This window comes from Pseudomonas brassicacearum, from assembly GCF_003732225.1.
Taxonomy (GTDB): Bacteria; Pseudomonadota; Gammaproteobacteria; order Pseudomonadales; family Pseudomonadaceae; genus Aquipseudomonas; species Aquipseudomonas brassicacearum_E.
In genome coordinates, this window is sequence record NZ_MOBJ01000035.1 from 3,223 (window position 1) to 59,887 (window position 56,665).

Consider the following 56,665-nt stretch of genomic DNA (forward strand, 5'->3'; position numbering starts at 1 on the left):
ATGCAGCAGCTGATGTCGTCGATTAAGGAGGTGATCCAGCCGCAGGTTCCCCTACGGCTACCTTGTTACGACTTCACCCCAGTCATGAATCACACCGTGGTAACCGTCCTCCCGAAGGTTAGACTAGCTACTTCTGGTGCAACCCACTCCCATGGTGTGACGGGCGGTGTGTACAAGGCCCGGGAACGTATTCACCGCGACATTCTGATTCGCGATTACTAGCGATTCCGACTTCACGCAGTCGAGTTGCAGACTGCGATCCGGACTACGATCGGTTTTGTGGGATTAGCTCCACCTCGCGGCTTGGCAACCCTCTGTACCGACCATTGTAGCACGTGTGTAGCCCAGGCCGTAAGGGCCATGATGACTTGACGTCATCCCCACCTTCCTCCGGTTTGTCACCGGCAGTCTCCTTAGAGTGCCCACCATAACGTGCTGGTAACTAAGGACAAGGGTTGCGCTCGTTACGGGACTTAACCCAACATCTCACGACACGAGCTGACGACAGCCATGCAGCACCTGTCTCAATGTTCCCGAAGGCACCAATCCATCTCTGGAAAGTTCATTGGATGTCAAGGCCTGGTAAGGTTCTTCGCGTTGCTTCGAATTAAACCACATGCTCCACCGCTTGTGCGGGCCCCCGTCAATTCATTTGAGTTTTAACCTTGCGGCCGTACTCCCCAGGCGGTCAACTTAATGCGTTAGCTGCGCCACTAAGAGCTCAAGGCTCCCAACGGCTAGTTGACATCGTTTACGGCGTGGACTACCAGGGTATCTAATCCTGTTTGCTCCCCACGCTTTCGCACCTCAGTGTCAGTATCAGTCCAGGTGGTCGCCTTCGCCACTGGTGTTCCTTCCTATATCTACGCATTTCACCGCTACACAGGAAATTCCACCACCCTCTACCATACTCTAGCTCGACAGTTTTGAATGCAGTTCCCAGGTTGAGCCCGGGGATTTCACATCCAACTTAACGAACCACCTACGCGCGCTTTACGCCCAGTAATTCCGATTAACGCTTGCACCCTCTGTATTACCGCGGCTGCTGGCACAGAGTTAGCCGGTGCTTATTCTGTCGGTAACGTCAAAACAATCACGTATTAGGTAACTGCTCTTCCTCCCAACTTAAAGTGCTTTACAATCCGAAGACCTTCTTCACACACGCGGCATGGCTGGATCAGGCTTTCGCCCATTGTCCAATATTCCCCACTGCTGCCTCCCGTAGGAGTCTGGACCGTGTCTCAGTTCCAGTGTGACTGATCATCCTCTCAGACCAGTTACGGATCGTCGCCTTGGTGAGCCATTACCTCACCAACTAGCTAATCCGACCTAGGCTCATCTGATAGCGCAAGGCCCGAAGGTCCCCTGCTTTCTCCCGTAGGACGTATGCGGTATTAGCGTCCGTTTCCGAGCGTTATCCCCCACTACCAGGCAGATTCCTAGGCATTACTCACCCGTCCGCCGCTCTCAAGAGAAGCAAGCTTCTCTCTACCGCTCGACTTGCATGTGTTAGGCCTGCCGCCAGCGTTCAATCTGAGCCATGATCAAACTCTTCAGTTCAAACATCTTTGGGTTTTGAGAAAACCCTAAACTTGGCTCAGCAATCGTTGGTTACATCTTTGATTTCTCGCGGAGTAACTTGTGATGCTGATAATCTTGTTGACTATCAGTCTGACTGCACAAGCACCCACACGAATTGCTTGATTCAGTTGTTAAAGAGCGGTTGGTTAAGATCTTTCGTCTCAACCGAGGCGCGCATTCTACAGCAGCCTCTGTTGCTGTCAAGCGGTTATTTTCAGAAGTTTTCAAAGTTTCCTTTGCAACTTCAACCACTTGCGCTTCCGATCTCTCGTTAGCGGGAGGCGAATTCTACAGCGTTACTCGCTGCTGTCAACACCTCTTTTTCTCCGCTTTCGACCGAGAAGATCGAACCGTCAATAAGGCGAAAACACACTGCTTTATCAACTCCTTCGGGCTTCGATGAACTGAAGCGTAACCGCTGTCGAAAACTGCGTAACTCTTTGTTTACCAAGGAGTTTTCCGTTTCGACTGCGCCGGAAGTGGGGCGAATTATAGACTTCCAGAATCTGCCGTCAACACCTAATTCAGTTTTTCTATCAGAAATCGAAAAACGGCACTCTATACGGCCTATATATAGAAGCACTTACAAAGAATGCGCAGTATATTGCTCAACACCTATTAGTTAAGCATGATATGCCACAGTACACTCTCTCGCCTCTCACTTCGGACGACGCCACGCAATGAATGACCAACCCCGCAGCCTTGCATCGACTCTGTTCCCGGTTGGCCTGCTATTAATAGCCATGGCGTCGATCCAGTCTGGAGCCTCCCTGGCAAAAAGCATGTTCCCGATAGTGGGTGCGCAAGGGACGACGACCCTGCGACTGATGTTCGCCAGCGTGATCATGTTACTGCTGTTGCGTCCCTGGAAGGCCAAGCTCACCGCCAGGTCGTTGCGCACCGTCGTCGTCTACGGCATGGCGCTGGGCGGCATGAACTTCCTCTTCTATATGTCGCTAAGAAGCGTCCCGCTCGGAATTGCCGTCGCTCTGGAGTTCACGGGTCCGCTGGCAGTGGCAATCTATGCCTCACGCAAGGCGATCGACTTTCTGTGGATCGGTCTGGCCATCGTCGGTCTGTTGCTGCTTATACCTACAGACGCAACAAACGCGAGCATTGACCTGACAGGTGCCGGTTATGCGCTGGGCGCCGGAGTATGTTGGGCGCTGTACATTTTGTTTGGTCAGAAGGCCGGCGCAGACAACGGCGTCCAGACAGCCGCGCTAGGCGTGATGATTGCTGCACTCTTCGTTGCACCTATTGGCATCGTCCACGCCGGAGCAGCGTTGCTCACACCATCGCTGATTCCCATCGCGATCGGCGTTGCCATTCTGTCCACTGCCCTTCCGTACACCCTTGAGATGATCGCTCTCACCCGAATGCCAGCACGCACCTTCGGCACACTGATGAGCATTGAGCCCGCGTTCGGCGCATTATCCGGGCTGCTGTTTTTGCACGAATACTTGTCCCTGGCACAGTGGATGGCCATCATTTGCATCATTCTGGCATCGGTAGGCGCGACCATGACGATGCGCAGTGAGTCCAAGCCACTGGTGGCAGTAGATTGATACACGCGTTTACGAAGGTCTGGTATTTGCCGCTCAATTGAGCCATGTTTAGCCGCAACTCAGTGTCAGACATGGATTTTTTCGGATAGGGATATCACTAGCGATAAAAACGAAACGCATGCTGCCAGACTCGGGCACCAGACCCGAGACCGCAATAGGGATGGGAATGAAACGATTTTTGGTATTGCTTGTTGTACTAACCGTCGCCGGTTGCGCTGCGACCTCCAAGACAGAGGTCAAGCGCGGGAAAAAAGGCCTGCACATCAACTGCTCAGGCCTCTCGTCTTCCTGGGACAAGTGCTACACGAGTGCAGCCGACTCATGTGGCCCAAATGGCTACAAGGTGCTTGCCAAATCCGGAGACGCGGTGGAAGACCCGGGTGACTATCCGTTTGGCATCAACCCCGCCGGCTATACCAGCCGGAGCATGATCGTTATCTGCAAATAGCCTGACGCTACCTTAGTCAGCGCCTTGACCGGCAATCTGGCGTCCGATTTCTTCATGGCTGGATTGCAATACGCTGCGCTGGATATCCGGATTCACCAGCATTCGCGCAACCACCAACGCACCAACGCATTGAGACAGAATGGCCCACGCCAGGCTGTCGCTCTCCAGGATGCGCGCCCAACTCTCCTGCAGCCGACAAATCCACTGCTCAGCTTGCTGACGTACCGCGATGTCGGAGCGAGCGATCTCGGCACCGAGTGCCGGCAGAGCACACCCGGATTCGGGATGCTCGACGTGCGCCATACTCAGGTAATGCTTGAGACAACGCTCCAATCTGGTTCGACTCAGCTCGCCATTACCGCTCAATCGCTCAAGGCTCTGACACAGCTCACGCTCGACGATCGAACTGAAGAGTTCATCTTTCGAGGAAAAGTGGCTGTAAAACGCACCGCCACTGAGTCCGATGGCTTTCATCAAGCCGTCGACACCCACCGTGGAAAAGCCCTCTTTCTTGGCTGACACTGAACTGCTTTCAAGCAGTTTCTGCCTGGTTTCCAGCTTGTGACTGGCTGAGTAACGCATCGCTTCCCCCGAGAATCCATCGCCTTGACGTATTCAGGATCGTAGCATAACGTTCGTTTAGCTAACGACCGTTTACCAAAGAGCGATAACTATGACCACAGCTATCAATAACAAGAAAGTCGTACTGGTTGTCGGTGCTGGCGATGCCACCGGCGGAGCTATTGCCAAGCGTTTCGCACAAGAAGGATTTGTTGCCTGCGTCACTCGTCGCAGCGCAGACAAATTGCAGCCATTGGTCGATGCCATTCAGACCAGTGGCGGTGAAGCTCATGGCTTTGCGTGTGATGCGCGCAAGGAAGAGGATGTAATCGCGCTGGTTGAACAGATCGAAAGCCAGATAGGTCCGATCGAAACCTTCGTCTTCAACATCGGCGCCAATGTGCCTTGCAGCATTCTTGAAGAAACCGCACGCAAGTATTTCAAGATTTGGGAAATGGCCTGTTTCTCTGGATTTCTCAACGCTCGTGAAGTGGCCAAGCGCATGGCCACCCGACAACGCGGCACTATCCTGTTCACTGGGGCTACCGCCGGTATGCGCGGGGCTGCTGGTTTTGCGGCGTTCGCCGGCGCCAAGCATGGTATTCGCGCCCTGGCCCAAAGCATGGCGCGAGAGCTGGGCCCGATGAACATCCATGTCGCCCATATCGTGGTCGATGGCGCGATCGATACCGACTTCATTCGCGACAGTTTCCCGGAAAAGTATGCCCTCAAGGACCAGGACGGGATTCTCAACCCCGAACACATCGCCGAGAACTACTGGTATCTGCACAGCCAGCCACGCGACGCCTGGACCTTCGAGCTGGATCTGCGGCCCTGGAGCGAACGCTGGTAAGCCCTCCCCCTATAACAGTAATCAGAGCGCATCGAATATGAGCAAACGCGTAGAGTTCTTCTTCGACCTCGGCAGCCCTGCCACTTACCTGGCCTATACCCAGCTGCCGAAAATCTGTGAGCAAAGCGGGAGCCAACTGATCTACCAACCAATGTTGCTGGGTGGCGTATTCAAAGCCACCGGCAACGCCTCACCGGCGGAGATCCCGGCCAAGGGTCATTACATGTTTGTGGACCTGGATCGTTACGCCAAGCGCTACGGCGTGCCATTCCAGCTCAATCCGTACTTTCCGATCAACACCCTGCTGTTGATGCGCGCCGTCACCGGCATCCAGTTGCGGCACCCTGAACGCTTCCTCGATTTTATCGACTGCCTGTTCCGCGCGCTCTGGGTTGATGGCCGCAACCTCAACGACCCGGCGATCGTCGCCGCGGTGCTGGCCGAACACGGCTTCGATCCCGACGAAGTGCTGGCCTTGACCACCGATGAGGAAGTCAAAGCCGCACTCAAGGACAAAACCGAGCAAGCGATCCAACGCGGTGTGTTCGGTGCGCCAAGCATGTTTGTCGACAACGAATTGTTCTTCGGCCAGGATCGCCTGGACTTTGTCCTCGAGGCCTTGGGCTAGATCTCGATAACCAGTCGGCCCTGCGCCTCACCCGAGGCTTGCAGGTCATAGGCTGCCTCGGCGGTTTGCAGCGTGAACCGCCGGGGATCGAGCAAAGGCTTCAACAACCCTGCTTCAATCAACTTCGCGGCCTCACCAAGAATCTGCCCGTGCCGCTCGCGACCTCTGCCGGTCAGCAAAGGCAGCAACGTGAAGACTCCAGAGTAACTCGCCGCTCGGAACGACAATGGCGCCAGACTGTGTTGCCCCCAGCCGAGACAGCTCAACACGTGCCCCTGATAAGTACGCACAGCCCTGAACGACGCATCCAGAGTCTCGCCTCCGACCGTGTCATAAACGATATCGAAACCCTCCCCCGCCGTATGTTGCTCTACATACTGCTCAACCGACTGCTGGCGGTAGTCGATAAAGGTTGCACCGAAGCCTTCGATAATTGCCTGATGCCTGGCCGACCCTGTGGCAAATACCTCGGCACCGAATGCCCGAGCCAACTGCACTGCCATATGCCCGACGCCACCAGCGCCACCGTGAATCAATACCTTGTGGTCAGTCTGAACCCGGGCGCGATCCAGCAAGCCTTCCCACGCGGTAATCAGCACCAACGGCAACGCTGCCGTCTCAGCCATACTCAAATTCACCGGTTTGCGCGCCAGCAGCCGCGCATCAACGGCGGCGAACTGCGCCAATGAACCCTGCTGACCACCAATTCCGGTCGCCATGCCATACACCTGATCGCCGACCTGCCAATCGCTGACCCCGGCGCCGAGCGCTTCGACAATCCCTGCCAGATCCATACCCAGTACCGCCGGCAATGGCTGACGGGCGTGAGCTGCCTGCCCGGCGCGAATTTTCCCATCCAATGGATTCACCCCACTGGCGATGATTCTGACCAACACCTGCCCGGCTTCAGGCACAGGCCTTGGGATAGAGGCCAAACGAAACGGTGCATTGGCCGAATCGACGATCAGGGCGAGCATTTCAAGTGAGTCAGTCATTTCGCAATCTCATGTCAGTGGAGAGTTGCGTTGATCATCCGCCCGCCAACTCATGCCGATAAGACGCTATATAGCTATAGTAACCATGCCCATTTGGCATCAATGAGAAAACCCTTGGACAAACTCAATGCAATGGCGGTTTTCGTAAGAGTAGTCGAGCGCGGCAGTTTCTCTGCTGTCGCTCGGGAACTGCAGACCAGCCAACCGACCATCAGCAAAATCCTTCGGGCGCTGGAAACAGAACTCGGCGGCAAGTTGATTGCTCGCAGCACCCGCCAGCTTTCACTGACCGACGAAGGTCAGCGTTACTACAACGAATGCCGACAGATTCTTGCGGCGGTCGACGCGGCCGAACACAGCTTCCAGTCCGGACGGGAAGCGGTCGCCGGGCCTTTGCGGGTTGGCTCCTCAGTCAGCTTCGGGCGCTTGCAGATTGCCGCGCGACTGCCGGATTTTCTTGAGCGCTATCCACACGTAGACATCGATTTACAGCTCAGCGATCAGAATCAGGACCTGGTCAGCGAAGGCCTGGACGTCACGTTACGCATCGGCGAGTTGAGCGATAGCGGCTTGATTGCCCGACAGATTGGCACCACCCATCGAGTGACGGTCGCCAGTCCCGACTACCTGGCTCGCCATGGCCAACCGCACACACCGGAAGAGCTGAGCCAGCATAACTGCCTGCTGTTCAACCTGCTGAGCAGCCAGAATCAGTGGATCTACGAAAAAAACGCTCAGCGCCACAGCGTGCGGATCAAAGGCAATGCCCAGAGCAACAGTTCGGAGGCCATACGCGAGATGGTGTTAGGCGGGCTGGGGATTGCGCTGTCGCCCGTGTGGTTGTTCAGCGAGGATTTGAAGGCCGGTCGGGTGACCGCGATCTTGCAGGATTACCGCGCACAAGCGCTGCCGATCCATGCGGTGTCCCCGGCCAATCGTCGCCAGTCGGCCAGGGTCAAGGCATTCGTCGACTACATGAGCGAAGCACTCGCCCACGCGCCGGAGCTTGCGCCGCCGTCCGAAGACTGACGGCGCAACACCGTCTCAGATCGCCGCGGTTCGGGTGTTCAGCCACGCCAGTGCAGCACCGTCGAGCAACGGACTCAAACGTTCACGCACCTGTGCATGATAAGCGTTGAACCACTCGCGCTCATCCTGGGTGAGCAATGAAGGCTCCAGGCAACGGGTGTCGATCGGGCACAGGGTCAGGGTCTCGAACTTGAGGAACTCGCCAAACTCGCTGCTACCCGCTTCGCGGTTCAACACCAGGTTCTCTATCCGCACGCCCCAGCGCCCGGGACGATAAGTACCTGGCTCGATCGAGGTGATCATCCCCGGCTGCATCGCGGTTTGCGGCGCTGGTGCGGCTTGGTAGGCGATGACTTGCGGGCCTTCGTGAACGTTCAGGAAGTAGCCGACGCCATGCCCGGTGCCGTGGCCATAGTCGACGCTTTCAGCCCAGATCGGCGCTCGCGCGATGGAGTCGAGCAATGGCGAGAGAATGCCCCGCGGGAACTGCGCACGGGACAAGGCAATCACGCCCTTGAGCACGCGCGTGCAGTCGCGTTTCTGCTCGGCGGTCGGCGTGCCCACCGGCACCATCCGCGTAATATCAGTGGTGCCGCCCAGATACTGACCGCCGGAATCGATCAGCAACAGGCCATCACCTTCGATCACCGCGTGCTCTTCTTCGGTGGCGTGGTAGTGCGGCATCGCACCGTTGGCGTTGAATGCGGCAATGGTGTTGAAGCTCAGCGACACATACCCCGGACGACGGGTACGGGCAGCGGTCAGGTGTTCATCGATGGTCAATTCGGTGACGCGTTCACGACCGAGAGCGCTGTCCAGCCAGGTGAAAAACTCGCACAGCGCCGCACCGTCCTGCTCCATGGCCTGACGGATGTGTTCGGCATCGGCGAGACTTTTCTGCGACTTGGCCAACGTAGTCGGGTTCAGGCCTTCAATCAGCTTTACGCCACTGCCGAGGTTATCCAGCAGACCGGCTGTCACCCGTGCCGGATCGACTTGCAGGCTGGCGCCATTTGGCACGGCAGCCAACGCCGAGGCCACTTCGCTGTAGTCGCGCAGAGTGACGCCTTCCTGTTCGAGGATCGCGCGCAATGGCGCATCAACCTTGCTCAGCGCGACAAACAAGGTTGCCTGTTGCTGGCCGATCAGGGCGAAGGACACGAACACCGGGTTGAACGACACGTCGCCGCCGCGCAGGTTGAACAACCAGGCGATGTCATCAAGGGTGGCAATGAAGTGCCAATCGGCCCCGCGCGCTTTCAGGCTTTCACGCAGCTTGGCGAGTTTCTCCCCACGGCTGACAGTGGCCTGCGGCGGCAAGTGCTGATAGATCGGTTGATTCGGCAGGCTCGGGCGATCGCTCCAGACTTCGTTCAACAGATCGATATCAGTGCGCAGCCGTGCGCCACGCTCCTCGAGCTTGCTGCTCAGTGAACGCGCCGACGCCACGGCCATGACCGCGCCGTCGACCGCAACCACACCACCTTCCGGAGTTTGTTCGGCCAGCCAGTCCAGCGGGCCGGGTTGGCCAGGCTGAAGTTTTACCAACTCGATGCCGCTGCCCTTGAGCTCCTTGGTCGCCTGTTCCCAGTAGCGACTGTCGGCCCAAACGCCAGCGAAGTCCTGGGTGACGATCAGCGTGCCGACCGAGCCATGAAAACCCGACAACCACTGACGCCCCTGCCAGTAACCCGGCAGATATTCCGACAAATGCGGGTCGGCCGACGGCACCAGCAGGGCGTGGATGCCTTCCCGGCTCATCAGCTCGCGGGTCTGCGCCAGGCGCTGGGGAACCGTTCCATGGGTCAAAGGCTGCGTACTCATCATGTCTCCTGCTAACCACTTTAATTTTGTTATAGGGCGCTGACTTTTGGTCTGCGTATCAGGATTGGGCGGTAGCCCAGAACGCCGGTGCACTGGCGGTTGCTGCTTTAATCAATTGTGCGGCCTGATCGATATCCTGCTCGGTGGTGAAACGCCCGAGACTCAAGCGAATGGTCCGCCCCGCCGTCTGCGCATCATGCCCCAAGGCTAGCAGCACATGGGACGGCGCATTACTCGCGGAGTTGCAGGCCGACGTCGCCGAAAAGGCGATCGAAGCACTCAAGGCCTGGGAATTGAACTCGCCTTCACTGAAGGTCAGGCTCAGGGTATGGGGAATGCGCTGGGTCGGGCTGCCGTTCAAGCGTAGACCGGTAATGCCGCTGAGTTGCTCAAGCAAGCGCTCGCGCAGCCGGGCGATAGTGGTCGCCTCTTCTGCAAAGTGTTCCGCTGCCAGCGCAAAGGCTGCGCCCATGGCTGCGATCTGATGCGTGGCCAGAGTCCCGGAGCGTAAACCGCCTTCGTGCCCGCCGCCATGGATCTGCGCCTGCAAGCGTTGCTGGGCACGCGGGCTGACGTAGAGCGCGCCGATCCCCTTGGGACCGTAAATCTTGTGCGCGGAAAACGACATCAAATCCACCGGCCATTGGGCCAGATCAATCGCTACCTTGCCCGCGCCCTGCGCGGCGTCAACGTGAAACAACGCGCCGTGCTCACGCACCCGCTGACCGATGGCCGGGATGTCGTTGACGGTACCGAGCTCGTTGTTGACCAGCATCAGCGACACCAGAAAGGTGTCTTCGCGCAGTGCCTCGCTGACCGCTTGCGCGGTGATCAGGCCTTCGGCGTCCGGCAGCAGATACGTGACGGCGACCCCGGCATCCTGCAATTGTCTGGCGGTGTCGAGGATCGCCTTGTGCTCGATCTGGCTGGTGATGATGTGGCCGCCGGACTGACCGCGGGCCTGGGCTACGCCTTTGAGCGCGAGGTTGTTGGACTCGGTGGCGCCGGATGTCCAGACGATCTGCTGCGCTTGCGCGCCCACCAGATCGGCGACTTGCTGGCGTGCCTGCTCTACTGAACGCCTGGCTTGCTGGCCAAAGGCGTGGGAGCTGGAAGCCGGATTGCCGAAGTTACCGCTGAACCCCAGACAGTCGACCATGACCTGAATGACCCGCTCATCCACCGGCGTGGTGGCGGCGTAATCAAAATACAAAGGACGCTTATTCATAAAAAAGACTCGCAGAGCTTGTTCCGGGATCAGGTGCATTCGCTGAAAACGCCACATTGGAGGTGGTGTAAAAACTGCGGGGAATCAGCAATACCTGATCGGATACCGTTAAAGAAGTACGACTTCATTTCAAAGTGCGTAGGAACGCTCCTGAAGTCGAGCTTAACAGGCATCGGACACCGGGTTGAAGCGCAAGTCAGCTAAAGCTCTCGTGCAGCATCGGATACAGCGAAGCCACCAACAGCAAGGCCATGCCCCAGTTGAAGATCCGCAACCAGCGCCGATCACGCAGGACATTGCGCAACAGGCTGCCGCAAGCCACCCAGACACTGACGCTCGGCAGGTTGATGATGGCGAACACCGCAGCGATAACGATCACATTGGTGAAATAGCCCTGCAGCGGTGTGTAGGTGCTGATGGCGCCAATCGCCATGATCCACGCCTTGGGGTTGACCCACTGAAACGCCGCCGCACCCCAATAGCTGATGGGCTTGGCGTGACCTTGTTCGGCTTCGGAGACGGGACCCGAATGGGCGATTTTCCACGCCAGATACAGCAAATAGCCCGCGCCGACATAACGCAGCACGCTGTAAAGCACAGGATAGGTTTGAAACACCGCGCCCAGGCCAAAACCGACGGCGAGCACAAGGATGAAAAAGCCGCAGGTGATGCCGAGCATGTGTGGGATGGAGCGGTTGAAACCGAAATTGACGCCCGAGGCCAGCAACATCGTGTTGTTCGGGCCCGGGGTGATCGAGGTCACCAGGGCGAACAGAGCAAAACCCAGCAGTAAATCCAGCGAGAGTGTCATGGGGCGATTCCATCAGGGTCGGTCAGGTATTGACCCTATCGCAGCCCACGCGTGAAACCCACGGACAGTTAGGTGAAACTTCGAGCAGTACAGTCGCTTAGCTGGCGTGGCCGTGAAGCGGCACAGCACGCTGGGCGTTCATCTCGCCATGCTGGTCAAAACCGAAAGTTTTCTGCGGCTGGCCGAGCAATTCAGCTTTTTTCGCCTGGTATTCATCAAACGACAAACCACGCCGATTCAAGGCTTCCAGCGCCAGCTCCCGGGTTTCTTCGGCGGTATATGGACGCAGTTCCGGGGACGTATGACTGGCGCAACCTGCAAGGACCGAGGCCACCAACAACAAGGATGTAACAAGTAAATGGTTCATGGGAGGGACTTCCTGCGGGCTGGTCTTGGGCAATGGACACAGGCTACTCCCGCCCTTGAGGCGACAAAAATCATCGCTCTCGATAGTCGCTATCGACCGTTTCGAGACTTGCTGCCGTTTGGTACGGCTCATCGAAACGAACGGCCGGTTCATCGTTGATGGCGCAACAGTGGCGATGCTGCAACCCGTCGGCCACTCGGTTGCCTGGATGGGGCTGACCTATAGTGAACCGGCCGGAAATCGGCGAAGGATTTGCGACATCCCACCAATAAAAAATGGAGAACGGTCATGAGCGTTAAACCCATTCCCGAGGGTTATCACAGCGTCACGCCCTACCTGGGAATCCAGAAATCTGCCGAGGCAATCGACTTTTACAAAAAAGCCTTCGGCGCCACGGAAGTCATGCGCCTGGCGATGCCCGACGGCAGCATCGGCCATGCCGAACTGCGCATTGGCGACTGCGCCATCATGCTCGGTACACCGTGCGATCAAGGTCCGCTGAGCAACCCCGACAAATCGCCGTCCGTGGGCCTGCATCTGTATGTCGTGGATGTGGACAAAAGCTACGCCCAAGCGATCAAGGCGGGCGGCACGGTAGTTTCGGAAGTGAAAGATCAGTTCTACGGCGACCGCTCGGGCACCTTGAAGGACCCCTTCGGCCATGTGTGGTTCCTGTCGACCCGCAAGGAAAACCTGACTCAAGCGCAGATCGAAGAGCGGGCAAAAGAGATGTTCAAGCCGCAATAACCCACACACCGCAGGAGCGCCGCCCGGGCGCTCCTGCGGATCCGTCACGGCGCACGGATTTTCTGCAACTGCCGAGGCTGTTGCTGATCGACCGGCTGGCCATCCTCATCGCACCCTACGGACAGACAAGGAACAGGTCTTTACCATGAGGGAGCTGTCAGTGATTTGTCCATGGGGACCGCCGTGAGCCCGGCAACACTGAAGGTTTCTGCACAGCGTCGGTAGCCGAGGTGCTGAAAAAAATCTTCGCTGGTACAGGTGCTGTTGAGGCGCGTCTGACTGAAACCCTGTTCGATCAACCAGGTTTCGAGGCCCTGCATCAACGCCTGCCCGGCACCGCGCCGAAACCATTCCGGCAGGACGTAACAAAACCCGACCTTGCCGCTGACGGCGGCCATGGCTACCCCAATCGGTTTGTCATCCAACAGCGCAAGGTTCAGGTACAGGTGTGGGTCGGCCAGCCAGGGCTGCACATGTTCTACTGTTTTGTTGTGGGTCCAGGCCGCGACGACTTTCGGGTCATTGCGGTGATCCGCGGCGCACCCGACCTTGATCGAGCGTTCGACGATCCGGCTGATAATCCCGGCGTCCGCGGGCACGGCTTTGCAGATGTGTATGCAGGCATCCATAGCGCTATCACCTCAATCCATTGAGTCAAAGCTGCGAGGGACAATAGCGCCGCAAGGGCCAGGTGGCTAATGGAGAGAAGTTACATTTGATGTGGTAACCCAATCCCTGTAGCAGCTGGCGAAGGCTGCGTTCGGCTGCGCAGCGGCCGTAAAACCAGGCGCTGCGTTCTTTCAGGTCAACCGTGGTGCCCGGATTTACGACTGCTGCGCAGCCGAACGCAGCCTTCGGCAGCTGCTACAGGGATGTGTGTGAGGGCGCTCAGGCTGACTGCAACGGCATCGTCAGTTCAACCCGCAAGCCGTCGGCGCGGCTGTCGAAATGCAGCACGCAGCCGCAGCGCTGGACGATTGCCTGGACAATCGCCAGACCAAGCCCGCAACCGGTGCTCGCGCCGTTGCGCCAGAAGCGTTGGGTCAGGTGTTGCAAATCCTCGGTGGCGATTCCCGGACCGTGGTCACGCACCTGAAAACGCACACGGTTGCCCATGGTTTCCAGACTCAGCTCCACCGCCTCCTCGGCTGGAGTGTGGCGCAAGGCGTTGTCCAGCAGGTTGCGCAAGGCGGCAATCGACAGCACCGCAGGCATTTGCACCGGCGCCTGTGAATAACTCGCCGGCAAGTGCAGTTTGATCCGCTGACGATCACCGCTGGCCGCGTCCTGAATCGCCAAACGGGCCACCTGCTCGGCGCTGCACTGCACACCATCGTCGAACGACAGACTGCCTTCGACCCGCGCCAGCAACAGCAGTTGCTCAAGCGTCCGGTGCAAGCGGTCGGCGCCTTCCTCGGCACGGGCCAGGGACTGATCGCGGGCGGCGCCTTCGGTCATGCGCGCCACTTGCAGGTGCGTCTTGATCGCCGTCAGCGGACTGCGCAGCTCATGGGCGGCGTCGCCAGTCAGCCGCCGCTCGCGCTCGATGGTCTTGCCGATCCGCTGGAGCAGCTGATTCTGGGTTTCCAGCAACGGTTGCAGTTCGCTCGGCAGCGGCTGGATCTGTAACGGTTCAAGGGAATCGGCGCTGCGACGCATCAAGGCATCGCGCATTCGATTAAGCGGCGCCAGGCCTTGGCCGATCCCCAGCCAAAGCAGGCACAGACAACCGAGCAACGCCACGCCCACCGGCACCGACGCGGCCAGCAATACCGACATGTTCAGCGCCTCGCGCTCGACTTGCCGGTCGGCCGTGGTGATGCGCACATCTCCGCGAGCCAGGGTGAAACTGCGCCAGCGCGCACCGTCGATCATCTGGTCATGGAAGCCCATCTTTTCGGCTTCCAGAGTTTGTTCGGGAGTGCTGTGGCTGCGAGCAAGAATCTCGCCGCGCAAGGAGCTGACCTGACAGGCCATGCCCCCCGGAATATTCAATTGTTCAGCACTGAAATGCGTGCCATCGCCTTTGCTCGGCAGGGCCGGCAACTGCTCCAGCAGCCCGGCGACCATCCGCGCCGAGGCCACCAGTCGCTGGTCGAGGGAAAACATCATCTGATTGCGCAAGTCGCTGAGCATCCAGGCTGCGGCCAAGGCCCAGATCAGCGCGAAGGCCGCGCCGAGGGTCAGACTCAGGCGCAAACGCAAACTCATCACTTCGATTGCTCTCCGCCGTCAGCCGGCCCCAAGCGATAGCCCAAACCGCGCACGGTCTCGACAATGCCGTTGCCGAGTTTGCGCCGCAGGTGGTGGATATGAACGTTGAGGGCGTTGCTTTCCAGTTCATCGTTGAAGCCGTAGACGCTGTCCTTGAGTTGCTCGGTCGACAGCACCCGGCCACGGTTGTGCAACAAGGCCTGTAACAGCGATTGCTCGCGGCGCGACAAGTCCACCGGTTGACCGGCAAGCAGGGTTTCGCGACTGCTCGGGTCGTAAGTCAGGGCGCCATGTTCGATCAGATTGACGCTACGCCCCGCCACACGGCGCAACAAGGTGTGCAGGCGCGCGGCCAGCTCACGCAGGTCAAAGGGTTTGAGCAGGTAGTCATCGGCACCGGCTTGCAGGCCATCGACGCGGTCGGTCACCGAATCCCGTGCGGTGAGAATCAGCACCGGAATCTCCAGGCCGTGATGGCGCAACTGCTGAAGCAGCTTCAAGCCGTCTTCGTCCGGCAGCCCCAGATCGAGCACCATGACATCGAACTCGGCGACCTTGAGCATCGCCCTGGCAGCGGAGGCCGTGGCGACATGCTCCACGGTCAAGCCCTGGGCAGTGAGGCCGGCAACGATGCCGCTGGCGATCAGCTCATCATCTTCACAGACAAGTACGTGCATGGTGAGACCTGTAGAAAAGCATTGATTAAGAAGGCGCCGGATTAAGCGGACATTATGCCCGACGCGTCATTGCCACAAGGATAGCGCGGTTAATCATCGGTTAATCGCCACCCATCATCGTGCACCCTACTTGCACCGCGATAAGGCTTACCCATGCGTCGTCTGTTTCTACTTTTTTTTCTTTTCATCACAGGGCTGGCCCAAGCGGCATCGAATCCGTTCGAGACCAAAGCTGATTTCCTGCCGGTCGGCAAAGCCTTTGTTTTTACCTCCGAACGCCTTGAATCGGGCGAAACCCAGCTCTTCTGGCAAATTGCCGACGGCTACTACCTGTATCAGCAACGGATGAAGTTCGACGGTTTGCCCGACGCGCATAAACCAACGCTGCCCGTGGGTGAAGCCCACAGCGACGAGTTTTTTGGTGATCAGCAGGTTTATCGCCAGGGCCTGGAGTTGAAGATTCCGGCCGGTGCCAGTGGCCAGATCAAAGTGGGTTTCCAGGGCTGTGCCGATGCCGGTTTGTGTTACCCGCCGCAAACCCAGGTGATCGACCTCGGTGGCAGCACCGCGGCGCCCAGTGCCAGTGAAGCGCCAGATCAAGCCTTGGCCAGCGGTCTGCAACAGCGGGCGCTGGGCTGGAGTTTGCTGGTGTTCTTTGGCCTCGGATTGCTGCTGGCCTTCGCCCCCTGCTCGCTGCCGATGTTGCCGATTCTCGCCGGTTTGATCGTCGGCAGCGGTGCCAGCCCCAAGCGCGGTTTCGCCCTGGCTGGCAGTTATGTGGTCAGCATGGCGCTGGTGTATGCGGCGCTGGGCGTAGTCGCCGCGTTGCTCGGTGCGAACTTGCAGGCATTGCTGCAGAACGTCTGGTTGCTCGGCAGTTTCGCCGTGGTGTTTGTGCTGTTGTCGTTGCCGATGTTCGGTTTCTTTGAACTACAACTGCCGGTCGCGCTGCGTGACCGTCTGGAAAACGCCAGCCGCAAACAAGGCGGCGGCAGCCTGATCGGTGCCGGTGTGCTCGGGGCCTTGTCCGGGTTGCTGGTCGGCCCGTGCATGACCGCGCCGCTGGCCGGAGCCTTGCTGTACATCGCCCAGAGCGGCAACGCACTGCACGGTGGGCTGATCCTGTTCGCCATGGGTATCGGCATCGGTTTGCCGCTGTTGTTGCTGGTGACTGTCGGTAACCGTTTCCTGCCCAAACCCGGCACCTGGATGAACCTGCTCAAAGGCATCTTCGGTTTCCTGTTCCTCGGTACCGCGCTGGTGATGGTGCGGCCGGTGCTTGATGAGTCGCTGTGGATCGGTCTGTGGGGCGCGCTGTTGTTGATCATCGCCTACAGCGCCTGGTGCCAGACCGGCGGATTCGGCCGCGCTGCCCATATGTTTGGTGGCATGGCGCTGCTTTCCGGGTTGTGGGGCAGCCTGCTGCTGATCGGTGCCGCGGGTGGCAGTGATGACCTGTTCAATCCGTTGCAGGTTTACCGCGCGCAGGCGTCGAACAGCGTCGCCAGCCCCTCGGCCCACGACGCCTTCATCACCATCAAGGATCCCGCCGCGCTGCAACGCGAACTCGACGCTGCCCGCGCCCAAGGCCAGTGGGTGTTGCTGGACTACTACGCGGACTGGTGTGTGTCGTGCAAGATCATGGAGAAACAGGTGTTCGGCAAACCCCAGGTACTGGACGCGTTGAAAGAAGTCCGCTTGCTGCGCCTGGACGTGACCGCCGACAATGCCGCCAGCCGTGAACTGCTCGGCCGTTATAAAGTGCCGGGGCCGCCAAGCCTGTTGTGGATCGGCGCCGACGGCATCGAGCGCCGCAGCCAGCGCATCACCGGAGAGGTGGATGCCGCCGGTTTCCTCCAACGCTGGAACATCACCCGGGACGCTCGTTGATGCTGACCTTTACCCTCGGCACCTTTGCCATTGCGCTCAACCACCTGCTGCTGATCAGTGCCTTGGCACTGGCAACCTTTGTCGGCTGGCGGGTGGCCAAGCGCGGTGGCGAGAACCCCGAGTCAGTGCTGTTCAGCTTGTTCCTGCTGGGGCTACTCGCGGCCAGGATCGGTTTTGTGCTCGCCTACTGGGCCCACTACCGCGATGACCCGTGGCAGATCATCGATTTGCGCGATGGCGGTTTCCTCGCCTGGCCCGGGGTGATTGCCCTGCTGCTGGCAACACTGCTGCGGGGCTGGCGTCGGCCGGCACTGCGCAAACCGTTGGGCTTCGGTGTCGGCAGCGGTCTGTTGTTCTGGTTGCTGGCGAGTTTGTCCCTGAGTCTTTACGAACAAGGCACGCGCCTGCCGGATATCGTCTTGCGCAATGCCGCCGGCGAAACCGTGCAATTGGCCGATTATCAGGGCGGCCCCTTGGTGATCAATCTTTGGGCCACCTGGTGCCCGCCCTGCCGGCGCGAAATGCCGGTGCTGGAGAACGCCCAGCAACATCGGCCCGACCTGACCTTTCTGTTCGTCAATCAGGCCGAAAGCATGCAAAGCGTCAGCACCTTCCTCGCGACCCAAGGCCTGAGCCTTTCCAACGTGCTGTTCGATGGTGGCGGCCGACTGAGCCAGGCCGTCGGCTCGATGGCATTGCCGACTACGCTGTTCTACAGCTCCGAGGGGCGGCTGCTCGGTAGCCACCTCGGTGAGTTGTCGGAGGCCAGCCTCGCCCGCGCCCTGGAAAGCTTCGACTCCCCGAATTCGGCCATACAGGCCACACCGTCAAGGAAACTGCCATGTCCCGCCTCCGCCACCTGCTGACGCTGTCCCTGGGCGCAGCGCTGCTGCAAATCCCGTTGCTGCACGCCGAAGAACTGCCCGCGGCGATCCGTAAGATCGAAGCGAAAGGCGCGAAAATCATCGGCAGTTTCGATGCCCCCGATGGTCTGCGCGGCTATGCGGCGCAGTATCAGAACCGCGGCATGACCCTGTACCTGACGCCCGACGGCCAGCATGTGCTGGTCGGCAACCTATACGACGCCGACGGCAAGGACCTGAGCGCCGAACCGTTGCAAAAACTGGTCTACGCGCCGATGGCCAAGGAAGTCTGGGCGAAGATGGACGCCAGCAACTGGATCGCCGACGGCAGCAAGGACGCACCGCGCACCGTCTACCTGTTCAGCGACCCGAACTGCCCTTACTGCAATATGTTCTGGGAACAGGCCCGGCCATGGGTGAAGGCCGGCAAGGTGCAACTGCGGCACATCATGGTCGGGATCATTCGCGAAGACAGCCCAGGCAAATCCGCTGCCCTGTTGGCCAGCAAAGATCCGAGCAAGGCCCTGGAAGACCACGAAAAGGCTGGCAAGCAAAGCTCGCTGAAAGCGCTGACGACCATTCCCGCCGCCATCCAGGCCAAACTCGACGCCAACATGAAGTTGATGGAAGAGCTCGAACTGTCCGCCACTCCGGCAATCTTCTACATGGACGACAAGGGCGAGTTGCAACAACAGCAAGGCGCGCCGTCGCCGGACAAGCTGGTGAAGATTCTCGGGCCGAAGTAGTTTTTGCCGTCAGATTTCTACTGGATTCACCGACGCCATCGCGAGCAAGCTCGCTCCCACAGTTGATCGCATATCCCTGTGGGAGCGAGCTTGCTCGCGATGGCGGCTGGATAATCGACTAAGTTCTCTCAGCCAAAAACGCCAGCAGCGCCTCGGTGACGAACTCAGGATTCTCCAGGTTCGAAATGTGCCCAGCCTCCGGCACCAACAGATACGGACAACCGATCAACTCGGCCATTTCCCTGGTTTCCGACGGTGGCCGCGGCTTGTCCTGATCACCGCACATCAGCAAGGTAGTTTCAGGGTTCAGCTCGCCCAGACGCGGCAACAGATCATCGCGACCAAACGTAATGCGGCCCATCGGCACGATGCTTTCACGCAAACGCTCAGGCGGCAGCGCGGCCAGTTTGGCACGGAAATCCTGATACAGCGCGGACTGAGGATCGATACCCGGACGGAAGAAAATCGGCACCACGATATCGAGTAGCTGCGGCGCAATCACACCGCTGTCTTCGATCTGCTTGAACAGCGAGAAATAGTACTGGCGAGTCGGCTCGGGTTCGACACCGACATAGGTGTCCATCAGCACCAGACCGTTGAGACGCTGCGGGGCCGACAGCGCCAGACGCACGCCCCACATGCCTCCGACCGAAAGGCCGACCAGCGTGACGCGGTCAATATCCAGATGATCAAGCAGTGCCAGTACCTGGCGCGCCTGATCATCCAGCGAAGTCATACCCTGGGGCAACGGCCCGGACTCCCCGTGCCCCCAAAGGTCCAGGGCAATCACCCGATAGTGTTGCGACAACGCCGCAATCTGCGGCGCCCACATGGCCTGGTCCCACAAGTAACTGCCGGCCAGCAACACCGCTGGACCGCAGCCCTGATCAACGTAATGAAGCGATTGTCCATCAATCGTAGCGAAGGGCATCAACTGTCTCCTTTCTGAATGGGGCCCATCAAAAAAAGCCCAGGCAGCCTGAGCCGGTCAGTTTCTTCAGTCAATGCGCAAAATGCGATGACGTTGGTATCTAAGCGACGTTGAAATGCGGTGTTGGACTGCGCCCGTAGCAGCTGCCGAGCCTGCGAGGCTGCGTTCGAGGACGAAGTCCTCGCAAATCCTGGGTCCACGCTTTACCTGGAAGAACGCGCGGCCTGATTCAACGACTGCTTCGCAGGCTCGGCAGCTGCTACGAGGGTTAGAACGAATGCCGCAGACGGTCGAGAACTACAACCCCTCCAACTGCGCCATCAGGTCATTCAACCGATCCACCTTCTCCTCGGTAATGTCCGTCACCGCGAGCCCTTCGATCTACCTCGCCAGTTCCTCCACCGTGCTGCACTCCAACATCGTTCGCAGCGGCACACTGCGTTGCAGGGCCTTTTGCACCCGCGAGGCGATTTGCGTGGCGAGCAGCGAGTGGCCACCGACAAAGGAAATCCAGGAAGATAATTAATCCACCCCTCAATTGACAATAATTATCATTCATCCTAGCTTGTCGCTCGATGCGTAGGACGGTTCCGAACCCTTGGTCGTCCTACTTACTTTTTGCAGCAAGGTGATTTCCATGACGGAACCAGTAACCACAAGCAGGTGCGACTCACCCTTACTCCAGGCGTTCGTTGATAATCGGTTGATTCTGGTCAAGATCGCGGCCCGCATTACCGGCTGCCGATCCCGCGCCGAAGATGTCGTTCAGGATGCGTTTTTCAGGCTGCAATCAGCACCGCAAATCACCTCCTCATTCAAGGCCCAGCTCAGCTACCTGTTTCAGATCGTGCGCAACCTGGCGATCGATCACTACCGCAAACAGGCGCTGGAGCAAAAGTATTCGGGCACCGAAGAAGAAGGCTTGAACGTGGTCATTCACGGTGCCTCGCCAGAAACCTCACACATCAACTTCTCGACGCTGGAAAACATCGCCGCCGCCCTCGGCGAATTGCCAAGTCGCACCCGCTATGCCTTCGAGATGTATCGCCTGCACGGCGTCCCGCAAAAGGACATCGCCAAGGAACTCGGCGTGTCGCCGACCCTGGTGAACTTCATGATCCGTGATGCGCTGGTGCATTGCCGCAAGGTTTCGGGCAAGCGCAGCGATACCTTCGCCCGCCGCTGAGACATTGTTGTCTCGACAAAAAAGATCGCAGCCTGCGGCAGTTCCTACCGACGTTTCAGCTTTTGGGCACCGGCACGATGGCGATCTTGTATGGATCGAAAATCTTCAGCATCTGCCCGTTGTCCCGCAGGCCTTGCAGCAACTTGCCGAAGGTTTCTGCGCTGATCGGCGCTTGCGGACGTAACAGCGCGTAATGGTGATAAACCTGATCGATACGCTGGGATACCAGCAACTGTGCCCCGACCTTTTCATTGCGCAGCAGGTAATCGTAGAGGTACGAACGTGTGACCAGTGCGATGTCGGCACGGTCGCGAAGGATCATTAAAATATTGCTGTCGTGGGAAGTCGTGAGCGTCGCGTTGTAAGTGTTCTTGAGAAATTGCGGATCGGCATTGAACCCGGCAAATTCGTAGTGATAATCCTTGTACAACGCCAGACGCTTACCTTTCAAATCGGCGAAGTAGCTCTGCTGGCGGTCCGGTTTGCTCTGAGCGACAAAGATTTCAGCATCTTCCAGCCCCATGTCGACAGTGCTGTGCGGGATATCCTTCCAGCCCCACTCCGGGTTTTCGAAGATCGCCATGTCAACCCGGGCGTCCTCGAAATCACCGAAACGACGCTGCAATGAGGTCGGCACGAGTTTGAACTGATAGTCGGTTTGCAACTTGTTCAGTGCCTCGACCAACTGCGGCAGCAGCCCGGTATCGTCGCCATTCTCCGGTCGAACGGTATAGGGAGGAAAATGCGCAGCGCCCACCTGTACCACTTGCGCGGCCGAAGCCGGCAGCACGAACAGCGCGCCCAGCGCCATCAGCGAAATCCGTAAAGCCTTCCGAACTGGCGAAGACATCAAAACAAGCCCACCTTTAAAAATACATTCACTACAAAGCTAGGCGGTTTCCCCCACTTAGACAACTTGGTGATGGCTATTTAATAAGTTTTAGCGAAACCGTCACTTTTCCTCCAGCACCAGAATCAAGGCTTCGTCGGCCAATTGATCGAGGCTCATGCTGCCGTCCGCACGAAACCAGGTGGTGGTCCAGGACAGCGCACCGGTTAGAAAACGTCGGGTTATGAACACGTCGCCGCGAATAAAACCGGCGTCTTTCGCCTCACCCAGCACTTGCAGCCAGATCTGTTCATAGATGTCGCGCAGCGCCAGCACCTGGACCTGACCTTCTTCGGACAGCGAGCGCCATTCGTAGACCAGCACCGCCATCGCTTCACCGCTACCGCCCATGATCGACTGCAATTCGCAACGGATCAGCGCCAGCACCCGCTCACGCACATTGGTCGCTTGAGCCAGCGACGCGCGCATCAACGCGGTGTTGTAGCGAATGGTTTCCTCCATCACCGCCCGCAGGATTTCATCCTTGCTTTTGAAGTGATGAAAAATACTCCCCGACTGAATCCCCACCGCACTGGCCAGATCACGCACCGTCGTGCGCTCGTAACCCTTGTTGCGAAACAGGTGAGCGGCCATTTGCAGCAGTTTGCCGCGAGCGCTGTCAGGATCGGTCAGTTGCCCGTTGTCGACCAACTCGCGCATTACCAGCAGGGCTTTTTGCTCGTCCACCCGTTCTCTCCTACAGTCGCTCAATCGAATGTGCGATCAGACCACTAAAACAGTGGGTTGCGCGGGCAATTTAAGCTGACCGGGGCGACCAAGCAAGCGCTTGGGAACAAGATGTAACTGCCATTTACAAACCAAGCGCTTGCTTGGTAGTCTCGAACCACTTCTGTCGGAGGCTTGCAATGAACAAAACCGTTCGCATCGGCTGCGCCAGTGCCTTCTGGGGCGACACCTCGACCGCTGCCGCGCAGTTGGTTGAAGGCGCTCAGCTGGACTATCTGGTGTTCGACTATCTGGCAGAAATCACCATGTCCATACTGGCCGGCGCCCGGATGAAAGATCCCCAGGCCGGTTACGCGACTGACTTCATCGAAGTTCTCAGCCCGCTCCTCAACCAAATCTGCGAGCAGAAAATCCGCGTGATCAGTAACGCCGGCGGAATCAATCCACTGGCCTGCGCAGCAGCGCTGCAAGCAGCGTGCGATAAGGCCGGCGTGTCGCTGAATATCGCCGTGCTGCTGGGCGATGACCTGCAACCGCAGTTCGAGCAACTGGCTGCCTGCGGCGTAAAGGAAATGTTCAGCGGTGCGCCTCTGCCGCCGATGTGCGTTTCGACCAACGCCTACCTCGGCGCCCCCGGCATTGTCGAGGCGCTACGCCTGGGCGCGGACATCATCATCACCGGCAGAGTGGTCGACAGCGCGGTGGTCAGCGCCGCGTTAATGCATGAGTTCGGCTGGTCGTGGCAGGACTACGACAAACTGGCCCAGGCCGCGCTGGCCGGGCACATCATCGAATGCGGCGCGCAGTGCACCGGCGGCAACTTCACCGATTGGCAAGAAGTACCGGACTACGAACACATCGGCTTTCCGATCGTCGAGGTCAGTGCCGATGGCCAGTTCATCGTCAGCAAACCTGAAGGTTCCGGTGGATTGGTCACACCGCTCAGCGTCGGCGAGCAGTTGCTGTATGAAATCGGCAACCCTCGCGCTTACCTGCTGCCCGATGTGGTCTGCGATTTCAGCCAGGTCAAACTCCAGCATCAAGGCCAAAACATCGTGCACGTTCACGGTGCCAAAGGCTTGCCACCGCCCCGTCAATACAAGGTCAGCGCGACCTGGCCGGACGGGTTTCGCTGCACCGCCAGTTGCCTGATTGCCGGGATCGACGCGGTAGCCAAGGCGCGTCGGGTGAGTCAGGCGATCATCGCCAAGACCTCGGAGATGTTCAGCCAACGCGGCTGGGCGCCCTACAGCGAAGTGAACATCGAACTGCTTGGCAGCGAAGCGACTTATGGTCCTCACGGCCAGCGTCAAGACAGCCGCGAAGTAGTGATCAAACTGGCCGTGCGGCATCCGAACAAGCAGGCGCTGGTCCTCTTCTCCCGCGAGATCGCCCAGGCCGCCACCGGCATGGCGCCAGGGCTGACCGGAATCGTCGGCGGTCGGCCGACGGTGTATCCATTGATCCGTCTGTTCTCGTTCCTGATCGACAAAAATACCTGCGCGCTGGAAATCGACCTGCAAGGCCAACGTCACCCCTGCGTCCTGCCCGCCCTCGATCATCTCGACACGGCCACCCTGCCGGTGCCCTTTGATCCGCCCAAACCCCATGGTCGGGCCGACGCCAGTGTGGCGCTGGTGAAACTCGCGGTAGCGCGCTCCGGCGACAAGGGCAATCACAGCAATATCGGCGTCATGGCCCGCGCCCCCGAGTACCTGCCGTGGATCGCCGAAGCGCTGACGCCTGCGGTGGTAGTCGACTGGATGAGTCACGTTCTCGACCCGATCCACGGACGTGTCGAGCGCTGGTATCTGCCCGGTACTCACAGCCTGAATTTTCTGCTGGAAAACGCCCTCGGTGGCGGTGGCGTGGCCAGCCTGCGGATCGACCCGCAAGGCAAGGCGTTCGCCCAGCAGCTATTGGAAATCCAGATCCCGGTGCCGCAAGGCATCGCTGACCAAGTCAACTAGAGGACGGTCGCCGTGGCCTTTGATTCGATATTCAAACCCGATCTGTTTGCTGGCCAGACGATTATTGTCACCGGCGGCGGCAGCGGCATCGGTCGTTGCACCGCCCACGAGCTGGCAGCCCTTGGCGCCCACGTGCTGTTGGTCGGACGCAAACCCGAGAAGCTGCAAAAAGTCGCGGGGGAAATCACCGAGGACGGCGGTCAGGCGAGTTGGCAGGCCTGCGACATTCGCGATGAAGAAGCGGTCACACAGCTGGTCGCGCAACTGATCAAGGAGTACGGGCCGATTCACGGTCTGGTCAACAACGCCGGCGGCCAATACCCGGCGCCCTTGGCCTCAATCAATCAGAAAGGTTTCGAAACCGTGCTGCGGACCAATCTGGTGGGCGGCTTCCTGATGGCTCGGGAGGTGTTCAATCAGTCGATGAGCAAGCACGGCGGAAGCATCGTCAACATGCTCGCCGACATGTGGGGCGGCATGCCCGGCATGGGTCACTCGGGCGCAGCGCGTTCGGGCATGGACAACTTCACCAAGACCGCCGCGTTCGAATGGGGTTACGCCGGGGTGCGGGTCAACGCGGTGGCGCCGGGGTGGATTGCCTCCAGCGGCATGGACACCTACGAAGGTGCATTCAAGGCAGTGATCCCGACCCTGCGCGAACACGTTCCGCTCAAGCGTATCGGCACCGAATCGGAAGTCAGCGCAGCGATCGTTTTCCTGCTCAGCCCGGCGGCGTCCTTTATTAGCGGCAGCACGCTGCGGATCGACGGTGCGGCGAGCCTCGGCAGTCGCGCCTGGCCGCTGCACAAGGCGCAGCACAGTGAGTCGTTCAATGGCTTTCACCGTGCTCATTTACCTGACGTACTCAAGGACGAGGACTGATCCATGCCGCTGATTGAATCGCAACTCGCCCCCCACAGCCCGCAGTTTGCACAGAACCGCGAGGCGATGTTGAGCAGTATTGAGCAGTTCCGTCAGCTGGAACGCAACCTGCTGAGTAAAGCGGCCGACGCCAAGCCGAAATTCGACAAGCGCGGGCAGCTCTTGCCACGCGAACGACTGAACCTGCTGCTCGATCCCGGTGCGCCGTTTCTCGAACTGGCCAGCCTGGCCGGCTACAAACTGCATGACGACAAGGACGGCAGCCAGGCCGGTGGCGGGCTGATCGCCGGGATTGGTTATGTGTCCGGCGTGCGCGTGCTGGTGGTCGCCAACAACAGCGCGATCAAGGGCGGAACCATTTCCCCCAGCGGCCTGAAGAAGTGCCTGCGCCTGCAACAGATCGCCATGGAAAACAAACTGCCGGTGATCACCCTCGCCGAGAGCGGCGGCGCCAACCTCAATTACGCCGCGGAGATTTTCGTCGAGGGTGCGCGCAGTTTCGCCAATCAGGCGCGGATGTCGGCCATGGGCTTGCCGCAAATCACTGTGGTGCACGGTTCGGCCACCGCCGGCGGCGCTTATCAGCCGGGGCTCTCGGACTACGTGGTGGTGGTGCGTGGCAAAGCCAAACTGTTTCTCGCCGGTCCCCCGCTACTTAAGGCCGCCACTGGCGAAGTCGCCACCGATGAAGCTCTCGGCGGCGCCGAGATGCACGCACAAACCGCCGGCACCGCCGAATACCTGGCCGAAAACGATGCCGATGGCGTGCGCCTGGTACGTGAAATCGTCAGCCTGTTGCCGTGGAATGCGCGACTAGCGCGGCACAGCGCCGAACACTGGGACGAGCCGCTTTACCCCATCGACGAACTGCTGGGGCTGATTCCCGACGATCCGAAAAAGCCCTACGACGTGCGCGAGATCATTGCTCGTATCGCCGATGGTTCGCAATTTCTCGAGTTCAAGGGCGAGTTCGATCAGCAGACGATTTGCGGCCATTTAAAGATCCAGGGACGGCCCTGCGGCTTTATCGGCAACAACGGTCCGATCACTCCGCAAGGCGCGAGCAAGGCTGCGCAGTTCATCCAGCTCTGCGATCAAAGCCAGACACCGCTGCTGTTTTTCCATAACACCACCGGTTTCATGGTCGGCACCGAATCGGAACAGCAAGGGGTGATCAAACACGGCGCGAAGATGATTCAGGCGGTGGCCAACGCCCGGGTGCCGAAGCTGACGATTGTGGTCGGCGGCTCTTACGGTGCTGGTAACTATGCGATGTGCGGCCGTGGTCTGGACCCGCGTTTCATCTTCGCCTGGCCCAACAGTCGCACCGCCGTCATGGGCGGCGCCCAGGCCGGCAAGGTGCTGCGCCTTGTCACCGAAGCCAAGCAAGCCAAGGACGGTTTGGTTCCGGACCCGAAGATGCTCGACATGCTCGAACAGGTCACCGCGCAAAAACTCGACAGCCAGTCCACCGCACTTTATGGCAGCGCCAACCTGTGGGACGACGGGCTGATCGATCCACGAGATACCCGCACCTTGCTCGGCTACCTGCTGGATATCTGTCATGAGGCCGAGGTTCGTCAACTGCAACCGAACAGTTTTGGTATCGCACGTTTTTGAAACTCTGATCACCTTCAGGTTTAGGGAGAACAATAAAAATGATCTTCACCCAGGAACACGAAGAGCTGCGCCGTACCGTCCGTCATTTTGTCGAGCGCGAAATCAACCCGTACGTCGATGAGTGGGAAAAGGCCGGACGCTTTCCAATCCACGAGATTTTCCGCAAGGCCGGCGCGCTCGGTCTGCTGGGGATTTCCAAACCGGAAAAATTCGGTGGCATGGGCCTGGACTACAGCTATTCGATTGTCGCCGCCGAAGAGTTCGGGACCATTCATTGCGGCGGAATTCCGATGTCGATTGGCGTGCAGACCGACATGTGCACCCCGGCCCTCGCCCGTTTCGGCTCCGATGAGCTGCGTGAAGAATTCCTTCGTCCGGCGATCAGCGGTGAACAGGTCGGCTGCATTGGCGTCTCGGAAGTCGGTGCCGGCTCTGACGTCGCCGGACTGAAAACCACCGCACGCAAGGACGGCGACGACTACGTGATCAACGGCAGCAAGATGTGGATCACCAACTCCCCAAGCGCCGACTTCATCTGCCTGCTGGCCAACACCTCGGACGACAAGGCGCACATCAACAAGTCGCTGATCATGGTGCCGATGAACAGCCCTGGCATCAGTCTCAGCTCGCCTCTGGACAAACTCGGCATGCGCAGCTCGGAAACCGCCCAGGTATTTTTCGACAATGTGCGCGTACCGCAACGCAACCGCATCGGCCACGAAGGCGCAGGCTTCATGATGCAAATGCTGCAGTTTCAGGAAGAACGCCTGTTCGGCGCGGCCAATATGATCAAGGGCCTGGAATATTGCATCGACAGCACCATTGAGTACTGCAAGGACCGCCAGACCTTCGGCACTGCACTGATCGACAACCAGGTGATTCACTTTCGCCTCGCCGAGCTTGCAACCGAAATCGAATGCCTGCGGGCGCTGGTCTACCAGGCCACCGAGCAATACGTCAAAGGCCAGGACGTCACGCGCCTGGCGTCCATGGCCAAGCTCAAGGCCGGGCGGCTGGGCCGGGAAGTCAGCGACAGTTGCCTGCAATACTGGGGCGGCATGGGCTACATGTGGGACAACCCGGTGGCCCGCGCTTACCGCGATGTGCGGCTGGTGTCGATCGGCGGCGGCGCCGACGAAATCATGCTGGGGATCATCTGCAAATTGATGGGCATCCTGCCCGGGAAGAAAAAATGAACACCCTGCCCGTTTGCCAGACTCTGCTGCTGGAACCGCACAATGGCGTCCTGCATATCACCTTGAACCGGCCGGACTGCCGCAACGCCATGAGCTTGCAGATGGTCGCCGAATTACGTGCGGTATTCGCGGCGGTACGCGATGACCGGGACATCCGCGCATTAGTGCTCGGCGGTGCCGGCGGCCATTTTTGTGCAGGTGGCGATTTGAAAGACATGGCCAACGCCCGTGCTCAAGGTCAGGAGGCTTACCGTGAATTGAACCGCGCGTTTGGCGCCCTGCTCGAAGAAGCCCAGCACGCGCCGCAAGTGCTGATCACGGTGTTGCAAGGCGCAGTGCTCGGCGGCGGGTTCGGTCTGGCCTGTGTCAGCGACATTGCCATAACCGACCACAATGCCCAGTTCGGCTTGCCGGAAACCAGCCTCGGCCTGCTGCCGGCGCAAATCGCTCCATTTGTGGTCCAGCGTATCGGCCTGACTCAGGCACGACGCCTGGCGCTGACCGCCGCGCGTTTTGACGGGCATGAGGCACGGCGTCTGGGGCTGGTGCACTTTGTCGAACACGATGCACAAGCCCTGGCCGAACGACTGGATGCGGTGCTCGCGCATGTTTTGTGTTGCGCGCCTGGCGCCAATGCCGCGACCAAAGCCTTGTTGCTGGCCAGCACCGAGCAGCCGCTGGGGCCGTTGCTCGACCAGGCGGCCGAGTGGTTCAGCGAAGCCGTGACCGGGGCGGAAGGCGTCGAAGGGACGATGGCCTTTGTGCAGAAACGCAAACCGGGTTGGGCGCCCTAAGAGCATCGCGAGCAAGCTCGCTCCCACAGTTGATCTTCGGCGTGCATGAGATAGTGCAAACGCCCCAGATCCAATGTGGGAGCGAGCTTGCTCGCGATGAGGCCCTCACACACACCGCATACACCAAGGGAACCTAAACATGCCCACCCTGCGCAAAATCCTCATCGCCAACCGCGGTGAAATCGCTTGCCGCATCCTGCGCACCGCCCAAGCGCTGGGCTATCGCACGGTGGCGGTATTCAGCGACGCCGACGCCAACGCCCTGCATGTGCGCATGGCCGATGAGGCGGTCAACATCGGTCCCGCTGCCGTTACGCAGTCCTACCTGAACGGCGTGGCGATCATCGACGCGGCACAGCGCAGCGGTGCAGACGCGATCCATCCCGGTTACGGTTTTCTCTCGGAGAACGCTGACTTCGCCACCGCCTGTGCCCGGGCCGGCATCACCTTTATCGGCCCAAGCCCTGCGGCCATCGAACTGATGGGCAGCAAACGCTTGTCGAAAATCGCCATGCTCGCCGCTGGCGTGCCGTGCATCGCCGGTTACCAAGGGGCTGAGCAGGACGACGCAACCCTCTGCCGCGAAGCCGAACGCATCGGCTATCCGCTGATGATCAAGGCCAGCGCCGGTGGTGGTGGCCGTGGCATGCGCCTGGTGCACAGCGCGGGTGAATTGCTGGCGCAGATCCGCACCGCGCGCTCCGAAGCCCTGCATGCATTTGGCAGCGACGAGTTGATTCTCGAACAAGCGCTGATCGATCCGCGTCATGTTGAAATCCAGCTATTCGGCGACCAGCACGGCAACCTGATTTACCTTGGCGAGCGTGACTGTTCGATCCAGCGGCGCCATCAAAAAGTCATCGAGGAAGCGCCTTGCCCGGTGATGACCGCTGAATTGCGCCAGGCCATGGGCGAGGCCGCGCTGCAGGCCGGGCGCGCAGTGAATTACGTCGGCGCCGGTACCGTGGAGTTCTTGCTCGATGCGCGGGGCCAGTTTTACTTTCTGGAGATGAACACCCGCTTGCAGGTCGAGCACCCGGTGACCGAATTGATCACTGGTCTGGACCTGGTGGCCTGGCAACTGGACGTCGCCGCCGGGTTGCCGCTGCCGTTGCGCCAGCAACAGGTCGAACTCAAGGGCCACGCGATGGAGGTGCGCCTTTACGCCGAAGATCCGGCTCAGGGTTTCCTGCCCCAGACCGGGAAGATTACGCGCTGGGAACCGGCTCTGGCGGACGGGGTACGCATCGACCACGGCTTGCTGGAAGGTCAGTATGTCAGTCCGTTTTATGACCCGATGCTCGGCAAAATCATCGCCTACGGCGCCACCCGCGAGGAGGCTCGGCGCAAATTGCTGCGGGCCGTCGAAGACAGCGCCTTGTTGGGCCTGCAGACCAATCAGCGTTTGCTCGGCGGTTTGCTGGAGCATCCACGGTTTATCGCCGGGGACTTCAATACCGGGTTCATCGCGCAACACTTCGTCGATCACCCGAGCCTTCACCCGCACGCGCCCACGGCCGAAGAGCTGGCCATCGCCGCGGCGCTGTTCTATCAGCAATCCGCTGGTGTCCACCCGCCAGGACTCGCCGGTTGGCGCAACAACGCCAACGCGCCGTTGCAGCAACAAATCGGTCTCAACGACGGTCGCTGGTCAACCGAAGTGAGCGTCCTGCCCGACAGGCAATTACGCATTCAGGTGGCCGGAGAAACGCTGCAACTGAAACTATTCGATATCAACGAACGCTGGGCCAACCTGGAAATCAACGGCATTCGCCGACGCTACGCCTATCAACTGGCCGCCGGACAACTGTGGTTGTTCACCCGCCCCGGCAGCCTGCTGCTGCAAGACCGGACGCTGGCGCCCGTCAGCGGCCAGGTCAGCGCCAGCGCCGGCACGCTGAAAGCGCCGATGGATGGTGCGATCGTCGAAGTGCTGGTCAGCGAAGGCTCCCCGGTAAGCAAGGGGCAACTGTTGCTGGTGCTGGAGGCAATGAAAATGGAGCATCCGCTCAAGGCCGGCATCGACGGTGTGATCAAACGGTTGCAGGTCAGCCCCGGCGATCAGGTCAAAAATCGTCAGATTTTGTTGGAGGTTGAATAAGCCGCTAGGCGGATCCACCGCGTTTGGCTACGCTCAGCCTCATCAGGACGCGGAAACCAGGAAACCTGCGATGCCTCATTGGCTGGTAATTGATCTCGAAGCGACAACTGATGACGGCGGCTGGCCAGTCACCGAGATGGAAATCATCGAAATCGGCGCCACTCTGGTCAGTCGCGAAGGCCGCGAGCTGGACTCCTTCCAGCGCTTCGTCCGGCCCCTGCGACGGCCGCTGCTGACGCCCTTCTGTCGCGAGCTGACCCACATCACACAAGCCAATATCGACGCGGCCCAGCCGCTGACCGAGGTTTGGCCGCTGTTCGAGCGTTGGCTCGGCCAGCATCACACACGACTCGAAGGCTGGGCCAGTTGGGGCGATTACGACCGCAAACAACTGCTTCAGGAGTGGCAGCGCCTGCAACTCGACAGCGCCCTGAGCCGAGTCCCGCACATGAATCTGAAACAGCGCTTCGCCAAGGCCCGCCGACTGGAGCGGCCGCTGGGGCTCAATGGCGCGCTGCAACTGGCCGGGATGCAATTTACCGGTCAACAGCACCGTGCCCTGGAAGATGCACGTAATACCGCGCGCCTGTTACCGCTGGTTCTTCCTTGAGTGCAACAGGTGACGGGCGAAAAGGCCTTGTGCATACTGGCCGGCCTTTTTAGCCCATTTCGAGGAATCGCCCATGTTTAAAGTCAACGAGTACTTCGACGGCACCGTCAAGTCGATTGCCTTCGGCACTGCTGAAGGTCCGGCCACTATTGGCGTCATGGCACCGGGCGAATACGAATTCGGCACCAGCCAGCGTGAAATAATGCACGTGGTTTCCGGCGCCCTGACCGTCAAACTGCCTGACAGCAGCGACTGGGAAACCTTCGCCGCCGGCAGCCAGTTCAACGTACCGGCCAACAGCAAGTTCCAACTGAAAGTCGCCGTCGACACCGCTTACCTGTGTGAATACCGCGGCTAAGCGTTTCACCGCGATAAAAAAAATGCCCGTGTCCCTGGACACGGGCATTTTTCGTTCAGACGCTGGAGCGTTATTCGAGGATCGTTACCGGCATGCCGACTTCAAGCCGGCCATTGCCGTCATTGACCAGGTTCTGACCGAACATCGCACCGTCCTCCTGAGCACGGTATTTTTGCAGCGTTGCCAGGGGTTCGCGGTCATCGCTGCGCTCACCGGTCTTCGGGTCAATGGTGGTAAGGATGCAGCGTGAACACGGCTTGACCACGCGGAACTCGACATCGCCAATCCGAATGCGCTTCCAGCTATCTTCGGCAAACGCCTCACTGCCCTCGATCACCAGATTCGGTCGAAAACGCAGCATCTCCAGTGGACGGCCAACGCGTTGCGACAAATCCTCAAGCGAGGCCTGACCAATCAACAGCAGCGGAAAACCGTCGGCAAAGGCGACTTTATCGTCATCCTTGCCATAGCCGGCCTGAGTAGTACGGGCCAGCGTCTCGGGCACTTGCACCAACCGGGTCGGCTTGCCAATAAACTCACTGACCCAGGCACCGGCCGCATCACCGGCATCAGGAACCCGCAAGGTATCGCGCCAGATAGTCACGCCACGCAGTTCAGCATCGCTGGCAGGCAGGGCAATATCGATCGGCGAGCTACCGGGCGCACTGAGCGTCAGGCCTCCGGTGGCGTTCCACAACGCCGACAACTGGCTCATGTCCGATACCGCGCGTTGCGTCAGGAAGCGTCCGCTGGCCTCATCCACCAACATCCAGCGTCGATCCCCTTCCAGCCCAAGTTTGTCCAGACTGGCCTGTTGCAGGGTTTCGCCCTTGCCAGACTTGAGTGGATAACGGTAAAGCGCGCTCAGACGCAACATGGCCAGCTCCCTGGGGGGCAAAAGCGCCACGATATACGAGCCGGCTGACGAATCAAAGAAGCACATCACGGGCAGACGCCAAGCCTGCCCGTGATGCTCCGTCAGGCCGGGACTGCGTCGAGCATCAGGCGCTGGCGCACCACGTCGACCAGTTTGTCTGGCTGGAATTTCGAGAGGAAGTTGTCACAACCAACCTTCTTCACCATCGAGTCGTTGAAACTGCCGGACAACGAGGTGTGCAGGACTACGTACAGGCCACGCAGGCGTGGATCGTTGCGGATCTCGGTGGTCAGGCGGTAGCCGTCCATTTCAGGCATTTCCGCGTCGGTGAAGACCATCAGCAGTTTGTCGGTCATGACCACGCCGGTATCGGCCCAGGCCTTGAGCATGTTCAGTGCCTTGAGGCCATCGCGGGCGATGTGCATTTTCACCCCGAGCTGACCCAGGGTATCGCGCAACTGGGACAGGGCCACGTTGGAGTCGTCCACCAGCAGCACTTCACGACCGCGGGCACGCTCCAGCACCGGGTCTTCAAGCTTGTCACGCGAAACCTTGGCGTTGTAAGGCACGATCTCGGCCAGTACTTTTTCGACGTCGATGATCTCCACCAACTGGTCATCGACCTTGCTGATGGCGGTGAGGTAATGCTGGCGGCCGGCACTCGTTGGCGGCGGCAGAATGGCTTCCCAGTTCATGTTGACGATGCGATCGACGCCACCCACCAGGAATGCCTGCACCGAGCGGTTGTACTCGGTCACGATGATGGTGCTGTTGGGCCCCGGCACCAGCGGCCGCATACCGATGGCCTGGGACAGGTCGATCACCGGCAACGTCTGGCCACGCAGATTGACCACACCACAGACGAACGGGTGGCGCTGCGGCATCAGGGTCAGTTTTGGCAACTGCAGGACTTCTTGCACCTTGAAAACGTTGATCGCAAACAGCTGCCGACCGGCCAGGCGAAACATGAGAATTTCCAGGCGATTCTCACCCACCAGCTGTGTGCGTTGATCTACTGTGTCGAGAATGCCGGCCATTAATGACTCCTGGGCTTTTCTGATGAATTCACTAAAGAAACTTATCGGCGGTTGGCACCGAATCTTGACCCACAAACAAAATGCCACGCGAAGGAATTGATGTCACATTAACATCATGCTCTACTGAGGCGGTCAATTCATCAACTGCACACCCCTCTGCGCGACCCCACCTTGCGCGCTTTGTTCCATGGCATAAGGGAATCCCCTAGCCGCAATCGGGACCAGCCTGATATTCGCGATATCCAATAGCCATTAATGTGACGCCATTCTCACTGCATGAATGGAGTCGGGCTTTTGTTTGTGATCGAAGAACCGTTGCCGAGCTCGTTTTTCAGCCCGCCAGGTTACGCCGCTCATGCCTCACGGCCAATGATTTCGGCACCTCGTTACGCTGTAAATCAGGGTTCCATCGGAGCATTCGCGTCGAACGCAAACAGACCGTTCATCGCCAGCCACAAAAAACCAGAAACGCCTTACAGATTCCGGTCGTCGTCCGACAGTACCTTACGTTCGTTCGCCACACGCCCAATTGCATCACCTGACTTGATGTCGTGGAGAGAAGCATGCTGAACGATCGTAAAAACCGGAATCCGCGACTGCCCGAATTTTTGATCGAGGCGGAAACACTGCTGGCCAAATCCGAGGAGTGCCTGAGCCACCTGCAACTGATCAACAACGATCAGGACGCCATCGACTGCATGCTGAACACACTGTTCACTCTGGCCAACCGGGCCGATGCATTGGCGTTGCAGGCCGTATCGGAATTCTCGATGTGCATTCACAGCCTGCTCAGCCATGCACACACTCAAATCGATCTGAATGACCAGGCACTTTGTGCGCTCAAAGAGTGCTTCACACTGATGGCCTGGCAACTTGAACTGGTCGACCTGACTACCGGCCAGCTCAGCCTCGATGACGCGGAACAGTTGTCGTTGATCGAAGCGTTCGCCATGGAAATTGGTCGTGCCCCGACACGCCTGGCACCACCTGCCAAGCCGTTCGCATGTGCTCCGCTTTCGGCACGGCATGCCTGAGCGGCATCAAGTAATGCGTGGGATCGCCTGATAATATTCAGCACTTTGAGCAACAGTCTTTCGTGTCGCAATTGAACACTTCATATCTTTTAACGACAGAATCAAAGTAATAACCCAACTATTTAGTTGTGGACTTCTGACCTCCCAGACCACCCGTTTAGAGCGCTGTGAACTGTTTAGTAACACAATGAATCAAGCTGGACGCTGCGGCGCCAGCCCATTCTCGCTAAACGTGGAACAGCCGTCCAACGACGACAAAATTCCTGACCGCCCGGACATATATAGCGTACGCGACCAACGGTATGTTAAGTGGTATTATGCGGCCCAATTAGTTGGCTCTACTTTATGTCAGTCTGACTCCAGGCCGGGCCTATCCCCTGGAAATTGCAAAACTCGATTTTGACAATCAGACTGCGCTAACTTGAAGCCCGCTATCCAATCACCAGCGTTTTCCAGACAGAGACCCGTCAGCCACCCTGACCGGTCTGCCCGCAGCGAACATTCATTGGCTCCATCCGCTATGTACGCCAGCCTCAAGTCAGTCGCCTCTTGGCCACCCTCCCGAAAAAACGTTCGCCGGTTCACGCTGTTGATGTGTCTGTGCTCGGCGGTGGGCAGCTTGCTGGTTTACTGCCTGTCCTGCCACCTTCCAGTTGCGCTGCTGGTACTGAATCTGGCGGCAGCCACCGGTGTCTGGGTGCAGCATCGCAACTCGCGCAAATCGATCAAGTTCCAGCCTCAGGAACTTGCCGACCGTTTGCTGGAAGTACAGGAAAATGAACGCCATCGGCTCAGTCGTGAACTCCACGACGATATTGGCCAATTACTGACGGCGGCAAAGCTTCAAAGTGAATGGCTCAAGCGACGTCTACCCGAAGAGCTGCAAAGCCATTGCACCCTGCTCTGCGACACACTGGAAGAAACCCTGACCAAAGTTCGCGATGTGTCGGCCATTCTCAATCCAAGACAACTGACCAGCCTTGGCCTGGAAGCCAGTTTGCGTGCGCATCTGCTCAAGACACTGGCAAACACTGCCGTGAACTGGAGCCTTGAATGCCAGCAGCGCCTCACCGGTATTCCGGAAGAAATGGCAGTGGCGGCGTTTCGAATTACCCAGGAAGCCGTCACTAACATGCTGCGCCATGCCCAAGCCAAAAATCTGTTGATCCGTTTGCAACGCCTGCCCCAAGGGCTTGCGCTGTTTATCAGCGATGACGGACTGGGCTTTTCTCCAGCCACCCATCCTGGCCGTGAAGGACAGCGCGGAATGGCCGGAATGTCAGAGCGGATCGAACAACTGGGCGGCACTCTGAGCGTCATCAGTGAGCCCGGCAAGGGTACGCAGATCGAAGCACTTTTCCCCTGGGCGCCCCGCGCGCTCGAACGAGCCAGTACGAATAAGGTTCAACATTGACTTGTAACTTGCTTCTGGTGGATGACCACTCGCTGATCAGGGCCGGCGTACGCGCGCTGGTTCTGGATATTCCTGGTTACGCCGTCATTGGTGAAGCCAATGATGGCGCGCAGCTGCTCGAAATGGTCGAACAGCTAAGCCCTGACATCATCCTGCTGGATATATCCATGAAGGAAACCGGTGGGCTTGAGGCCCTGCAACGACTCAAGGCCGTACGCCCGCAGAGCAAGGTGCTGATATTGTCGATGCACACCGATCCCGCGCTGATCATGCAAGCCCTGGAGTCAGGCGCGCACGGCTACCTGCTCAAGGACACCACCGCCACGGAGCTGGAACACGCGCTTGAAGCCTTGCGCAACAACGAACGCTACCTGAGCCCGGCCATCGCTCACACCGTAATCAACCAGGCACTGGTTCGAGCCCAGAAAAACCAGCCGGAACCGGTCGACACGCATAATCTGACGGCACGTCAGCTAGAGATTCTGCGCTTGATCGTGCGTGGCAAATCCACTCGCGAGATTGCCAATGGTTTGGGCCTGAGCATCAAAACGGTGGAAACCCATCGCTCTCAGATCATGAAGCGCTTGCAGATCTTCGATGTCGCGGGCCTGGTGCTGTTTGCCGTGCGCGAGCAAATCATCAGTCTCGACGACTAGACCAGATCAACGCCCCAGTAGCGCCGATCCCTCGGGCATCAGAAGAGTCCTACGCGCCGACTTTTTTCTTACAAGTCGTGATGAATTAGCCCAATTGACGGTCATTTCGTATTGGTACACCTTGTGACTGCGGTTATCAGGCAACAGCAAAAAAACACACAGGGATGTGCACGTATCATGACCAGAGACTATCGGGCAGGGAGCCATGCACTTAATGCAAAGCCATGACTTCCGATTTCCAGCGAACCGGGGCACGCCACTCAAGGGCGATCAACCTGCTCAACCGACTGAATGCAATTGCACCGTCAACACACCTGGAGGGAATGACATGGAGCCGCGCGTTGTAGAGCTGGAGACCCACCTCAAGTACATTCGCAGAGATATGGAAGAGGTCCGAAATGACGTCAAATCCATCAAGCACAGGCTTGCTTACTCGGTAGGCGCCTCGGCGGTGATCATCAGTCTGCTCGGCTGGATCGCCAACAGCCGCTTCGATCAACTCGTGATGCTGCTTAACTCATAACCGGCACCATGAAACGCCAGGCCCGAGGTGATCCATACCGGGCCTGGCGAGCCTGCAGCAAGGGCTTAGCCCAGCACTTCACTCAGCGGGATGAAATTCACCCAATCACCTTCGACCAAGGTGCGCTCTTCCAGCACTTCAACCAACCCCTCAGCCCAGGCTGCACTACGCAAAACACCCGAGCTCTGGTTTTTGTAGATGATTGCTCGCCCATGCTCCAGACGACCGCGCAGGTATTCCCGGCGATTGCCGGCCTTGGACCAGACGAATCCTGCCGGAATCTGAAACTGCAAGGGCCGAACTTCTCTTACGCCCTGACGACGCAACAGATACGGACGTGCCAACAAAGCGAAGGTCACCAGTGTCGACGCAGGATTACCAGGTAATCCAATCACCGGCACACCTCGAAAATGCCCAAACGTCAGTGGTTTCCCTGGTTTGATGGCCAGCTTCCACAACGCCAGCTCACCCTCTTCACGCAGAGCAATACCCAGAAAATCCGCCTCGCCTACCGATACACCGCCGGTAGAAAGGATCAGGTCGACATTCCCCAATTCGGCGAGACGATTGCGCGTTGCCTGCAAGTCGTCCGGTAGAATCCCCGCATCGATCACTTCGCAACCTAAACGCTGCAACCAGCTGCACAGCAATACCCGATTGCTGTTGTAGATCTGCCCTGGGCCAAGGGCCTGCCCAGGCTCGACCAATTCATCCCCGGTGGAGAGCACCGCGACTCGCACCTTGCGCACGACTTCAAGTTCTGCGCACCCCAGTGAGGCCGCCAAACCTAGTTCGATAGGACCCAAGCGCGTACCGGCGGTCAACACCTGCTCACCCACCGTGGTTTCCTGACCTTGTGGGCGAATGTTCTGCCCTGCGTGCATCGGCTCGGTAAAACATACCCGTAGGTCCGCCTGAACCTCGGCGTTTTCCTGCATTTCAACGCAGTCTGCACCGGCCGGTACTGGTGCGCCGGTGAAGATCCGTGCACAGGTACCCGGTGCTAATGGCTCCGGGGCTTGCCCGGCAAAGATCTTTTGGCTGACCACCAGTGGCTCGCCAGTCCAATCGGCAAGGCACAAGGCATAACCGTCCATGGCGCTGTTGGGCCATGGCGGCAGATCGAGGGTCGACAGCAGATCCTCGGCGAGAACACGGCCCTGGGTCGCAGCCAACAGCAATCGCTCGCGCTCAAGGATTGGCGACGCTTCGGCCATTTCCAGCAAGCGTGCCAGCGCCACTTCGACGGGCATCAAACTGCCCGTCTTGCCTGGCTTACCCGCGGGATTCACAGGGTGCCGCCTGTTTCAAGTGAGCAACGAAGTTGCAAGGGCGGTGCCGCGAATCCAGTTGCTCCGCGAGAATCCCGTCCCAACCGGTTCGCACCGCGTTGGTGGAGCCTGGCAGACAGCAGACCAGCGTTCCATTGGCCAACCCTGCCAATGCACGCGATTGCACTGTCGAGGTGCCAATATCCGCAACCGATATCTGCCGAAACAACTCACCAAATCCATCAACCTGCTTATCCAGCAGGCAACTGACCGCTTCCGGTGTACTGTCACGGCCGGTAAAACCCGTACCGCCGGTAATCAGCACCACCTGCACAACATCGTCAGCGATCCAGGTCGCGACTTGCGCACGAATTTTGTAGAGATCATCTTTAAGCAGAATACGCGCGGCCAGGTTATGTCCGGCGGCACTCAGGCGGTCAACGAAGACTTGCCCCGAGGTATCGGTTTCCAGCGTGCGGGTATCACTGACAGTCAACACCGCAATGTTCAGCGGGGCGAAAGGTACATCAGCCTTGGCTTTCATAGGCTCGTCCAGTTGTAGGAGAAACAGCCCGGTGTTATATCACAGCGCCTCATTTTTTCACCGCACCTGTGGAGATACGCCATGACCTCGAACACCCCGTTGCCGCCCTGCTCTATCCTGCTTCTGGCAGGAGGACGTGGCCAGCGCATGGGCGGTCAGGACAAGGGGTTGCTGGTGTGGCAAGGCGTGCCTTTGATTGCTCATCTGCACCGCCAGACTCGCGGTTTAAGCGATGACCTGATCATTTCCTGCAACCGCAATCTGGAAAAATACGCACCTTACGCCGACCAATTGGTCCATGACGACAACAGTGACTTTCCGGGCCCCTTGGCCGGTATCCGCGCCGGATTGGCGGTCGCGCGCCATCCCCATCTGATGGTACTGCCCTGCGACGTGCCGCGCATTGATGTCGAACTACTCACGGCTATGCGCGAAGCCGCCCGCCAACAGCCGGACAAACCCTTGATGCTACGCCAGGGCGAGCATTGGGAACCGTTGCTGTGCATCATCCCCGTGGCGCTGGCAGGCGACTTTGAAAACGCCTGGAACGAGGGTGAACGCAGCCCCGGACGCATCATGCGAAACCTCGGTGCCATCGCACTGCAATGCCCCGAAAACGATCGACGCCTGGCCAACCTGAATACACCTGAGCTGTTAAGCCTGCACAGCAACGTGCCAGAATGACGCCAACCAAGGAACTTGCACGCCAGGCATACGTCTCAAGCCCAGTACTCAAAAGAATTCATATTCGGAGAAATCACATGACTCATCGGACCCTCGCCACCTTCATGCTCGCATTGGGCCTCGCTACCCTCGCCGGTTGCTCATCGCCCGCGGTGATCACCTTGAATGACGGTCGCGAAATCCAGTCGGTCGACACACCTCAATTCGATTCCAAGTCGGGCTTTTATCAATTCGAGCAACTGGATGGCAAACAAACCCGCATCAACAAAGATCAGATTCGTACCGTTAAAGACCTGTAAGCCTCACGGCGACAACCAGGTACACATAAAGCCCGCCGCGTGCGGGCTTTATCGTTTCTGACAGTAGAAAATCCTGCCTGTCGCGGAGCAATGGGCATATAGCTTGAACTACGGAATCACCACTGCAGGGTGATTTCACTTTCAAAACTTCGCTCCAGCCCGGTCACCGGATCGATAAAACACAACCCCTTGGCCAACAGCTTCAATGGATTGGCGTAATCATCTTCAACGTCTTTCAACGCATCAGGATAAAACGGGTCATTACAGATACTCGCCCCCAACGCAGTCATGTGGACCCTTAACTGGTGCTTTTTGCCGGTCACCGGATACAGCGCATAACGCCAGAGATCGGCGTTTTTCTCGATGACCTCAATCGCAGTCTCGGTATTGCTCACACCGGAGCCCTCTTGCATGCGAAAGAAGGGCTCGCCATCGACCAGACGGCTTTTATGCACCCGCGGAAACGAGACCTCAGGCAAGGCGCGGGCAATTGCCTCGTAGCGTTTTTCGATCTGCCGTGTTGGGAACAACGATTGATAGGCCGAACGACTCCGGGGGTTGGCAGAAAACAGCACAAGCCCTGCCGTGTGCCGGTCTATGCGGTGCAAAGGCACCAAATGCGGGTTCTCCAGACGACGGATCAAGCGCCGCAGCAACGTCTGTTCAACGTACTCGCCCGCCGGGGTAACCGGCAGAAAGTGTGGTTTGTCCGCAACCACCAGATGCTCGTCGGCATACAGAATCGTCTCAAGCACCGGGATTGGTTTTTCGTCGGGAACTTCCCGAAAATAGTGAATCCGCAAACCTTCCTTGTAAGGCAGGTCCATGGCAATCGCATGACCGTGACCATCCAGGACACGACCACGGGCAATCCTGTCCAGCCATTGCTCGCGACCAATGGCGCTGAAGTGTTCGCACAGACAATCGAGTACGGTCAGCCAGGCGCCAGGCGGCAGGTACAGCGTGCTGGCCTGATTCTGTGCGGCGGAAAAAGATGAGGTGGACATACGAAAGCTCTGGCCGTTAATGCAGGCGCCCATTATCCAACAAGGGCCAGAGCGATCCTAGGCTCTGAACGAAAACTCGCCGAGCGGCGATCAGGCAAGGCAAAAACAGGCGAGGAAGCGGAGTTTAGGGGCCTAAATGAGCATTCCGAGCCTGTTTTTAACGCAGCCTGGTCGACGCGCAGGCAGTTTTCGTTCAGAGCCTGGAGAGATTCCGTGCGAGCCGCCCTCATGACTATCACGCTGTCAGCGACTCTCGCTGCGCCGCCGCTTCGGTAAACTCCTTCAGCCAGCGCAATACATCGACAGCCTCCCAACGGCCTGGATCATAAAGCGCATATAGCAGCCCTTGATAACCCACGACATCCAGTTGGCGGTGATAACCCGCGCGCTGAAACAAGGCTTCGATTTCAGCGAAACAGGTGTTGAAGTGCAATTTGTTGAATGGCGTTTTTCCTTCCGTGACCAAACCATCCAGGCGCAACTCCAGCACCGCCTCCTGTACGACATCAGCCGACATGCGGTTCACGCTGGCTTTTAATTGTTCGACATTGACCATGCTGCATCCCTCTAACGCGAATAGCTGTACGCACATACAGTAAACGAATAATCGGGGTTACGCCAACGCATTACCTGAGGATCGCGACAGACGTAACGACTGTCGCTGAAGACGAGATGGGGTTAACGCAGGAATGCCACGACCTGTTCGGCGTCGAAGGGCCAACCCAATTCGGCCCCCGTATCAACGCGGCGCAGAACCGGAATACGCAAGGCATAGGCTTCAAACAAGGTTTCGCTGTCTGCAATGTCGACCAGTTCCACCAACAAACCGTGCTCGACCAGCGGCATCAGTTCCGCTTCTGCGAGTTCACAGAGATGGCAACCAAGGGTGCTGAACAACTGGCATTCAGGAGGCATGACAAACAGACCAACGAGGATTGGGTGACTATTCTAGGCCCGGGACGAAAAGTCGTCGAGCGACGGGGATGCCCGTGACGACAGCCAATTTTGACTGTCTGGTAAAACCCTGATGCAAATCACTCGGCCTCAGTTCCAGTTGCGCGATGCTCGCGGCTTTTTTGCCTCTACGCTTGGTACGTCCTGGCGGTGAAACGGAGAATGTTGTGTTTGCCAATTTGTTGATCATCCTCGCCTCATCATTGGTGGTGATTGCGCTGTTTCGGCGCCTTCAGCTTCCGCCCGTGCTGGGCTACCTGTGCGTCGGACTGCTCGTGGGACCAAGCGCATTCGGCTGGGTGAATGACAACCAGGATTTACCGGACCTCGCCGAGTTGGGCGTGGTTTTTCTACTGTTCTCCCTGGGTCTGGAGTTTTCCCTGTCGAAAATGCTCGCGCTACGGCGTGTGGTATTTGGTCTAGGCAGCCTGCAAGTGCTGTGCTCGGGCGCTCTGCTGGGCGGACTGCTGATGCTGCTCGGCATGCCTGCCACCCCGGCCATGTTGCTCGGCGCCGGTCTCGCACTATCGTCCACGGCGATTGTCAGCAAAGAGTTGAGCAGCCTCGGCGAGATCTTCAGCCGCCACGGCCAGAATGCGATTGGCGTGCTGTTGTTTCAGGATGTAGTTGCGGTGCTGTTGCTGACTCTGGTCCCGGTGTTCGCTGGCAGCAGCGATCAAACCTGGTACTGGGCGCTGCCGATCACACTCGGCAAAACCCTGGTGCTGTTTGTCGGTCTGTTGCTGGCCAGTCGCTGGCTCCTGCCACGCCTGTTCCACGAAGTCGCCGCCTCGCACTCCGCTGAACTGTTCGTCTTGCTGGCACTGGTCATCGTGTTGCTGACCGCGTGGCTGACTCATCTGCTCGGACTCTCCCCTGCCCTCGGTGCCTTCCTTGCCGGCATGTTGCTGGGCGAGAGCCATTACCGGCATCAGATCGAAGCCGATATCCGCCCGTTCCGCGATATTCTGCTTGGACTGTTTTTCGTCAGCATCGGCATGCTGATCGACCTGCAGTTGTTCGCCAGCCATGGCCTGTTGATTCTCGGCCTGACATTGGGGCTGCTGCTGATCAAGGGCAGCGTGGTCGCAGCGCTGGTCAAATGGCGCGGCAGTGACGGCGAAACCGCCTGGCGCAGCGGTCTGGCATTGGCGCAAGGCGGCGAATTCTGCTTTGCGCTAATGGCCCAGATGCAGCAGAACAAGCTGTTGCCAGCCGAGCTGAGTGGCCTGCTGCTGGCTGCGACCTTCTGTTCGATGTTGCTGACGCCATTATTACTGCGCGCGGCGCCAGGTATTGCCACACGCTTGCACCGCAAACCCGATGACGAAGCGCAACTCGATCAGATTGCTGCGTTGAACGCCGAGCGGCACGGGCACGTGGTAATTTGCGGCTACGGTCGAGTCGGTCAATCCATCGGACGTTTTCTGCGCCGCGAAGAGCAGCCCTTCGTTGCGCTGGACGATGACCCGGTGCGTGTTCACGAAGCCGCGGCCGGTGAAAGCTGCGTGCACTATGGCGATTCCCGTCGTGGAGAGTTGCTCGGGGCCGTGGGACTTGAGCGCGCGCGACTGCTGGTGATTGCCGTGGACAAGACCGATATCGCCCTGGCCGTGCTCAATGCAGCACGACGGATAAACACCGAGGTTCCGATACTGGTGCGAACCCGCGACGATAGTCAGTTGACCGAATTGAAGGCAGCCGGAGCCAATGAGGTCGTCCCGGAACTGCTGGAATCGAGCCTGATGCTCGCGTCCCACGCGCTGATCATGTTGGGTTTGCCCCAACAGCAGGTCCAGGAGCGTGTCGATGAAGTGCGACGTAGCCGCTATCGACTGCTGCAAGGTTTCTACCACGGAGCGCAAAGCAATTTGCTGGACCGTCGGGGGCAGCCGAAGGTGTTGATGCATGCGGTTAACCTGGCGACGGACGCCCACGCATGCGGCCGGCCCTTGAATGAGCTGGCGCTGGAAGAGTTGGGGGTCGATGTTCAAGCCGTTCAGCGCAATGGCGCTGATTTGGCGGTTGAGGGCACCACCCGATTGCTGGCAGGCGATCGGGTATTGATGTCAGGCACCTTGTCTGCCATCGAGGCCTGTGAAGCCAGGCTTCTGGCTGGGTAATAAAGGGTTGTAAGCCCTGCTCGCGCAGAATCGGCAGCCACCTCGCGCGAGCCTGGCCAATCAACTGAAGGCAATCAATCCTGGCTGACCGCGCCGATCTTGTGGATCGACAGATCCGCCCCGTAATACTCCTCTTCCTGACTCAGGCGCAGCCCATGCAACAGCTTGATCGTGCCATACACCGCAAAGCCTCCGATCAATGCCACGGCCACACCGAGCGCGGTGCCGATCAACTGACTGATCAAGCTTACCCCGCCGAGACCACCCAAGGCGCTCTGACCGAAAATCCCGCAGGCAATCCCGCCCCAAACGCCACACAGACCGTGCAACGGCCAGACGCCGAGTACATCGTCGATCTTCCATTGGCTTTGCGCCGCGATGAAACACCAGACAAACAAGGCTCCGGCGATGGCGCCGGTCACCAGTGCGCCAACCGGGTGCATCAAGTCAGAGCCGGCGCAGATCGCTACCAACCCGGCCAGTGGGCCGTTATGCAGGAACCCCGGGTCGTTACGGCCGACAATCAATGCGGCAACCGTGCCGCCGACCATCGCCATCAACGAGTTGACCGCCACCAGGCCACTGACGCCTTGCAGGGTTTGCGCGCTCATCACGTTAAAGCCGAACCATCCGACGATGAGAATCCACGAACCCAATGCCAGAAACGGAATGCTCGACGGCGCAAACGCCACCAGACGCCCATCGCGGTACCGACCATTGCGCGGACCGAGCAACAAGACCGCCGCCAGTGCCAGCCAACCGCCCATGGCGTGCACTACCACAGAACCTGCGAAATCATGGAAGCCGGCACCGAAGCGCGCCAACAACCAGGCCTGCAGACCAAAGTTTCCGTTCCAGACCACACCTTCAAAAAACGGATAAATGAAGGCGACGATCAACGCCGTCGCGCACAACTGCGGAGCGAATCGGGCGCGCTCGGCAATCCCCCCGGAGATGATCGCCGGAATGGCTGCGGCAAAGGTCAGCAGGAAGAAAAACTTCACCAGCCCATAACCGTGATCAGCGCTGATCACCGCGGCCGGTTGCATGAAAGTGACGCCGTAGGAAATCCAGTAGCCTATAAAGAAATAGGCCAGCGTCGAGATGGCAAAGTCGCTGAGGATCTTCGATAAAGCGTTGACCTGGTTTTTTTGCCGAACCGTGCCGACTTCCAGAAAAGCGAAACCGGCATGCATGGCCAGAACCATGACAGCGCCGATCAGAATGAACAGCGTATTGGAGCTATGGACCAGGCTGTCCACAGCACTTTGCAAATTTTCCATGAAGTTGGCAGACCTTAAAGTCGCAAAAGCACCAAAGCGGTTCACCGAACCAATTCACGCACCAAGTTGACACCAGCCTTGGCGTCAACCGTTATTCCGGCGAACCGTTTTGGCGCAAAAAGCTCATTGAGGTCAATCGTTGCTCGGGTGTTTGCGCGAGTTTCTATTATTTAGGTTAAGGTTTTCGCGAAGCATGCCCAGTTTCAGCACAGCAGTACTGTCTGACGCACCACGACATAGCAAAAGCTGTACCAGGCATTGGGGGCGTTCTCAATTAGTTTCCCCACCGCGTTGTCGCCTTAAAGCGGGCCAGGCAAGGCGCAGGCCGCTGGGAATGGTCGCTCCCTTTCCAAGGCCTGCAACGCAGCCTGGCCCGTTTTAAGGCACAACCCGAAGGGCCGGGCCTGCTGTTGTGCAGGGCTGCGTTGCTCGAAGCTTGTTTGGAATGACCAAACCACGCTTCTCGCGCCTTGCCCTGCACAACAGCAGACCCGGCGCGGTGGGGAAACTAATTGAGAACGCCCCCTAGCACTGAACCTTCGAGCACGGCTCGTACTCGAATATTTCATACGCCAATTATGGAGATCACCATGGCCAGAAAAACGGCAAAGACTGCTCAAGAAATCCTGATGGAAGACTTTCAGACACTGGTCAGCGACACTGAACGGTTGCTGGAACACACCGCCACACTGGCCGGTGATCAAGCCGATGAGCTGCGCAACCAGATTCACGAAAGCTTGCTGCGGGCTCGCGAGACCCTGCAACTGACCGAAGACTCCATGCGCGAACGCGGCAAGGCAGCCGTCACCGCCACTGAAGACTATGTTCAGGCCAACCCATGGCAGGCTGTTGGTATCGCGGCCGGCGTAGGCTTTTTGATTGGTCTGTTGGCGACGCGGCGCTGATATGGCTATCGGTGAATCCGGCTCGTCCGAAACTGGCCCCGGCGCTTCATCGCGACGCTTGGGCGCCGCTTTTCTCGGATTGCTGCACAGCCATGTCGAGTTGTTCGGCATCGAATTACAGGAGCAGAAAGCCCGTACCGTAAGCCTGTTGCTGTTCGCGGGCCTGGCGCTGGTTTTCACCTTGCTGCTGCTGATCGGGCTTTCGACGCTGGTGTTGATTCTGCTGTGGGACACTTATCGCCTGGCGGGGATCATCGGTCTGTGCGTCTTCTATACGCTCGCGGCACTCTTCTGTGGCATGCGCTTGAAAGCGGCGATCTTCGATGAATCATCGCCTTTCAATGCCACCCTTGAAGAGTTGGCGAACGACAGGGAGCGCCTGCTGCCATGAGCCTGCCTGAAATCCCCAAAAACTGTTCACGGCAAGAGATGCGCAAGGCGTTGATACGCTTGCGCATGGAAATGCATCGCCAGGAAATTCGCCACGAGTCCCGGCAGCTGTTGCAGCCCTTGCAGCGCGTACGCGAGATGACGCAAAGCGTTCAGGAGGGTCTTGGCATCAAGCACGCGCCGCTCTGGGGCATCGCCGCCGTGACCTTGCTGGGCTTTCTCAGCGGCAAGGGCGCCAAGAGCGGTGGCATCAACAGCGTCACTCGGCTAGTCCAGCTGGGCACCAGCCTGTTGCCGCTGATCAAGCTGGTACTGCAAGGCTCCTCGCGCAAAAACCAGTAAGCCAACATCTGGCTGCATTCTTGCAAAGCTTCAAGGATCGAACCTCTTTATCGAGAGGTTCGATTCTGCCTGCCTAACCGGCAACCAGGCTCGACTCCAGACCAGACCTTACTAAGGAGGCCACGTGATCGACGGGCAACCGCTCGCCTGCTTTCAGCCGTTCATCGATACTGCTACAGGACGTATTGCTGGCGTCGAAGCGCTGGGTCGCCTGCGCCAGGCCGATGGCCAACTCACCTCGGTCGGCCCGCTGTTTGCCGATCAACGAACCCCCGCCATCGCGTTACGCCGCCTCGATCGGCAAATCCGTGATGACGCCTTGAGCCGGCTGCATGAAGCACCCGCCGACTGGTTTCTGAGCCTGAACATGTCACCGCGCTGGATCAGCCGATTGCGTGCGGATCAGGCATTACCCAGCCTCAAACAACTGAACCGGCACGCTGTCGACCCGCGACGCATTGTTTTCGAGATTACCGAACTGGGTGGCGACAGCCAGCGTCTGAGCGAAGTGGTGACTCGCTATCGACAGGCAGGTGCGCGAATTGCCATCGATGATTTCGGCGCCGGGTATTCCCAGCTCGATCGCGTTCTGGCGCTGCAACCCGACATTCTCAAACTCGACATGCGCCTGTTCCAGGCGGCCGCACGGGGCGGTCCAAGCAGCGATGTGGTCAAGGCACTGGCACAAATGGCAGAGAAAACCGGCTGCTGGATCATCGCCGAAGGCGTGGAAACCGAAGCTCAGTTGAATTTCGCTCTGGAGTGCGGCTCGCGTTACGTTCAGGGCTTTCTGTTTGCCAGGGCGCAGGTCGATTTCTTCGCCAGCGATGCATTCGTCGAACACTTCGCAAGGTTGCGAGAGCGCTATGTGCAACAGAAACTGGCCGAGCGCGGACGGCTGATGGTCATGCGCCAACAGCTCGGCGAACTGATGGGTATTCTGCAAGCCTGGGCTCAGGCCCATGCGCCCATCAGCCATTTGCCGCAATTGAATGCTTTCCCCTGGCTACTGCGCTTTTACCAATGCGACCGGCAGGGTACCCAGCTCACCCCCAACCTGGAATGGCGCAATGGCGGCTGGGAAGCCGATAACCGCTACCTGGGTCACAACTGGTCCTGGCGACCGTACTTCTATCATCTGCTGGCCGAGGGCTGGGACGAGCGGCGCCTGACCCTGTCGAACACGTACCGCGATGCCACCAGCAACCAGTATTGCCTCACCGCCGGACAGTTCTTCGATAATGGTCAACGCTTGCTGCTGATCGATATCGACGCGGTGGGCCTGTAGTTCCGCTTGCAGGGCGTTGCACGAACCGGGAAGCTAGGGCATCAGTCACCTGACGGAGAACCTGCCTTGGATTGGCATACCCTGCTTAATCGTGAACGCCTCGGAAAGCCGGTGCACAGCCCGGAAGAACTCGGTCGCAGTCCCTTCCATAAAGACCACGACCGGATCATTTTCTCCGGCGCCTTTCGCCGTCTTGGCCGCAAGACCCAGGTCCACCCGGTGTCCAGCAATGACCATATCCACACGCGCCTGACCCACTCACTGGAAGTCAGTTGCGTGGGGCGCTCATTGGGTATGCGCGTCGGTGAAACCATCCGCAGCGCCCTGCCCGACTGGTGCGAGCCGAGCGACCTGGGCATGGTGGTGCAATCAGCTTGCCTGGCCCATGACATCGGCAATCCGCCTTTTGGCCACTCGGGTGAAGACGCCATCCGCTACTGGTTTCAACAAGCCGCGGGCAAGGGCTGGCTGGATGCCATGAGCCAAGTCGAACGCGACGACTTCCTCAACTTCGAGGGTAATGCCCAAGGCTTCCGGGTGCTGACCCAACTGGAATACCACCAGTTCGACGGCGGTACACGGCTGACCTACGCAACACTGGGTACGTACTTGAAGTATCCGTGGACCGCGCGCCATGCCGATTCGCTGGGTTACAAAAAACACAAGTTCGGTTGCTATCAGAGCGAACTGCCCCTGCTGGAGCAGATCGCCCAGAAACTGGGCCTGCCGCAACTCGAGGAACAGCGCTGGGCCCGGCATCCTCTGGTCTATTTGATGGAGGCTGCCGATGACATCTGCTATGCCTTGATCGACCTTGAAGATGGTCTGGAGATGGAGCTTCTGGAATACGCCGAGGTGGAGTCTCTGTTACTCGGTCTGGTTGGGGATGATCTGCCGGAAACCTACCGTCAACTCGGCCCCAATGACTCGCGCCGCCGCAAACTGGCGATTCTGCGTGGCAAAGCCATCGAGCACCTGACCAACGCTGCGGCACGCGCATTCGTCGAGCAACAGGACGCGCTGTTGGCGGGCACCCTTCACGGCGATCTGGTGGAACACATGCACGGACCGGCGAAGCGTTGCGTGCTGAATGCCAAGGACATGGCACGCAAAAAAATCTTCCAGGACAAGCGCAAAACCCTGCATGAAATCGGTGCGTACACCACCCTGGAAATTCTGCTGAACGGCTTTTGCGGCGCGGCGCTGGAGCAGCACGGTGGTCGTACGGCATCATTCAAGAACCAGCGCATACTCGATCTGCTTGGCAATAATGCGCCCGACCCGCACGGGCCTTTGCATACCTCGTTTTTACGCATGATCGACTTCATTGCCGGCATGACCGACAGTTATGCAAGCGAAATGGCCCTGGAAATGACCGGACGCTCCAGCCACTCGTAAAATCAATCGATCAGTCGCCCCGGAGTATTCAGTGGCGACTGATCATCCTCCAACACTTTGTAGTACTGAGAGATTTTCCCTACACCCTGTGCAGAGTAAACTTATCATTTGCTCTATATACACGCGAAATAATCACTCTATCCTGTTCAATATGATCGAGATCCGCAAACCTGACAGTTATCCATTAACGGCAAAGAAGAGAGTGCTGATTAAAACTATAACAATATTTCTGACGCCACCGCAGGTCAGCCATTTTGCATGGAAAGCTATATGTTCAAATACGATCTGTACATCATGCTGGTGGAGGATCATCCCTTCCAGCTGAAAGCGACCCAATGCCTGCTTGAAAGTTACGGTTTCACTCAGGTCACTGCCGTAAACAATGCTGAAAATGCACTGCAGGCGATGACTCAGGTTCAGCGACCATACGACATCTTGCTGTGCGATCAATGCCTGCCTGACCTTTGCGGCCTCGACTTGATCGGCATTGCCAGCCACCAGGGCCTGATACAGCAGGCGATCATCCTGAGCAGCCTTGACTCAAGTGAACTGGACATATTGAAAAAAAACGCACACGAACGGCGACTACCATTGCTTGGGTATTTGGCAAAACCACTGAAACAATCTGAATTTATAAACTTATTGATCCCCACAAACACAATTAACGGAGAGCCCTCGGACACCTCACGACAAACAGAAAGCCCTCAACACCACCACACCCCAAAAATAGTGATTCAGCACTAACTGTGAAACTCATATCAACCAGGACTAATGACCGCCTACATAGCGACCTAACACTCTCACTCTTCCTTACAAACCTAGTTAACGCGTAATCCGTTGCCTCTTTTAATGTAGGACATGTCCTATATTGCACCTACAGCCCCGTCACTTCATGCGTCAACTCCCTTATCTGAGCTAAGGTGCTCGCTTTATTTGCGCACGTATGGGACATGATTATGAACTCAGTTTTTATTGTCGACGATCACCCCGTCATTCGCCTTGCAGTTCGTATGTTGCTAGAACATGAAGGTTACAAAGTAGTCGGTGAATCCGACAACGGAGTCGATGCGATGCAGATGGTTCGCGAATGCATGCCCGACCTGATCATCCTTGACATCAGCATCCCGAAACTCGATGGACTGGAGGTGCTCTCGCGCTTCAATGCAATGAGTACTCCGCTGAAGACCCTGGTTTTGACGGCCCAGTGCCCAACACTTTTCGCCATCCGCTGCATGCAGTCCGGCGCCTCCGGTTACGTCTGCAAACAGGAAGACCTCAGCGAACTGCTGAGTGCCATCAAGGCCGTGCTGTCCGGTTACAACTACTTCCCCAGTCAGGCCTTGAACCCGGTTCGCGGGGATGAAGGCGTCTGTGCAGAGCTGGACTTGTTCAAGACGGTCAATGATCGCGAACTGATGGTTCTGCAGCTGTTCGCTCAAGGTCGTACCAACAAGGAAATCGCCAAAGGCATGTTCCTCAGTAACAAGACCGTCAGCACCTACAAGAAAAGACTCATGCAGAAACTCAAGGCCAAATCCTTGGTTGAACTTATCGAGATGGCAAAACGTAACGCGCTAGTGTGAGGGACAGGATGCCCAGGTGTTTAAAGGACTATTTATTGTATTTGAGCGCAGGTTTATGCCTGAGCACCTCCGCGTCCGTAGCAGACACCGGAATCGACAACTACACACTGCTTAGCCGCTCAACCGCAGGTCATATGGACGTTCAGCTGGATAAATCACAACGGCTGTGGATACACAATAAACGCGAACTGATCCTGGGGACCTCCGCTCCCGACTACCCCCCTTTCGATTTAACGATCAGCGGCCACGACTACGAGGGGTTCACGGCTGATTATGCGGGGATTCTTGCAAAATCCCTGGGCTTGCCGATCAAGGTCCGTCGCTATCTCGACCGAGATGCTGCCATCCAGGCACTCGAAAACGGCGAAATCGATCTGCTTGGAACGGCCAATGGTTTTGAAGCGAGGCACTCGAACATCGCGCTTTCTGCACCTTACGCCATTGATCAGTCGGTTCTGGTCACTCGGGAGGCTGAAACACGATCATTAACTGAAGGCCTGGCCGACATGCGATTAAGCATGGTCTATCACTATCTGCCGCTGGACGAGGTAAAAGCGCTATACCCCAAGGCCATCATTACCTCCTATCCGTCCTACCAGAATGCGATCAGTGCCGTCGCCTTTGACCAGGCAGATGTGTTCCTCGGCGACACCATTTCAACCCACTTCACGATCAACAAGGGTTATCTGAAAAATATACGGATGGCCAACTTCGGCAAACATGAGGCCTATGGGTTCAGCTTCGCTGTGCGCAAGGACGATCAGAACCTGCTGGAAATCATTGATGCCGTACTCAAAGGGGTGCCTGCGGGCGAGCGGGAAAATATTGCCAAACGCTGGAGCGCAGGCAGTGACATCCTTCTGACTGACCACAAACTGCAATTGACCAACCGTGAGGAGCGCTGGCTTGCGCAGCACCCGGTTGTTCGCGTGGTCGTCAACGACGCCTTCGCCCCGTTGACGTTCTTTGACGCCGACGAGACCTTTCGGGGTATTGCCGCTGACTTGCTCGAACTGATCAGGCTTCGAACCGGTTTGCAGTTCGAGATTCACCGCAGCCGAAGTGACAGCGAGATGATCAGACAGGTTAAAGACAACCAGGCTGACCTGATTGCCGCGATTCTTCCCAGCACCGAACGCGAGGCGCAGCTGAGCTTCACCCGTCCCTACCTGGAAAACTCATTTGTACTACTGACCCGAAAGAGCACCGCCGGCCCAATCAATCTTGAGCAACTGAGTGGCAAAAGCCTTGCAATCACCCAAGGTAATCCACTCCTCGACTACCTGCGTCGCGAGCACCCGACGATCCAGCTGATTGAAACGCCTGACACGTTCAGCGCGGTGGAGTTACTCGCCAAAGGTCAGGTAGAGGGCGCAGTCAACTCATTGGTGATTGCCAACTACTTCATTTCATCGCAAGTGTTCGAGGACGCGTTGCAAATCAGTGCGACTATCGGGACACAGCAAGCCGCGTTTTCACTGGCGACCGCGCGCAACGCCACCGAACTGAACTCCATCCTCGAAAAAGCCCTTTTAAGCATTGCGCCGGACGAACTGGGAATAATCAACAGTCGCTGGCGTGGCTACACGGGCACCTCCAGTAGCACCTGGCGTAACTACCATCGCCTGTTCTATCAATTGGTCATTGGCAGCGGTTTGTTGTTGCTGATTTCACTGGCCTGGAATGCCCACATGCGCAGGCAGATCAAGCAACGCCAGAAAGCGGAGCGCGCACTCAATGACCAGCTCGAATTCATGCATACGCTGGTCAACGGAACACCTCATCCAATCTACGTACGGGACCGCGAAGGGCTGCTGCAAAGTTGCAATGACAGTTACCTGGAAGCTTTTTGCGCCAAACGCGAGGACGTGATAGGCAAAAACGTCATGCAAGGCGCCATGAGCAATGAGTTCGAGGCCAGGGAATATCAGGCGGATTACCAGCGAGTGGTGGCCGAAGGCGTCCCGCTGATTCTCGACCGCCCCCTGCACATTGGCCGGAAAAAGCTGACGATCTATCACTGGATTCTTCCCTATCGAGATTCGACGGGCGAGGTCCAGGGGATCATAGGTGGCTGGATCGACATCAGCGAACGACGACAGCTTTTTGATGAGCTCAGGTCCGCCAAAGAGCAGGCGGACAAGGCGAATCGCGCCAAGAGCACCTTCCTCGCCACCATGAGTCATGAAATCCGCACCCCGATGAATGCGGTGATCGGCATGCTCGAGCTGACCTTGAAACGGGCCGATCAGGGTCACCTGGATCGTCCGGCCATTGAGGTGGCCTATAGCTCGGCCGAGGACTTGCTGGAGCTGATTGGCGACATCCTCGATATCGCCCGAATCGAGTCCGGCCATTTGAGCCTGGCGCCAGAACGGGTGAACCTCGGCGAAACCGTGGAAGCGGTCGTGCGGGTCTTCGACGGATTGGCCCGGCAAAAAAACCTCAGCCTGGTGCTGGAGTTCCCCACCAGCGCTGAACAACCCGATGTGTTGCTAGACCCCCTGCGCTTCAAACAGATACTGTCCAACCTGATCAGCAATGCCATCAAGTTCACCGAGCACGGCCAGGTCAAGATCAAGGTCACGCTGCAACCGACCTCGGAGCCCGACTGGATGGCAATGGAGTTATCGGTCAATGACACCGGTGTCGGTATCAGCGAGGACGATCAGCGACGGTTGTTCGAACCCTTCACCCAGGCGGACAACACCGGACACTTGGCCAGAAGCGGCGCGGGTTTGGGTCTGGTGATCAGCCGCAACCTGTGTGAAATGATGGGCGGTTGCGTGCAGTTGACCAGTACGCCCGGGGTCGGCACTCAGGTCCGGATTTCATTGCAGATGACTGCACTGCCAGACGCAGTGGTGCCCGACAACCCGCAACCGGTGATTGCGCATACCTCGGTCACCTTGAATGTACTGGTGGTCGATGATCATCCCGCCAATCGATTGCTGATGTGCCAGCAACTCGGTTTTCTGGGGCATCAATCCGTCACGGCCGACAACGGCGAGGCTGGTTTCCAGGCATGGAAAGAAGGCCATTTCGACCTGGTGATTGCGGACTGCAACATGCCTCTGATGAATGGCTACGAACTCACCCGTGCCATCCGCCAGACCGAGCACGATGAGCAGCGCCCGCCCTGCACCGTGCTTGGCTTCACGGCCAATGCTCAACCGGAAGAAAAACAGCGATGCCGGCAAGCAGGCATGAACGATTGCCTGTTCAAACCCATCGGGCTGACAACACTGAGCCAACGACTGGAAGCCCTCAAGGCGGTCAGCGAAGATCAGGCTTTTAACCTGGACGGCTTGCAGCTGCTCACCGGCGGCGATCCAGAACGGGTTCAGCGCTTGCTTGCCGAATTGCTCAACAGCAATCGCCTCGACCGCCAGGAGCTCCTCGCTCTGCCACCTGCGAGCGGGCCGCAAGCCTTCATTGAGGTGGCGCACAAAATTAAAGGGGCAGCCCGTATCATTCAGGCCTCAAGGCTGATCGACGGCTGCGAAGCGCTTGAACGCATGTGCCATGAAGGCTTCTGTCTGGACCAGCTCGAAGCCCGCAGCAAAGGCATAGAACACGCCATGCTTGAGTTGGAGCAGGCGCTGCAACGACAGATCCGTCATCACGCCAACGTGTAAAAACCACGCTGAAACAACTCGTGGCAGCCGCCTTCGACAGCTGCTACGGGCTGGATCAGCACTCGGTCAAACGCAAGAAAATCGCCGCCAACTGCTCTATGCCGGCCTGATCATCAACGGTGAAACGCGCCAACAAAGGACTGTCGAGGTCCAGCACACCGATCAACCGACCGTCCTTGACCAGCGGCACCACCAGCTCGCTGTTCGATGCGCTGTCGCAAGCGATATGTCCGGGGAACGCGTGCACGTCCTCGACCAACTGGGTCTGCAAAGTCGCCGCCGCCGCCCCGCACACGCCCCGGCCGAACGGAATCCGCACACAGGCGATCTGCCCCTGGAAAGGCCCAAGCACCAGTTCCTCGTTGCGATTGAGGTAAAACCCGGCCCAATTCAGGTCATTGAGCTGGTTGAACAAAAACGCCGAAAACTGCGCGGCGTTGGCAATAAAGTCGCGCTCATCCGCCAGCAACGACTCCAGTTGCGCGCAAAGCAGACCATAGCCCTCAAGACCCGCGCCGCTCTTTTGCAAATCGATCATGTCTTGTGCTCCAACAACTTCAGTCCGACCCAGTACCGGGCAAATTGATACGCGCAACGGCCGTTGCGATTACCGCGTCCGGTGGCCCAGCGAACCGCGAGAATCTCGAGTTCCTCATCACGTTTCCACTCAAGGCCGGCCTTGCCTGCCAACGCTCCCACCCAATGCTCGACCACATTGAGGAAGTGCTCCTGGGTAAAAGGATAAAACGACAGCCACAGGCCAAATCGATCCGACAGCGCGATCTTGTCTTCAACCGCCTCGTTGGGGTGAAGCTCGCCGTCGACCATTTTCCAGTTTTCGTTATCGCTCTCTTTTTCCGGGACCAGATGGCGACGGTTAGAGGTGGCGTACAACAGCACGTTATCCGGTGCCTGCTCCAGCGAGCCATCAAGCACGCTTTTGAGCACCCGGTAGTCGCCCTCACCCGCCTCGAAGGACAAATCATCGCAAAACAGCACAAAGCGCTGAGACAACTTGGCGACTTGCTCAACGACGCGCGGCAGGTCTGCCAGGTGATCGCGCTCGATCTCGATCAGACGCAAACCACCCTTGGCGTGCTCAGCCAGCAAGGCCCGCACCAGCGACGATTTGCCGGTGCCACGCGAACCCCAGAGCAACGC

Annotated in this window: 54 protein-coding genes, 1 rRNA gene and 2 pseudogenes (1 of these 57 cut by a window edge); 33 read left to right on the plus strand and 24 right to left on the minus strand. The window is 58.4% G+C overall.

The window, feature by feature from the left end:
* Positions 1 to 23: 23 nt before the first annotated feature.
* Positions 24 to 1,560: ribosomal RNA gene (locus BK659_RS27195) — 16S ribosomal RNA — on the minus strand.
* 701 nt (positions 1,561 to 2,261) lie between these two features.
* Between BK659_RS27195 and rhtA the strand changes: the two genes are divergently transcribed.
* Both rhtA and BK659_RS27210 read left to right on the plus strand, forming a co-directional pair.
* A complete protein-coding gene (gene rhtA, locus BK659_RS27205; RefSeq protein ID WP_123428824.1) occupies positions 2,262 to 3,149 on the plus strand; it encodes a threonine/homoserine exporter RhtA in 888 nt (295 codons plus the stop codon).
* Positions 3,150 to 3,315: 166 nt separating this feature from the next.
* Positions 3,316 to 3,597 (plus strand): hypothetical protein, encoded by a 282-nt coding sequence (locus BK659_RS27210; protein ID WP_123428954.1) that lies wholly within the window; start codon positions 3,316 to 3,318, stop codon positions 3,595 to 3,597.
* A gap of 12 nt (positions 3,598 to 3,609) precedes the next feature.
* Here the strand turns inward: BK659_RS27210 and BK659_RS27215 are convergent, their stop codons facing one another.
* Positions 3,610 to 4,179 carry a TetR/AcrR family transcriptional regulator gene (locus tag BK659_RS27215; RefSeq protein WP_123428827.1) on the minus strand — a complete coding sequence of 190 codons (570 nt, stop codon included), beginning with the start codon at positions 4,177 to 4,179 and terminating at the stop codon, positions 3,610 to 3,612.
* Positions 4,180 to 4,270: 91 nt separating this feature from the next.
* Between BK659_RS27215 and BK659_RS27220 the strand changes: the two genes are divergently transcribed.
* Complete coding sequence (locus tag BK659_RS27220) at positions 4,271 to 5,011, plus strand: SDR family oxidoreductase (RefSeq protein ID WP_123428829.1); 741 nt, start codon at positions 4,271 to 4,273, stop codon at positions 5,009 to 5,011.
* A gap of 37 nt (positions 5,012 to 5,048) precedes the next feature.
* On the plus strand, positions 5,049 to 5,639 hold the full coding sequence (locus tag BK659_RS27225) for a 2-hydroxychromene-2-carboxylate isomerase (protein ID WP_123428831.1): 591 nt from the start codon (positions 5,049 to 5,051) through the stop codon (positions 5,637 to 5,639).
* Here the strand turns inward: BK659_RS27225 and BK659_RS27230 are convergent.
* Positions 5,636 to 6,634 (minus strand): zinc-dependent alcohol dehydrogenase family protein, encoded by a 999-nt coding sequence (locus tag BK659_RS27230; RefSeq protein WP_123428833.1) that lies wholly within the window; start codon positions 6,632 to 6,634, stop codon positions 5,636 to 5,638. The genes BK659_RS27225 and BK659_RS27230 overlap by 4 nt on opposite strands.
* 102 nt (positions 6,635 to 6,736) lie before the next feature.
* On the opposite strand from BK659_RS27230, the gene BK659_RS27235 reads away from it, so the two are divergent.
* Complete coding sequence (locus BK659_RS27235; protein WP_123428835.1) at positions 6,737 to 7,663, plus strand: LysR family transcriptional regulator; 927 nt, start codon at positions 6,737 to 6,739, stop codon at positions 7,661 to 7,663.
* Between the two features lie 15 nt (positions 7,664 to 7,678).
* Here BK659_RS27235 and BK659_RS27240 read toward each other — a convergent pair whose 3' ends face one another.
* The 4 genes from BK659_RS27240 to BK659_RS27255 all read right to left on the minus strand — a co-directional run bounded on the left by BK659_RS27240 (position 7,679) and on the right by BK659_RS27255 (position 11,893).
* A complete protein-coding gene (locus BK659_RS27240; protein WP_123428837.1) occupies positions 7,679 to 9,487 on the minus strand; it encodes an aminopeptidase P family protein in 1,809 nt (602 codons plus the stop codon).
* 58 nt (positions 9,488 to 9,545) lie between these two features.
* The gene (locus tag BK659_RS27245; RefSeq protein WP_123428956.1) at positions 9,546 to 10,715 is read right to left on the minus strand and encodes a cysteine desulfurase family protein; all 1,170 of its coding nucleotides are present in this window, start codon (positions 10,713 to 10,715) and stop codon (positions 9,546 to 9,548) included.
* A 196-nt stretch (positions 10,716 to 10,911) separates the two neighbouring features.
* Positions 10,912 to 11,526, minus strand: coding sequence for a LysE family translocator (locus BK659_RS27250; RefSeq protein WP_123428839.1), 615 nt, complete (start codon positions 11,524 to 11,526; stop codon positions 10,912 to 10,914).
* Between the two features lie 97 nt (positions 11,527 to 11,623).
* Positions 11,624 to 11,893, minus strand: a complete 270-nt coding sequence (locus BK659_RS27255; RefSeq protein WP_123428841.1) for a hypothetical protein — start codon at positions 11,891 to 11,893, stop codon at positions 11,624 to 11,626.
* A gap of 288 nt (positions 11,894 to 12,181) precedes the next feature.
* On the opposite strand from BK659_RS27255, the gene BK659_RS27260 reads away from it, so the two are divergent.
* A complete protein-coding gene (locus BK659_RS27260; protein ID WP_123428843.1) occupies positions 12,182 to 12,640 on the plus strand; it encodes a VOC family protein in 459 nt (152 codons plus the stop codon).
* Between the two features lie 140 nt (positions 12,641 to 12,780).
* Here the strand turns inward: BK659_RS27260 and BK659_RS27265 are convergent, their stop codons facing one another.
* The 3 genes from BK659_RS27265 to BK659_RS27275 all read right to left on the minus strand — a co-directional run bounded on the left by BK659_RS27265 (position 12,781) and on the right by BK659_RS27275 (position 15,531).
* Positions 12,781 to 13,269, minus strand: a complete 489-nt coding sequence (locus tag BK659_RS27265) for a GNAT family N-acetyltransferase (RefSeq protein WP_123428845.1) — start codon at positions 13,267 to 13,269, stop codon at positions 12,781 to 12,783.
* Positions 13,270 to 13,528: 259 nt separating this feature from the next.
* Entirely contained in the window at positions 13,529 to 14,854 is a 1,326-nt protein-coding gene (locus tag BK659_RS27270) for an ATP-binding protein (RefSeq protein ID WP_123428848.1), read from the minus strand.
* Positions 14,851 to 15,531: a response regulator gene (locus BK659_RS27275; RefSeq protein ID WP_123428850.1), complete on the minus strand. Its 681-nt coding sequence runs from the start codon at positions 15,529 to 15,531 to the stop codon at positions 14,851 to 14,853. Before BK659_RS27275 ends, BK659_RS27270 begins: the two co-directional genes overlap by 4 nt.
* Positions 15,532 to 15,684: 153 nt before the next feature.
* On the opposite strand from BK659_RS27275, the gene dsbD reads away from it, so the two are divergent.
* The 3 genes from dsbD to dsbG are packed head-to-tail and all read left to right on the plus strand — an operon-like array spanning position 15,685 to position 19,030.
* Positions 15,685 to 17,421 carry a protein-disulfide reductase DsbD gene (dsbD, locus tag BK659_RS27280; RefSeq protein WP_123428852.1) on the plus strand — a complete coding sequence of 579 codons (1,737 nt, stop codon included), beginning with the start codon at positions 15,685 to 15,687 and terminating at the stop codon, positions 17,419 to 17,421.
* Positions 17,421 to 18,287 carry a TlpA disulfide reductase family protein gene (locus BK659_RS27285; protein WP_123428854.1) on the plus strand — a complete coding sequence of 289 codons (867 nt, stop codon included), beginning with the start codon at positions 17,421 to 17,423 and terminating at the stop codon, positions 18,285 to 18,287. The genes dsbD and BK659_RS27285 overlap by 1 nt, the downstream gene beginning before the upstream one ends.
* Positions 18,263 to 19,030, plus strand: coding sequence for a thiol:disulfide interchange protein DsbG (gene dsbG, locus BK659_RS27290; protein WP_123428855.1), 768 nt, complete (start codon positions 18,263 to 18,265; stop codon positions 19,028 to 19,030). The genes BK659_RS27285 and dsbG overlap by 25 nt, the downstream gene beginning before the upstream one ends.
* A 118-nt stretch (positions 19,031 to 19,148) precedes the next feature.
* Here the strand turns inward: dsbG and BK659_RS27295 are convergent, their stop codons facing one another.
* Entirely contained in the window at positions 19,149 to 19,961 is an 813-nt protein-coding gene (locus BK659_RS27295; protein WP_123428858.1) for an alpha/beta fold hydrolase, read from the minus strand.
* 297 nt (positions 19,962 to 20,258) lie between these two features.
* Positions 20,259 to 20,462 (minus strand): annotated as a pseudogene (locus tag BK659_RS28420) (phosphopantetheine-binding protein); the annotation flags it as partial.
* 136 nt (positions 20,463 to 20,598) lie between these two features.
* Between BK659_RS28420 and BK659_RS27305 the strand changes: the two are divergent.
* Positions 20,599 to 21,147, plus strand: a complete 549-nt coding sequence (locus tag BK659_RS27305; protein ID WP_123428860.1) for an RNA polymerase factor sigma-70 — start codon at positions 20,599 to 20,601, stop codon at positions 21,145 to 21,147.
* A 55-nt stretch (positions 21,148 to 21,202) separates the two neighbouring features.
* Here the strand turns inward: BK659_RS27305 and BK659_RS27310 are convergent, their stop codons facing one another.
* Both BK659_RS27310 and BK659_RS27315 read right to left on the minus strand, forming a co-directional pair.
* Positions 21,203 to 21,997, minus strand: coding sequence for a substrate-binding periplasmic protein (locus tag BK659_RS27310; RefSeq protein ID WP_123428862.1), 795 nt, complete (start codon positions 21,995 to 21,997; stop codon positions 21,203 to 21,205).
* Positions 21,998 to 22,099: 102 nt separating this feature from the next.
* On the minus strand, positions 22,100 to 22,723 hold the full coding sequence (locus BK659_RS27315) for a TetR/AcrR family transcriptional regulator (protein ID WP_123428864.1): 624 nt from the start codon (positions 22,721 to 22,723) through the stop codon (positions 22,100 to 22,102).
* Between the two features lie 179 nt (positions 22,724 to 22,902).
* On the opposite strand from BK659_RS27315, the gene BK659_RS27320 reads away from it, so the two are divergent.
* The 8 genes from BK659_RS27320 to ppnP all read left to right on the plus strand — a co-directional run bounded on the left by BK659_RS27320 (position 22,903) and on the right by ppnP (position 32,254).
* Entirely contained in the window at positions 22,903 to 24,693 is a 1,791-nt protein-coding gene (locus tag BK659_RS27320; RefSeq protein WP_123428866.1) for an acyclic terpene utilization AtuA family protein, read from the plus strand.
* A 12-nt stretch (positions 24,694 to 24,705) separates the two neighbouring features.
* Entirely contained in the window at positions 24,706 to 25,575 is an 870-nt protein-coding gene (locus BK659_RS27325) for an SDR family oxidoreductase (protein ID WP_123428868.1), read from the plus strand.
* Positions 25,576 to 25,578: 3 nt separating this feature from the next.
* A complete protein-coding gene (atuC, locus tag BK659_RS27330) occupies positions 25,579 to 27,195 on the plus strand; it encodes a geranyl-CoA carboxylase subunit beta (RefSeq protein WP_123428870.1) in 1,617 nt (538 codons plus the stop codon).
* Positions 27,196 to 27,233: 38 nt separating this feature from the next.
* A complete protein-coding gene (gene atuD, locus BK659_RS27335) occupies positions 27,234 to 28,391 on the plus strand; it encodes a citronellyl-CoA dehydrogenase (RefSeq protein ID WP_123428872.1) in 1,158 nt (385 codons plus the stop codon).
* Positions 28,388 to 29,185, plus strand: a complete 798-nt coding sequence (locus BK659_RS27340) for an enoyl-CoA hydratase/isomerase family protein (RefSeq protein WP_123428874.1) — start codon at positions 28,388 to 28,390, stop codon at positions 29,183 to 29,185. The genes atuD and BK659_RS27340 overlap by 4 nt, the downstream gene beginning before the upstream one ends.
* A 139-nt stretch (positions 29,186 to 29,324) precedes the next feature.
* Positions 29,325 to 31,286, plus strand: a complete 1,962-nt coding sequence (locus BK659_RS27345) for an acetyl/propionyl/methylcrotonyl-CoA carboxylase subunit alpha (protein WP_123428876.1) — start codon at positions 29,325 to 29,327, stop codon at positions 31,284 to 31,286.
* A gap of 70 nt (positions 31,287 to 31,356) precedes the next feature.
* On the plus strand, positions 31,357 to 31,896 hold the full coding sequence (locus tag BK659_RS27350; protein WP_123428878.1) for a 3'-5' exonuclease: 540 nt from the start codon (positions 31,357 to 31,359) through the stop codon (positions 31,894 to 31,896).
* A gap of 73 nt (positions 31,897 to 31,969) precedes the next feature.
* Positions 31,970 to 32,254, plus strand: coding sequence for a pyrimidine/purine nucleoside phosphorylase (gene ppnP, locus BK659_RS27355; protein WP_007940055.1), 285 nt, complete (start codon positions 31,970 to 31,972; stop codon positions 32,252 to 32,254).
* A 70-nt stretch (positions 32,255 to 32,324) separates the two neighbouring features.
* Here ppnP and BK659_RS27360 read toward each other — a convergent pair whose 3' ends face one another.
* Both BK659_RS27360 and BK659_RS27365 read right to left on the minus strand, forming a co-directional pair.
* Positions 32,325 to 33,131, minus strand: a complete 807-nt coding sequence (locus tag BK659_RS27360; protein ID WP_123428880.1) for an MOSC domain-containing protein — start codon at positions 33,129 to 33,131, stop codon at positions 32,325 to 32,327.
* 101 nt (positions 33,132 to 33,232) lie between these two features.
* A complete protein-coding gene (locus BK659_RS27365) occupies positions 33,233 to 34,168 on the minus strand; it encodes a chemotaxis protein CheV (RefSeq protein ID WP_123428882.1) in 936 nt (311 codons plus the stop codon).
* Positions 34,169 to 34,731: 563 nt separating this feature from the next.
* On the opposite strand from BK659_RS27365, the gene BK659_RS27370 reads away from it, so the two are divergent.
* The 4 genes from BK659_RS27370 (at position 34,732) to BK659_RS28145 (ending at position 37,795) form a co-directional block, all read left to right on the plus strand.
* Entirely contained in the window at positions 34,732 to 35,202 is a 471-nt protein-coding gene (locus BK659_RS27370) for a hypothetical protein (RefSeq protein WP_123428884.1), read from the plus strand.
* A gap of 520 nt (positions 35,203 to 35,722) precedes the next feature.
* Positions 35,723 to 36,616, plus strand: a complete 894-nt coding sequence (locus BK659_RS27375; protein WP_123428886.1) for a sensor histidine kinase — start codon at positions 35,723 to 35,725, stop codon at positions 36,614 to 36,616.
* Entirely contained in the window at positions 36,613 to 37,272 is a 660-nt protein-coding gene (locus BK659_RS27380) for a response regulator (RefSeq protein WP_123428888.1), read from the plus strand. Before BK659_RS27375 ends, BK659_RS27380 begins: the two co-directional genes overlap by 4 nt.
* Positions 37,273 to 37,486: 214 nt before the next feature.
* Positions 37,487 to 37,795 carry a hypothetical protein gene (locus BK659_RS28145; protein ID WP_259740320.1) on the plus strand — a complete coding sequence of 103 codons (309 nt, stop codon included), beginning with the start codon at positions 37,487 to 37,489 and terminating at the stop codon, positions 37,793 to 37,795.
* 65 nt (positions 37,796 to 37,860) lie between these two features.
* On the opposite strand, the gene BK659_RS27390 is transcribed toward BK659_RS28145, so the two are convergent.
* Both BK659_RS27390 and moaB read right to left on the minus strand, forming a co-directional pair.
* A complete protein-coding gene (locus BK659_RS27390; RefSeq protein WP_185015484.1) occupies positions 37,861 to 39,048 on the minus strand; it encodes a molybdopterin molybdotransferase MoeA in 1,188 nt (395 codons plus the stop codon).
* Positions 39,049 to 39,070: 22 nt separating this feature from the next.
* On the minus strand, positions 39,071 to 39,610 hold the full coding sequence (moaB, locus tag BK659_RS27395) for a molybdenum cofactor biosynthesis protein B (protein ID WP_054596381.1): 540 nt from the start codon (positions 39,608 to 39,610) through the stop codon (positions 39,071 to 39,073).
* 81 nt (positions 39,611 to 39,691) lie between these two features.
* Here moaB and mobA point away from each other — a divergent pair, with 81 nt between their 5' ends.
* Positions 39,692 to 40,294, plus strand: coding sequence for a molybdenum cofactor guanylyltransferase MobA (gene mobA, locus BK659_RS27400; protein WP_123428894.1), 603 nt, complete (start codon positions 39,692 to 39,694; stop codon positions 40,292 to 40,294).
* A gap of 77 nt (positions 40,295 to 40,371) precedes the next feature.
* Positions 40,372 to 40,593, plus strand: a complete 222-nt coding sequence (locus BK659_RS27405; RefSeq protein WP_123428896.1) for a YgdI/YgdR family lipoprotein — start codon at positions 40,372 to 40,374, stop codon at positions 40,591 to 40,593.
* A 116-nt stretch (positions 40,594 to 40,709) separates the two neighbouring features.
* On the opposite strand, the gene BK659_RS27410 is transcribed toward BK659_RS27405, so the two are convergent.
* The 3 genes from BK659_RS27410 to BK659_RS27425 form a co-directional block, all read right to left on the minus strand.
* Positions 40,710 to 41,600: a pseudouridine synthase gene (locus BK659_RS27410; RefSeq protein WP_123428960.1), complete on the minus strand. Its 891-nt coding sequence runs from the start codon at positions 41,598 to 41,600 to the stop codon at positions 40,710 to 40,712.
* A gap of 235 nt (positions 41,601 to 41,835) precedes the next feature.
* Positions 41,836 to 42,156 carry a transcriptional regulator gene (locus tag BK659_RS27420; protein WP_123428899.1) on the minus strand — a complete coding sequence of 107 codons (321 nt, stop codon included), beginning with the start codon at positions 42,154 to 42,156 and terminating at the stop codon, positions 41,836 to 41,838.
* A gap of 122 nt (positions 42,157 to 42,278) precedes the next feature.
* Entirely contained in the window at positions 42,279 to 42,515 is a 237-nt protein-coding gene (locus BK659_RS27425) for a glutaredoxin family protein (protein WP_123428900.1), read from the minus strand.
* 206 nt (positions 42,516 to 42,721) lie between these two features.
* Between BK659_RS27425 and BK659_RS27430 the strand changes: the two genes are divergently transcribed.
* Positions 42,722 to 44,677 (plus strand): monovalent cation:proton antiporter family protein, encoded by a 1,956-nt coding sequence (locus BK659_RS27430; protein ID WP_123428902.1) that lies wholly within the window; start codon positions 42,722 to 42,724, stop codon positions 44,675 to 44,677.
* A 74-nt stretch (positions 44,678 to 44,751) separates the two neighbouring features.
* Here BK659_RS27430 and BK659_RS27435 read toward each other — a convergent pair whose 3' ends face one another.
* Positions 44,752 to 45,960: an ammonium transporter gene (locus BK659_RS27435; protein ID WP_123428904.1), complete on the minus strand. Its 1,209-nt coding sequence runs from the start codon at positions 45,958 to 45,960 to the stop codon at positions 44,752 to 44,754.
* A 590-nt stretch (positions 45,961 to 46,550) separates the two neighbouring features.
* Between BK659_RS27435 and BK659_RS27440 the strand changes: the two genes are divergently transcribed.
* The 8 genes and pseudogenes from BK659_RS27440 to BK659_RS27475 all read left to right on the plus strand — a co-directional run bounded on the left by BK659_RS27440 (position 46,551) and on the right by BK659_RS27475 (position 55,504).
* Positions 46,551 to 46,865 carry an ElaB/YgaM/YqjD family protein gene (locus tag BK659_RS27440; protein ID WP_123428906.1) on the plus strand — a complete coding sequence of 105 codons (315 nt, stop codon included), beginning with the start codon at positions 46,551 to 46,553 and terminating at the stop codon, positions 46,863 to 46,865.
* 1 nt (position 46,866) lies between these two features.
* The gene (locus BK659_RS27445; protein ID WP_123428908.1) at positions 46,867 to 47,256 is read left to right on the plus strand and encodes a phage holin family protein; all 390 of its coding nucleotides are present in this window, start codon (positions 46,867 to 46,869) and stop codon (positions 47,254 to 47,256) included.
* A complete protein-coding gene (locus BK659_RS27450) occupies positions 47,253 to 47,597 on the plus strand; it encodes a hypothetical protein (protein ID WP_123428910.1) in 345 nt (114 codons plus the stop codon). The genes BK659_RS27445 and BK659_RS27450 overlap by 4 nt, the downstream gene beginning before the upstream one ends.
* A gap of 124 nt (positions 47,598 to 47,721) precedes the next feature.
* Positions 47,722 to 48,885, plus strand: a complete 1,164-nt coding sequence (locus tag BK659_RS27455; RefSeq protein WP_123428912.1) for an EAL domain-containing protein — start codon at positions 47,722 to 47,724, stop codon at positions 48,883 to 48,885.
* Between the two features lie 66 nt (positions 48,886 to 48,951).
* Positions 48,952 to 50,283: a deoxyguanosinetriphosphate triphosphohydrolase gene (locus BK659_RS27460; RefSeq protein ID WP_123428914.1), complete on the plus strand. Its 1,332-nt coding sequence runs from the start codon at positions 48,952 to 48,954 to the stop codon at positions 50,281 to 50,283.
* Positions 50,284 to 50,553: 270 nt separating this feature from the next.
* A pseudogene (locus BK659_RS27465) lies at positions 50,554 to 50,928 on the plus strand (response regulator); the annotation flags it as partial.
* Between the two features lie 311 nt (positions 50,929 to 51,239).
* A complete protein-coding gene (locus tag BK659_RS27470) occupies positions 51,240 to 51,866 on the plus strand; it encodes a response regulator transcription factor (RefSeq protein WP_123428963.1) in 627 nt (208 codons plus the stop codon).
* An 8-nt stretch (positions 51,867 to 51,874) separates the two neighbouring features.
* Positions 51,875 to 55,504 (plus strand): transporter substrate-binding domain-containing protein, encoded by a 3,630-nt coding sequence (locus BK659_RS27475; RefSeq protein WP_123428918.1) that lies wholly within the window; start codon positions 51,875 to 51,877, stop codon positions 55,502 to 55,504.
* 55 nt (positions 55,505 to 55,559) lie between these two features.
* On the opposite strand, the gene BK659_RS27480 is transcribed toward BK659_RS27475, so the two are convergent.
* On the minus strand, positions 55,560 to 56,042 hold the full coding sequence (locus BK659_RS27480; protein WP_123428920.1) for a GAF domain-containing protein: 483 nt from the start codon (positions 56,040 to 56,042) through the stop codon (positions 55,560 to 55,562).
* Positions 56,039 to 56,665 carry the 3' portion of an ATP-binding protein gene (locus BK659_RS27485; protein WP_123428922.1) on the minus strand. Its footprint extends 264 nt past the window's final position, so only the last 627 of its 891 coding nucleotides appear in the window; its start codon lies beyond the right edge, outside the window; it ends in the stop codon at positions 56,039 to 56,041. Before BK659_RS27485 ends, BK659_RS27480 begins: the two co-directional genes overlap by 4 nt.

Bases quoted from the DNA above. Each gene is read 5' to 3' on its own strand.
- BK659_RS27340 (WP_123428874.1), top strand. From the start codon at position 28,388: ATGAACACCCTGCCCGTTTGCCAGACTCTGCTGCTGGAACCGCACAAT.
- BK659_RS27450 (WP_123428910.1), top strand. From the start codon at position 47,253: ATGAGCCTGCCTGAAATCCCCAAAAACTGTTCACGGCAAGAGATGCGC.
- BK659_RS27260 (WP_123428843.1), top strand. From the start codon at position 12,182: ATGAGCGTTAAACCCATTCCCGAGGGTTATCACAGCGTCACGCCCTAC.
- atuD (WP_123428872.1), top strand. From the start codon at position 27,234: ATGATCTTCACCCAGGAACACGAAGAGCTGCGCCGTACCGTCCGTCAT.
- BK659_RS27410 (WP_123428960.1), bottom strand. From the start codon at position 41,600: ATGTCCACCTCATCTTTTTCCGCCGCACAGAATCAGGCCAGCACGCTG.
- dsbG (WP_123428855.1), top strand. From the start codon at position 18,263: ATGTCCCGCCTCCGCCACCTGCTGACGCTGTCCCTGGGCGCAGCGCTG.
- BK659_RS27320 (WP_123428866.1), top strand. From the start codon at position 22,903: ATGAACAAAACCGTTCGCATCGGCTGCGCCAGTGCCTTCTGGGGCGAC.
- BK659_RS27365 (WP_123428882.1), bottom strand. From the start codon at position 34,168: ATGGCCGGCATTCTCGACACAGTAGATCAACGCACACAGCTGGTGGGT.
- BK659_RS27255 (WP_123428841.1), bottom strand. From the start codon at position 11,893: ATGAACCATTTACTTGTTACATCCTTGTTGTTGGTGGCCTCGGTCCTT.
- mobA (WP_123428894.1), top strand. From the start codon at position 39,692: ATGACCTCGAACACCCCGTTGCCGCCCTGCTCTATCCTGCTTCTGGCA.
- BK659_RS27285 (WP_123428854.1), top strand. From the start codon at position 17,421: ATGCTGACCTTTACCCTCGGCACCTTTGCCATTGCGCTCAACCACCTG.
- BK659_RS27295 (WP_123428858.1), bottom strand. From the start codon at position 19,961: ATGCCCTTCGCTACGATTGATGGACAATCGCTTCATTACGTTGATCAG.
- BK659_RS27360 (WP_123428880.1), bottom strand. From the start codon at position 33,131: ATGTTGCGTCTGAGCGCGCTTTACCGTTATCCACTCAAGTCTGGCAAG.
- BK659_RS27245 (WP_123428956.1), bottom strand. From the start codon at position 10,715: ATGAATAAGCGTCCTTTGTATTTTGATTACGCCGCCACCACGCCGGTG.
- ppnP (WP_007940055.1), top strand. From the start codon at position 31,970: ATGTTTAAAGTCAACGAGTACTTCGACGGCACCGTCAAGTCGATTGCC.
- BK659_RS27250 (WP_123428839.1), bottom strand. From the start codon at position 11,526: ATGACACTCTCGCTGGATTTACTGCTGGGTTTTGCTCTGTTCGCCCTG.
- dsbD (WP_123428852.1), top strand. From the start codon at position 15,685: ATGCGTCGTCTGTTTCTACTTTTTTTTCTTTTCATCACAGGGCTGGCC.
- BK659_RS28145 (WP_259740320.1), top strand. From the start codon at position 37,487: ATGCAAAGCCATGACTTCCGATTTCCAGCGAACCGGGGCACGCCACTC.
- atuC (WP_123428870.1), top strand. From the start codon at position 25,579: ATGCCGCTGATTGAATCGCAACTCGCCCCCCACAGCCCGCAGTTTGCA.
- BK659_RS27405 (WP_123428896.1), top strand. From the start codon at position 40,372: ATGACTCATCGGACCCTCGCCACCTTCATGCTCGCATTGGGCCTCGCT.
- BK659_RS27265 (WP_123428845.1), bottom strand. From the start codon at position 13,269: ATGGATGCCTGCATACACATCTGCAAAGCCGTGCCCGCGGACGCCGGG.
- BK659_RS27215 (WP_123428827.1), bottom strand. From the start codon at position 4,179: ATGCGTTACTCAGCCAGTCACAAGCTGGAAACCAGGCAGAAACTGCTT.
- BK659_RS27480 (WP_123428920.1), bottom strand. From the start codon at position 56,042: ATGATCGATTTGCAAAAGAGCGGCGCGGGTCTTGAGGGCTATGGTCTG.
- BK659_RS27305 (WP_123428860.1), top strand. From the start codon at position 20,599: ATGACGGAACCAGTAACCACAAGCAGGTGCGACTCACCCTTACTCCAG.
- BK659_RS27420 (WP_123428899.1), bottom strand. From the start codon at position 42,156: ATGGTCAATGTCGAACAATTAAAAGCCAGCGTGAACCGCATGTCGGCT.
- BK659_RS27310 (WP_123428862.1), bottom strand. From the start codon at position 21,997: ATGTCTTCGCCAGTTCGGAAGGCTTTACGGATTTCGCTGATGGCGCTG.
- BK659_RS27210 (WP_123428954.1), top strand. From the start codon at position 3,316: ATGAAACGATTTTTGGTATTGCTTGTTGTACTAACCGTCGCCGGTTGC.
- BK659_RS27220 (WP_123428829.1), top strand. From the start codon at position 4,271: ATGACCACAGCTATCAATAACAAGAAAGTCGTACTGGTTGTCGGTGCT.
- BK659_RS27425 (WP_123428900.1), bottom strand. From the start codon at position 42,515: ATGCCTCCTGAATGCCAGTTGTTCAGCACCCTTGGTTGCCATCTCTGT.
- BK659_RS27235 (WP_123428835.1), top strand. From the start codon at position 6,737: ATGAGAAAACCCTTGGACAAACTCAATGCAATGGCGGTTTTCGTAAGA.
- BK659_RS27375 (WP_123428886.1), top strand. From the start codon at position 35,723: ATGTACGCCAGCCTCAAGTCAGTCGCCTCTTGGCCACCCTCCCGAAAA.
- BK659_RS27390 (WP_185015484.1), bottom strand. From the start codon at position 39,048: ATGCCCGTCGAAGTGGCGCTGGCACGCTTGCTGGAAATGGCCGAAGCG.
- BK659_RS27440 (WP_123428906.1), top strand. From the start codon at position 46,551: ATGGCCAGAAAAACGGCAAAGACTGCTCAAGAAATCCTGATGGAAGAC.
- BK659_RS27345 (WP_123428876.1), top strand. From the start codon at position 29,325: ATGCCCACCCTGCGCAAAATCCTCATCGCCAACCGCGGTGAAATCGCT.
- BK659_RS27475 (WP_123428918.1), top strand. From the start codon at position 51,875: ATGCCCAGGTGTTTAAAGGACTATTTATTGTATTTGAGCGCAGGTTTA.
- BK659_RS27350 (WP_123428878.1), top strand. From the start codon at position 31,357: ATGCCTCATTGGCTGGTAATTGATCTCGAAGCGACAACTGATGACGGC.
- BK659_RS27240 (WP_123428837.1), bottom strand. From the start codon at position 9,487: ATGAGTACGCAGCCTTTGACCCATGGAACGGTTCCCCAGCGCCTGGCG.
- BK659_RS27370 (WP_123428884.1), top strand. From the start codon at position 34,732: ATGCTGAACGATCGTAAAAACCGGAATCCGCGACTGCCCGAATTTTTG.
- BK659_RS27470 (WP_123428963.1), top strand. From the start codon at position 51,240: ATGAACTCAGTTTTTATTGTCGACGATCACCCCGTCATTCGCCTTGCA.
- rhtA (WP_123428824.1), top strand. From the start codon at position 2,262: ATGAATGACCAACCCCGCAGCCTTGCATCGACTCTGTTCCCGGTTGGC.
- BK659_RS27275 (WP_123428850.1), bottom strand. From the start codon at position 15,531: ATGCACGTACTTGTCTGTGAAGATGATGAGCTGATCGCCAGCGGCATC.
- BK659_RS27445 (WP_123428908.1), top strand. From the start codon at position 46,867: ATGGCTATCGGTGAATCCGGCTCGTCCGAAACTGGCCCCGGCGCTTCA.
- BK659_RS27230 (WP_123428833.1), bottom strand. From the start codon at position 6,634: ATGACTGACTCACTTGAAATGCTCGCCCTGATCGTCGATTCGGCCAAT.
- moaB (WP_054596381.1), bottom strand. From the start codon at position 39,610: ATGAAAGCCAAGGCTGATGTACCTTTCGCCCCGCTGAACATTGCGGTG.
- BK659_RS27435 (WP_123428904.1), bottom strand. From the start codon at position 45,960: ATGGAAAATTTGCAAAGTGCTGTGGACAGCCTGGTCCATAGCTCCAAT.
- BK659_RS27225 (WP_123428831.1), top strand. From the start codon at position 5,049: ATGAGCAAACGCGTAGAGTTCTTCTTCGACCTCGGCAGCCCTGCCACT.